The following is a 56494-nucleotide window of genomic DNA, read 5'->3' as shown; positions in this document are numbered from 1 at the left end:
ACCGTCCCGGACTCGTTCGAGATCACCGGGCGGACCGCGTCGGGCATCGTGATGGGGATGCGGCATCGAGAGCTGCCCATTGAGGGCGTGCAGTTCCATCCCGAGTCGGTGCTCACCGAAGGTGGGCACCGGATGCTCGCCAACTGGATGGCCTCGGCCGGATACCCGGTCGAGGAACGGCTCGTCGAGGAGCTGGAGCAGGCCACGAGGGCGGTTCAACGGGCGGCTATGGCGTAGACCACGCCGCGTGGCGCGGCGCCGTAACATCGGTGGCATGCGCAGACTCGTCGCCGTGTCGAAGCAGTACTCGCGCGGCAAGATCGTGCTCGACGACGTGAACCTCGACCTCCCGCGCGGTGAGGTCATCGGAATCCTGGGAACGAACGGCAGCGGCAAATCCACCCTGCTTCGCCTTGCCGCCGGAGTGGTTCGCCCTTCGTCGGGCCGGGTCGCGGGGTCGTGGTCGGTTACCTGCCGGATCGGTTTCCCGCCTCGTTCCGGCTTTCCGCGCTCGGTTATCTGGAGCACATGGGCCGCATCGGTGGGCTGAGCACTCGCGTCGCCACCCGGCGTGCCGGTGAACTGCTGGACCGACTGGAACTGGTGGGCGGGCGCACGACCCCGCTCCGCGAGCTGTCGAAGGGCAATGCCCAGAAAGTCGGATTCGCCCAGGCGCTTCTCGCCGACCCGGACCTGCTTGTGCTCGACGAACCCTTCTCCGGCCTCGACCCCTCCGCGCACCGGCTCGTGACCGAGGTCGTCACGGAGACTCGCCTGCGCGGCGCCGCCGTCCTGATCACCGAGCATCGCCGCGACCGGCTCACCGGCCTCGCGACGCGGGTGTTCCGGCTCGCCGAAGCACGCCTGAACCCGGAGGAGGCGGTGGGGGAGCGCGGTGACATCGGGCACGCGCGCATCGTGCTGACCGGGAGTTCGCTCGACGAGTGGAGGGACGCCGATCTCGTGCTGTCGGTCGCGGCGGAGGGTTCGGAGCAGGGGAGCCCGCTGATCTTGACGGTCTCCGAAGCCCACTGCGACGCCGTGCTCATGCGGGCGTTGCGTGGTGGTGCTTCCGTGCGGCGGGTCGAGCGGGCGATCACCGTATGATCGCGGTCACGCGCTACCACCTTGCCCTGCTGTTGACCTCACAGCGCTATCTCCCGCCCACGTTCGCCTTCCTCGTCCTGCTCGCTGTGCTCTACACCAGCGCCGACGCGCCCGTCGCGCCGGAGTTCGCCGTAAGCGCGGGAGGGCTCGTCGTCGTGTCGTGCTGGCTGACCGTGGCCGTCGTCGATCTCGAAGACCCGGTGCACCGGCTGGTCACGATCGTCCACGCGCGCGGTCCGGCGACCGTTGTCGCCGGTGTGGTGGCCGCTGTACTCGTCGTCTCGTCCGGATCCGCCGCGATCTCACTGGGGTGGGCATGGCTGCTGCACGGCGGATTCGCGGCTGACGAGTGGCTGCTCGGCGTCGGGGCACATGTGGCGGCCACGTGCACGGGTATCGCTATCGGGCTGCCCTGCTCGCGGTTCGTCGTGCCGAAGATCGGCTTCACGGTCGTCGCCGCACTGGCGACGTTGGGCATCGTGCTCTTCGTCCGGTGGATTCCGCTGGTGAATCCCATGCTTCGCGCACTGGGCTCCGGGAGTGAGGCAGGCGGTGCGGTGCTCGTCGCGGCTGTCACATCCGCTGCGCTGTTGGTGCTGAGCGCAGGCTTCACAGCCGCCGTTCACCGGAGCTGACGCAGGCGGGAATGGAAAAGGCCACCCACCGGCGTCGTCGCGGCAGGTGGCCTTCTCCAAGACCCGGTCAGCGGAATCCCGGAATGCCGATGTCGTCGTCATCGTCGTCCGAAGGTTCCGTCGAACCTTGCTCATCGGCGCCGATGACGAGCGTGATCTCCCGATCCTTCGTGATCGAGCTACCCGCGCCGGGGTTGGTGCTGATCACCTTGCCCACCATGTCCTTGTCGGACGTCGTCTGTGTCTGCTCGGAGATGGTGCCTTCCCAGCCCGCTTCGTGCAGTGCGCTGACCGCTTCCTGCTGGGTCATGCCCTTGAGATCGGGAATCTGGATCTTCTCCTGCGAGCCGTTGGACACATCGAGCGTGACCTGCGACCCAGCCTCGACGCTGCCGCCGTTGGGCTCCTGCGCGATCACGGTGCCTGCGGCGGCCTCGTTATCGACGTCGTTGCGCAACACGACGAAGCCCAGTCCTTCGAGAGTGGCCTTGGCCTCCTCGTAAGACTTGCCCGTCATGTTGGGCACCTCGACCATCTTCGGCTCCTTGCCGACCTTGATCGACACCGAGTGGCCCTGCTCCACCTCCTTGCCCGCAGGGGGATTCTGGTCAACGACCTTGCCGTAGAGGGACTCGTCCTCGACCTCGACCTCGGTCACCTTCGGATCGAGCGTGAGGTTCACACCCTGGAGTTCGGCCTCGGCCGCAGCCTGCGAGAGGCCGCTCAGGTCCGGCACCTCCACCTTGTCAGGGGCGGTGCCCACCCGAAGCAGGATCTCGGTGTCCAGCGTCACCATCCTGCCTGGCGGAGGATCGGTGCCGATGACGTTGCCGATCTTGTCCTCGGTGCACTGCGGCTCTCCCGACGGCGGATTGTCGAGACAGACGACCGGCTGCACCCTGACGTTCTGGAAGCCTGCCGAGCGCAGTTGCTGCTTCGCTTCCTCCACCCGGACGTCCGTGACGTCGGGAATAGCCTTCTGCTCCGGCGCGCTCTTGAACCCGCCGTTGATCCATGTGATGAAGGCAACGGCCCCGAGCGCCAGAACGGTGACGGCCGCCGCGACGAGTGCCCGCCGCCTGCGCCGCTTCCGCGCGTCGTCGGCGTCGTCGAAAGGCGGTCGGTAATCATCGACCGGGTCGGGATCCTGCGGTGCGTTCAGCACCTGAGTGCGCTCTTCCTCGATCGGCGCGGCGCCGACCATCGGGGCCATCGGCCGCTGTCCCGACAGGGTGCGCACCAGATCCGACCGCATTTCCGCAGCGGACTGGTACCGCTCGCTCGTGCTCTTCGCCAGCGCCTTCAACACCACGGCGTCCAGCTCGGGGCTCACCGCGGGATTCGATTCCGACGGCGCCCTTGGCGCTTCCCTGACGTGCTGGTAGGCCACCGCGACCGGCGAGTCACCCGTGAACGGCGGGTCGCCCGTGACCAGCTCGTACAGCACGCACCCCGAGGAGTAGACGTCCGACCGGGCGTCCACCGTCTCGCCCCGCGCCTGCTCCGGTGAGAGGTACTGCGCTGTGCCGATCACGGCGGCGGTCTGCGTCATCGCGGCCTGTCCGTCGTGCACGGCACGGGCGATGCCGAAGTCCATGACCTTCACCGCGCCGTTGCGGGTGATCATTACGTTGGCTGGTTTGACGTCCCTGTGGATGATCCCGTGCCGGTGGGAGAAGTCCAGTGCGGCGCAGACGTCGGCCATCACCTCCATGGCCCGCTTCTGCGGCATCGGCCCCTCGGTCTTCACGATGTCGCGAAGCGTCCTGCCCTCGACGTACTCCATCACGATGTAGGGCAGTGGACCGTACTCGGTCTCGGCCTCACCGGTGTCGTAGACGGCGACGATCGCGGGATGGTTCAGCGCGGCGGCGTTCTGCGCCTCCCTGCGGAACCGCTCCTGGAACATGGGGTCACGCGCGAGGTCGGCGCGCAGGATCTTCACGGCCACCTCGCGGCCGAGCCGGATGTCGTGACCGTGGTGGACCTCGGACATACCGCCGTAGCCGAGTGTGTCACCCAGCTCGTACCGGTTTGAGAGCAGTCGGGGTGCGCTCATTGCTCGGTGCCGTCCCATTCACTCGGTCTTCTACTCGCGCCCGGCACGTGGCCGGTGCGTGTCGCCAGTGCCCTGTGGCCAACGACATTCACCTGCGGTTCTCCATGAGGAGTGTGCCCATCATGCCTTCCCGCCGTGTCATCGGGTGAGCCCCGCACCCGACTGCGGCCAGCCGGGGCCCAGCGGAGCCCGGCCGCTGTCGCCGTCCGATCCTTCGTCGCTCCACACCGTGAGAGCGAGAACGACCACGGCGACGATCAGCAGGAGCGCCGACGCCACAGCCAGCAACGTCCACGCGGGTGTTCGCCGTCGAACGCGGCCCGCCTCCATCCCCATCGGTGGTGCGACGGGTGACATCGACGGGTGCGATCCCGGCCCGACCGGGCCGGAACCCGGTGCCTGCGGAGCCATCGCCAGCGGGCCTACCGGCGCTGGATGAGCACTCGGGTGCACCGGATGCGTCAGATAGCCCGCAGCGGCCAGCCCGGAAGGAGGCGGAAGCGGACGGCCTGCGCGAATGGCCGCGACGGCACCTGCGAACTCGCCACCGTTGGCGTAACGCTGTCGCGGATCCTTCACGAGCGTAGCCTCGATGACGGCGCGAACGCCCGGGGGTACGTCAACAGGCAACGGCGGTGCCAGATCCCTGATGTGCATCATCGCCACGCTGACGGCGTGTTCCGAGAGAAACGGCCGGTGCCCCGCGAGACATTCGTAGCCGCAAACCGCGAGCGAGTACACGTCACTGGCGGGTTCGGCGTCGTGCCCGAGCGCCTGCTCGGGCGCGATGTAATGGGCGGTGCCCATCACCATGCCTGAGCGGGTCACGGGTGCCGCGTCCGCGGCTTTCGCTATGCCGAAGTCCGTGAGTTTCACCATGCCGGTCGGCGTCACGAGGATGTTGCCCGGTTTCACGTCGCGATGGACGAGGCCACGTTCGTGTGCGGCCTGGAGCGCGCGGGCCGCCTGTTCGAGGATGTCGAGCGTCCGCTCCGGGGAGAGCCTGCCCTCCCTGGCGAGGATCGCGGCCAGCGGCTCGCCCTGCACGAGTTCCATGACGAGGTATGCGATCGAAGCCTCGCCAGCCTCGGTCTCGCCGTAGTCGTGGACGGCCGCGATCCCGTGGTGGTTCAGGGAGGCTGTCGTGCGTGCCTCCGTCCTGAACCTGTGCAGGAACTCGGCGTCGCCGGACAGCTCCGCTTTGAGGATCTTCACAGCCACGGTTCGGTCGAGCCGGGTGTCACTGGCCTGCCACACCTCGCCCATCCCGCCGACCGCGATGCGGCCTTCGAGCCGGTAGCGCTGTGCGAGCAGTTGCCCGGACGACAGCATGACTCAGCCCTCTCCGAGCGCGGCGGAGATGGTCGCGCGTCCGATTTCGGCGGCCACCTTGCCGCCTGTGGCGGCGAGACCCCGGTCGCCGCCGGACTCGACGATGACGGCGACGGCGACCTTCGGGTCGTCGTACGGCGCGAACGCGGTGTACCAGGCGTGCGGCGGAGTGGCCTTCGGGTCGGCACCGTGCTCGGCGGTACCGGTCTTCGAGGCGATCTTCAACGCGGGGTCCTGGCCCGCACCCTGGGTGTTCGCCTCCGAGGCCACCATCATGTCGGTGAGCACCTCGGCGTTGGCCGCGGACATCGCGGCGTCGCCGGTGAGCTCCTCGGGCTCGAACTCGTCGATCTCGGAGAGGTCCGGTGCGAGCAACTGCTTGACCAGTCGGGGCTTCATGGCGACGCCGTCGTTGGCGACAGTGGCGGCGAGCAGCGCGTCCTGGAGCGGGGTCAGCCGGACATCGCGCTGACCGATACCGCTCTGGTAAAGCGCGGCATCGCTCTCCAACGGACCGAGGTCGGACGCGACGACACTCATCGGCACGGTGAGATCGGAGGTCCCGATACCGAAGTTGACCGCGGTTTCCCGCAGTTTCTCGGCTCCCAGCTCGGCTGCGATCTTGGAGAACGCGGTGTTGCACGAGTACGCCAGCGCGTCCTTCAGCGTGCCACCCTGGCAGGTGGTGTGGTTGAAGTTCTCCAGCGTCGTGGATGTACCGGGCAGGGTGACCTCGGCGTCCCTGATGATCTGGGTGTCCGCTGTGGCGCCGTTCTCCAGCGCGGCGGCCGTGGTCACGATCTTGAACGTGGAGCCGGGAGGGTAGGTCTCCCTGATGGCCCTGTTCAACATCGGGTTGTCGGGGTCGTCGTTGTACTTCTTCCACGCCGCCTGCTGCTCCGGCGTGTCGTGGGAAGCGAGGTCGCTCGGGTCGTACGACGGGGTCGAGACCATGGCCAGGATGTCGCCGGTCTTGGGGTCCAGCGCCACGACCGCGCCCTTGTATCCGCGATCGATCATCATCTTGTACGCGGTTTCCTGCACGGATGGCTTCACGGTGAGCCGGACGTTGCCACCGCGCGGGTCCCTGCCGGTGATCATGTCGCTGAGCCTGCGTACGAGCAGCCTGGAGTCGGAGCCGTTGAGGAACTCGTCGTAGGCGCCTTCGAGGCCGCCCGCGCCGTAGATCACCGAGTAGTAGCCGGTGACCGGCGCGTACATCGGCCCGTTGAGGTAGGTGCGGCGGTAGTTGAACGCGCTGTCGGTCGGCTTGACCCCGGCGAGTACCTGACCGGCGTCGTCCGACGTGATCTTGCCGCGCTCGCGGGAGTACTCGTCGTACAGCACGCGCGTGTTACGGCCGTCCGTTCGGTACTCCTCGCCCTTCACGACCTGGACGTACGTGGAGTTCGCGAGCAGCAACGCCACCATCGTGATCATGGCGATGCCGACCTTGCGCAGCGGTGTGTTCACGGGAGCCTCCCCCCTTCGGGCGGGTTGACCGCCCCTGCCATGCCCTGGCCGGGCTGCGGCCGCTGCACCATCACCGTGTGCGCCTCGGCGAGAGGTGCCTGCGGCATGGGCTTCGGCTTGGCAGGTTGCTGCGGCCTCCGCGCGGCGTCGGAGATGCGCAGCAGGAGCGCCACCAGGATGTAGTTCGCCAGCAGCGACGATCCACCTGCCGAGAGGAACGGCGTCGTGACACCCGTCATCGGGATCAGCTTCGTCACACCACCGACGATCACGAACAGCTGCATGATGATCGCGAAGGAGAGCCCGCCGCCGAGAAGCTTGCCGAAGGTGTCCCTCACGGCCAGTGCGCTGCGCATGCCGCGCATCGCAAGCAGCAGGTAGACCAGGATGATCGCGGAAAGACCGACGAAGCCGAGCTCCTCGCCGAGTGCGGCGCTGATGAAGTCGGTGTGCGACTCGGGAACCGTGTCGGGCCTGCCGAGCCCGAGGCCGGTGCCGAACATCCCACCGGTGCCGAGACCGAAGAGGCCCTGCGCGATCTGGTAGCCGCCGCCGGGATCGTTGTAGGTCTCCAGCGGGTCGATCCAGTTCGCCACCCGCTGCTGCACGTGGGTGAACAGCGAGAACGCGATGATGCCGCCGAGGGAGAACATGCTCAGGCCGAGCACGACCCAGATGATGCGTTCGGTGGCGACGTACAGCATCACGAGCACGATGCCGAAGAACAGCAGCGCCGTGCCGAGGTCCTTCTCGAAGACCAGGATGCCGAGGCAGACGACGGCCGAGATGATGATCGGCCCGAGGTCGCGGGCCCTCGGCAGTTCCACGCCGAGCACCCGCTTGCCCGCGGTCATGAACAGCTCCCGCTTCGACACGAGGAACGAAGCGAAGAAGATCATCAGCAGGATCTTGGCGAACTCACCGGGCTGGATGGAGAACCCGGGCAGCTTCAGCCACACCTTGGCGCCGTTGACCTCGGAAAGCGAACTCGGCAGCACGGCAGGCAGCGCGAGGGCCACGATGCCGACGAGCCCGCACGTGTAGGCGTAGCGGGTGAGCTTCCGATGGTCGGAGACGGCGATCAGGATGCCGAGGAACAACGCCAGCGCGATCACCGTGAAGAGCACCTGGCGTGGCGCGTAGCTCGCGGCCTCCTCGCCCTTGGCGAGGGCAGCACGGGCCTCGGCGAGGTCGATGCGATGGATCATCACCAGACCGAGCCCGTTGAGCAGGGCGACGCACGGCAGGATCAGCGGGTCCGCGTAAGGAGCCCACCGCCGCACGGCGAGGTGGGCGACGCTGAAGATGGCGAGGTAGGCGAGCCCGTACCACACCACCGACCACGACAGTTCCTGCTCCTGGTTCGCCTGAACCAGGATGAGCGCGAACGTCACGATGAACGCCGAGAACGCGAGCAGCACGAGTTCGGTGCCACGCCTCGTCGGCAGCTCACGTGGCGGGTTGGTGGTGTACTGAGCTGCCGCGCTGGGGGAACCTGCGGGCTGCGCCATCAGTTACCGCCCGAGCCTGGCGCCGGGCGGCAGTCCACGCCCGGACGCTGCCCGCCCTCGTTCCGTCCCGCGGTTGTGTCGGTCGGGTTCGCCGCCTCCGAAGTCGGGCTCGCCTTGGCGGAGGACTCCTTCGAATTCGACGTGCCGCCCTGCTCGAAACCGCCGAGTCCGCCACCCTGTGACTGGTCGGCCGTGTCGTCGCAGATGTCGAGCAGGTTGTTGCGGCGCAGCGTGTTGATGTATTGGCGCGACTCGTCGAGGCCGTCACGCTTGACGCCGTTGTCCACAGCGGCACGCGCTTCCTGCTGGAGGTCCTGCAACCGCAGGGGCTCACACAGCGACGAGTCGGGAGGGCACGAGCCCTCGGCCTTCTTCTGCAGGTCGAAGCCGAGGATGCTGCCCGGAACACCCTGGAAGATCACGACCTCGCCGTTCTCGTCGGCACCGACGTAGTACTGCCGCAGAACGAAATACCGCGTGGCGAACGCTGCCGCGGCCAGCAGCACGAGAGCGAGTCCGAACGCCAGGAGCAGGCGGACCCGCTTACGCCGTTTGGCTTTTGGGTCGGGCGGTGTCTCCAGTTGCTCGGTGCGCTGAGGCTTGGGAGGTGGTGGCGGCGCCGTGAGCGCGCGTGCCCTCGCCGCGGGGGAGTCACCCTGCGGCCCCTCGTCGGAACCGTCGCCTGCCGCGCCGCCCACGATGGGGGCGTCCTCGCCGAAGTCAACGTCCACGACGTCGGCGACGATCACAGTGACGTTGTCCGTACCGCCGCCCTTGAGCGCCAGCTCGATCATCCGGTCGGCGCAGTCCTGCGGATCCGGGATGCGGAGCGCCTCGGCCAGTGTCTCGTTGCTCACCATGCCCGAAAGACCGTCGGAGCAGAGCAGGTAACGGTCGCCGGCGCGGGCTTCCCGCACGGTGACGCTCGGCTCGACCTCGTGGCCGGTGAGAGCCTTCAACAGCAGCGAACGCTGCGGGTGAGTCGCGGCCTCCTCCTCGGTGATCCGCCCCTGTTCCAGCAGCTCGTTGACGAAGCTGTCGTCACGGGTGATCTGCGAGAACTGCCCGTTGCGGAGCAGGTAGGCCCGCGAGTCGCCCACGTGGACGAGTCCGAGGCGGGAACCGGAGAACAACACCGCGGTCAGGGTGGTGCCCATGCCGTCGAGGTCGGGGTCGTTGGCCACCAGTTCGGAGATCGCCTGGTTTCCCTGGTTGACGGCATCGCGCAGCTGGGTCACCAGGTCGTCACCGGGTTCGTCGTCGTCGAGGTGTGCCAACGAGGCGATGACGACTTTGCTGGCCACCTCACCGGCGGCGTGGCCGCCCATGCCGTCGGCAAGGGCTAGCAGACGAGGGCCGGCATACACGGAGTCCTGGTTGTTGGAGCGAACCAGGCCCCGGTCGCTGCGGGCCGCGTAGCGTAGGACGAGAGTCATGGGCGAAGCTCGATCACCGTCTTGCCTATCCGGATGGGGACGCCGAGAGGAACTTTCAGGGGTGCAGTGACCTTAGCCCGGTCGAGGAAGGTGCCGTTGGTCGAGCCCAGATCTTCGACGTACCACTCGTCGCCTCGCAGGGAGAGGCGTGCGTGCCTGGTCGAGGCGTAGTCGTCGTCGAGTACAAGGGTCGAGTCGTCGGCCCGCCCGATCAGGATCGGCCTTCCGTCGAGGGCGATGCGCGTACCGGCCAGCGCCCCGTGGGTGACCACCAGTTGCCGGGGCAGTTTGTTCCTGCCCCGCAGTGGCTTCTTCTCCTTCTTTCCGCGGCGGAGGCTCGGCAGGTTGACCCGTAGCCCCGACGCCGCGTAGAGGTCCGAGCGAACCACGCGCAGCGCGGCGAACACGAACATCCAGAGCAGGACGAGGAATCCCACCCTGGTGAGTTGTACGACCAGCTCCGGCACCTGTTGTGTCAGCTCCCGCCTTCTCGCGCCCAACCTGTGAGGGCAGTCGTCGTTCGACCGTCAGTCGTTCGATCGTCGGCTCCACAGGTCCCCCGCATCGCCGCCATTATGCGGGACAGCGTGTGACCACAGTGCGGGACGCCGAAGTTCGGAGTCGATCGGCCGGACTCAGCCCTGCGTGCGGAACACCAGAGAGGAATGCCCAACCCTGATCACGTCGCCGTCGGCGAGCTGCCAGGTCTGCACCGGGGTTCCGTTGACGGTGGTGCCGTTGGTGGAGCCGATGTCCGCCAGGGTGGCGCTCTGCCCGTCCCACGTGATCTCGAGGTGGCGACGGGACACACCGGTGTCCGGCAGCCGGAAGTCGGCGTCCTGGCCCCTGCCGATCACGTTGCCGCCCTGCTTCAGCGAGTAGGTGCGGTTGGAACCGTCGTCGAGCTGGAGGATGGCGCTGAGCTGACGGTTACCCGCAGGGGGCATGCCGCCGGGGTAGCCACCCTGCTGCGCGTAAGGGTCCGCACCGGGTGCGGGAGGCTGCGCGGGGTAGCCGGCAGGCGGGCTCGGCGGAGCGGCGTAGCCCTGGTCGTAGCCGGGCTGCCCCGCGGGCTGGCCGGGCTGACCATAACCCTGGTCGTAGCCGGGCTGGCCGGGCTGACCATAACCCTGGTCGTAGCCGGGCTGAGCGGGCTGGCCGTAGCCCTGGTCGTAGCCGGGCTGGCCAGGCTGGCCGTAGCCCTGGTCGTAGCCGGGCTGGCCAGGCTGGCCGTAACCCTGGTCGTACCCGCCCGTCTGGCCGTAGCCCTGGTCGTAGCCGGGCTGGCCGTAACCCTGGTCGTAACCCTGCTGGCCGTAGCCCTGGTCGTAGCCCGGTTGGCCTGGCTGGCCTGCTTGACCAGCTTGACCAGCTTGACCGTAGCCCTGGTCGTAACCGGGTTGTCCCTGTCCGTAGCCGTACTGGCCCTGCTGGCCGTACGGGTCACCCTGGTCGTATTGGCCGTAGCCGCCGGGCTGGCTCATTGGTCGGTCTCCTGCGTCGCTCATTCGTGCCGACCGCGCGAAAGTCCCGGCGTCGCTTGCCTTGACGTCCGGATCGACGGTCGAGCGGGTTCTGAACTTTCCAGTATGCAGCGCTTCGTTGCGCTCTAGCGAAACTACGACGTCACCATAGGTGTCCCAGCCGTGCTCAGCGAGATGCCCGGACACCGCTTCCGCGAGCATGCGGGTGACCCGCTGCCCCTCCGCGGCCATCCGGTCGTAGTCCTCGGCACCCAACGACACGACATAGTGGTTGGGCGCGAGCTTGCGCCCGCCCGCGAGGTCCCGGACGTTGTCGTCACACTCCCGCTCCAGTTCCAACGCCACTTCTTGGGTGACCACGTTGCCACCGAATATCCGCGCGAAGGCATCTCCCACGAGGTTCTCGAGGCGCCGATCGAAGCGCTGGACGCGTCCCACCGGCAAACACCTCCCTCCACGTGTACCTTCAAGGCCGATCGTATCGGGTTTTGCCCGTGCAACACGGGCCCCCGTGGAAGGCGTCCGATTCGCCTTGCTAGTCTGTGCTCACTGTCGAAGTTGCTCGGGCGAGTGGCGGAATGGCAGACGCGCACGGTTCAGGTCCGTGTGTCCGGAAGGACGTGAGGGTTCAACTCCCTCCTCGCCCACAGTCGAAACGCACGAGCGCCGCCGGGATGTTTCCCCGGCGGCGCTCGTTTTTTGAGGGCTCGTTACCGTGGCCTGCGTGAGCGAAGAGTGGTCGGCCAGAACGAAAGCCGTCGTCGCGGGACGCCCGGTGGGTGAGGGCGAGCCCATGAACGTTCCCATCACTCCGGCCAGCATGCTGGGGCTCTCGTACGCACGTGAGGACGGCACGCCCACGTGGGTGGCGTTCGAGGAGGCCGTCGGCGAACTGGAGGGCGGCACGGCCGTCGCCTTCGCTTCGGGTATCGCGACGGTGTCCGCGGTGCTGGACGCCCGTCCGTCACAAGCCGTTGTCGTCGTGCCGTCGGACAGCTACGCGGGAACCCGCGGCCACTTCGCCCATGAGCACGCCAAAGGCAGGGTGAGGGTCGTCTCCGTGGCGCCCTCCGACACGGCTGCGTGGATCGAGGCGGCGGAGGGTGCCGGTCTGCTGTGGTTGGAATCGCCGACGAATCCGAGTCTGCACGTGGTCGAGATCGCCGAGATCGCCTCGGCGGTCAGAAGGTTGAAGCACCGGCCGACGATTGTGGTGGACAACACGTTCGCGACGCCGCTCGGGCAACGCCCTCTCTCACTCGGGGCCGACATCGTGGTGCACAGCGCCACCAAGTTCATCGGGGGCCACAGCGATCTTCTCCTCGGCGTCGCGGTGGCAGCCGACCCCGCACACGTCGCCGACCTGCGGGACGCGCGCACCCGCATCGGCGCGACACCGGGTGCGCTGGAGACGTTCCTCGCGCTGAGGGGCCTTCGCACCCTGCCGGTGCGCTTCGCGGAAGCGTCACGGACCGCGGCGCTGCTGGCGGAGCGGCTGGCGGAGCACCCTGCCGTGACCAGGGTGCGCTATCCGGGTTCGGGCGCGATGCTCGCCGTCGAGGTCGCCGATGCCGAGTGTGCCGACGCCGTGTGTGCGGCGCTGCGGTTGGTACGGCACGCGACGAGCCTCGGCGGCGTCGAAAGCACGGTCGAACGGCGTGCGGCGCGATCCGGCGACGCACATGTGCCTTCAGGGTTGCTCCGGTTCAGTATCGGTTTGGAAGATCCTGATGATTTGTGGGCCGATTTAAACCGGGCGTTGTGTTCAGTGAACTGACGGGCAACGTTGTTTGTGCTTTCCCACAGTGGGCTCACGAAGAATTGACGGTGTGTGTATGCTCCGCACCGACTGGTGTCTGATCTTCACCTGACTGGGTTTTCCCTACCACTGTCTTCTTAGGAGACTCATGAGCAGCAGAAGAACGTTGGCCAGGGTCGGCGCGCTCGTCGCCGGAACGGCCGCCGCCCTTTCCCTCGGGTCGGTCCCCGCCTCGGCGGACGGGACGAAGGCGGACATCGTCCGCGGCGGTGGTGAGAACGGGTACAACGTCAACCTCGGCCAGGGTTCTGAGAACCAGCAGACCACGCTGTTCAAGCTGAACATCGAGGGTGGCAACACCCTTCGCGCGTACTGCGTCGAAATCAGTGTCAACGTGGACCCGTCCCGCTCGCTGTTCGAAAGCCCGTGGGACGAATTCCCCAACGCGGACTCTCCCTTCCACGCCAACCGCGACCACATCAACTGGGTGCTTCACCACGGTTACCCGGTCAACGACCTCGCGTCGCTGGAACAGAAGCTCGCGGAGGCGGGAGCCGAGGTCCACAACGGACTCGACGTCAAGGAGGCCATCGCGGGTACCCAGGCCGCGGTCTGGCACTTCAGCGACGGCAAGGACATCAACCGCGACGACCCGTCCTCGTCGAAGGACGAGGGCGCCGACGCCGATGTGCTCGCTCTCTACGACTACCTCACAGGTGAGTCCAATGTGGGCATCGCGGAGCCCGCTCCCGCATTGGAGGTCTCGCCGGAGACCGCCGCTGGTGAGGCCGGTGAGCGGCTCGGCCCGTTTACCGTGGCCACCACGGGTGAGATCACCGAAGTCACCGCCGAGCTGCCCGAGGGTGTGACGCTCACCGACGCGGAAGGCAACGAGCTGGGCGACATCGCCGACGGCACGGAGATCTACGTCGATGTTCCGGCCGATGCCGAGGACGGCACGGGTTCGTTCTCGCTCAACGCCACGGCGCACCTCGCCACGGGACGGCTTTTCGTTAGCGAGGACTACCAGGCCAAGCCCGCGCAGTCGCTGATCGTCGCTTCTTCCGAGGACACCAGCCTCTCGGCGAAGGCGAGTGTCGAGTGGACGGCCGTTCCCGAGGAGGAGGAGCCGAAGCCCGAGGAGCCCACCGAGGTGCCTTCGCCGTCGGAGCAGCCGAGCGCGCAGCCTTCTGCCCCGGCGACCGAGCCGAGCCAGCCAGCGGTGACCCCGAGCGCGAACACCGATGACCTCGCGGACACCGGCGCCTCCCCGCTGGTGCCTCTGCTCATCGGTCTCGGCCTCGTCGGCGCGGGAACCGGCGCCATCCTGTTGCAGCGCCGCAAGAAAAACGCGTGACGCCTAGCGCGACGCGATGACACGATCGAAGGCCACCTCCCTCACGCCGAGAGAGGTGGCCTTCGTCGTGTCGTGGGAAGTCATGGGAAGTCGAGGAATCGCCATGGACGGTGTCGCGCCGCCGGAGAGGCTGGGGGAGTTCCGGCTCTCCGATGGGCGAGTGCTGGGGTGGAGTGAATGGGGGCCGATCGACGGCACGCCGATTCTGCTGTGTCCTGGTGCCGCGACGAGCAGGAGGCTGGGTTTCGGCACCGACCTTGTCCATCCGCTCGGTGTGCGACTTGTGAGCCTGGATCGGCCTGGGCTCGGGGTTTCGACGCCGTCGCCGGAACGCACACTCGCGGATTTCGCCGCCGATGCCGGACAATTCCTCGAAGGGCGGGGATTGGGTGCTCCGGCGGTGCTCGGCAATTCGCAAGGTGCGCCGTTCGCACTGGCCTGTGCGATCGCGGGGCTGGCGTCCTCCCTGTATCTCGTATCCGCCGCCGACGAGGTCGCCTCGTCACATTTCGCGGGCACGCTCGACGGTCATCTCGCGACGGTGGTGAACCTGTGCCGTCGCGATCCGATGGCGGCCCACGAGCTGTTCCGTTCTTTCGACGCCGAGGCGTTGCGGCGCATGGTGGTGGACAACAGCGGTGAGCGGGACAGGGCCGTGTACACCGATCCCGTTTTCGACGCCGCGTACCGGAACGCGCTGAGCGAGGGATTCGCGCAGGGACCGGATGGTTACGCCACCGACACGGTGCTGGCGATGCGGCCGTGGGATCTCGACCTCGCCCGCATCACGTGCCCGGTGGAGGTCTTCTACGGCGAGGAGGACGCGGCGCATTCGCCCGACAACGGTGTGACGCTCGCCTCCCGCATTCCCGGCGCCGTTCGTCACGTGCTCAAGGGTGAGGGCGGCTCGGTGCTCTGGACGCGAAGCGAGTCGTTGCTCGGGCGAGTCAGGGCTTGACGAGTGCGGCGGTTGCTCTACCGCGCGAGTTCCGCGAGACGTGTGTAGGAGTCGAGCTGGTCTTCGCGGTCGTGCGTGCTCAGGGTGATCAGTACCTCATCGGCTCCGGTGCGTTCCACGAGTGCCGCGAGGTCGTCGCGCACGGTGGCGGGGGTTCCGTGGATCTGCCGTCGCAGCACGTCGGCGAGCATCGCCGACTCCCGTTGGGTCGGTTCGGGCAGATCCGCAGGTGGCAGCAGAGGCGGGAACACCCCGCGCGTCCGGGAACGCACGAGCGACCACGCCTCGGGCAGTAGCAGCTCTCTCGCCTTCTCTGCGGTTTCCGCGACGGCCACGGCAGCCGACACCATGACGTAGGGCCGTTCCCACAGGGTGGATGGCCGGAACTCGGTGCGGTAACGGTCGATGTGCCGCACCAACGTGTCCACACCGGACACCTGGGCGATCACCAGCGCGAGACCGGCCTCGGCCGCGAACGCGGCTCCTGCTCCGGTGGCCAGCACGAAAGCGGGGATGCGCAGACCCTCGGCAGGAAAGGCATGCACCCCGCGATGCACCGTTGATGCGCCCGCGAAGTAGCCCAGCAGTTCACGCAGCCGCTCGGGGAACTGCTCGGCCTGCTCCTTGCCCGCACCGAGCGCGGCTCGCTCGCGTCCGGTGAAGCCGACCGAACGGCCGAGCCCCATGTCGATGCGTCCAGGGTGAAGTGCCTCCAGCGTCCCGAACTGCTCGGCCACCACGAGCGGACGGTGGTTGGGGAGCATGACGCCGCCGGTACCGACGCGGATACGAGAGGTCGCGGATGCGACCGCTGCGGCGAGCACGGTGGGCGCCGACCCCGCGACGCCGGGAACGCTGTGGTGTTCGGACACCCAGAACCGGCGGTAGCCGAGCGCCTCGGCACGCCTGGCGAACTCGACGGTGTGGCGTACGGCGCTCGCCGGGTCCTCACCCCGACGGACGCTCGACCTGTCGAGCACGGACAGCGGCACCGGCCACGTTCGTCGTTCCACGACAGGTTCAACGCGCGAGAGCTGCCCGTGTTCCGGCGCGGGAGTTCAGCCTTCCCGACGCGTCCGCACTGTCTCGGCCACCGCGAGTACCCGCCGAGCCTGCTCGACATGCAGGTTCTCCACCATGCGGCCGTCCACGGTGACAACACCGAGCCCGTCGGCCGCGGCCTTCTCGAACGCGGCGACGACGCGCCGCGCGTGGTCCACCTCCGCCTCGGACGGCGTGAACACCCGGTTGCACGCTTCGAGCTGGTTGGGGTGGATCAGAGTCTTTCCGTCGAAGCCGAACTGCCTTGCCTGCACGCACTCCGCCTCGAAGCCCTCGGTGTCGCGCACGTCGTTGAACACACCGTCCAGAATGGACTTTCCAGTCGCGCGGGCCGCGAGCAGGCACAGGGAGAGGCTCGTCAGCAGCGGCGCCCTGCCGGGCCCCGGCTCGGCGCGAAGTTCCTTGGCGAGATCGTTGGTGCCCATGACGAGGACGGTCAGCGCGTCGGAGGCGCCCGCGATCTCCTCGGCCCTCAGCACAGCGGCAGGCGTCTCGATCATCGCCCAGATCGCCGTGTTGGCTGGCGCGCCGACCTCGGCGAGGGCGGTCTCGACGGCGCGGACGTCGTCGGCCGAATCCACCTTCGGCACCACGACCGCGTCAGGGCCGACGGCGGACACGGCCCGCAGGTCGGCGTCGTGCCACTCGGTGCCGATGCCGTTGACCCTCACCGCGACCTCGCGCCCGGTGTACGCGGCGGCGGCCACCGCGTCACACGCCCTCTGCCGTGCCCGCTCCTTCACCTCGGGGGCCACGGCGTCCTCCAGGTCGAGCACCAGCGCGTCGGCGGCGAGTGTCGCCGCCTTCTCCATAGCCCGTTCGTTCGCACCGGGAATGTAGAGAACGGAACGGCGCGGCCTCACGTGGTCCTCCTCGTGCCGGGTGGGGCTGAAGGGGCGGCCTCGCCGCTCCCCGTTAACCCTACGACGCGACCGCAGGCCTGCGGCCGGGGCTGACCGGCCTGCGGCGGTTCACCGCACCGCCGAACCCGGCATCCGACCGCTCGGCCGCACATCACCCATACGGCCGCACCGCTCGACCGAAGTCGCCGAACCGCCCACCGACCGATCACCGACCGTTGGGCGCCGCCGATCGCAGGTGTGGGCTGTGAGCGCAGACGCGGCCCGTTTGCGCTGGTACTCAAGTCACGTGCCGTTTTCGACACGGCACCGCGTCACACACAGGCGGACATCAGGGAGGCGGACTTCGTGGCGGTACCACCCGGGCAGACCGCGACAACGAGTGGATCGAACGGCGTTCGGTCGATCTCCGGTCGTGTCGGCCCCACTCTCGAACTACCCGCCGACCCCGCCGACCTGGCGAAGCGGTCCGCTCCGCTGCTCGGCTGGCAGGGGACCGTGCTCCCGCAGACGACGCTGTTCGGACGGCGTGTCTTCGTGGTGGCGAGGCTGCGGCCGGAAGTGCACGCCGAGCGCATCGCGACGGGCCTCCGTCCCGTCACCGACAGGGCCACCGTGGCCACCTGGACCTGGCCCGAGTTCTCCAAAGTCGCGCCCATGCCTGCCGTTCACATCGCCGGTGTGCTCGCCGTGGCACGACACTGGCGGACCGGCATGGCGGCCACGGTGCCGTTCGCGCGCTACGGCGAGGCCGCGATGGTGCTGCCCACCTCGGCCACCGTGAGCCATGACTACGTGGACAACTGCCTGCCGAGGGCCAGGATGTACGGCCTCGGCATCGTGGCGGCGGACGAGAACGCGAAGGTGGACCTCGACCTCAACTGTGCCGACGAGCGTCTCGAACTCGGCGACGACGAGGTGTGGCGCTGGGTTCACGAGGTCGCCTACGAGCGGCTGCTCGCCTGCGAGGCCGCGGGTTCGATCGCCTGAACCCGCTCCCGCTGCGACGGGTTCCGCGCAAGGGCTAGCCTCGGTGCCATGCGAGTCGTCATCGCCGGAGGACACGGCAAGATCGCGTTGCGTCTCGAGCACCTGCTCGCCGCGAACGGCGACGCGGCCGTCGGCATCATCCGCGATCCGGGGCAGGCCGGTGATCTACGGGAGCGCAGTGCTGAGCCGGTGGCCCTCGATCTGGAGAGCGCGACCGTCGATGAGGTCGCGGAGGTGCTCGCCGGTGCCGACGCGGCCGTCTTCGCCGCGGGCGCGGGACCGGGTAGCGGTGTGACGCGCAAGGAGACGGTGGACAAGGCGGCGGCGGTGCTGTTCGCGGAGGCCGCCGAACGCGCGGGGGTTCGCCGGTTCGTGCAGATCAGCTCGATGGGTGCGGGCGACGAGATCGACGCCGAAGCCGAGGCCCGACTCGGTGAGGTGTTCGCGGCCTACCTGCGGGCCAAGGGCGCCGCTGAGCGGGACCTTCGAGACCGCGACCTCGACTGGACCATCCTGCGCCCAGGTCGTCTCACCGACGAGCCCGGCACCGGCCTTGTGCACCTCGCGAACTCGGTGCCGAGGTCGGACGTTCCGAGGGACGACGTCGCCGAGGTCGTGCGCCTTCTGGTCGCCGACACCACCACCTACGGCCGCACGCTGGAGCTGACGTCCGGCAACACGCCCGTGGCCGAGGCGCTGGAACGGCTCTGAGCGCTCAGCCCACGGGGCCGAGAACGCGGTCGAGGTAGGCGTTGGCGAAAACGCCGTGCGGATCGAGTCCGGCCCTCACCCGCCGGAAGTCGTCGAATCTCGGGTAGAGGTCACGCAGCCTTTCGGCGTCGAGGGCGTGCATCTTTCCCCAGTGCGGCCGTCCGCCCACGGCGTCGGCGATCTCGGCGAATCCGGCGAAGTACTCCTCGTACGGCATGCCGACGTACTGGTGGACGGCGATGTACGCCGAGTCCCTTCCGTATGCGGTGGACAGCCAGACATCGTCGGCGGCCGCGACCCTGACCTCCACGGGGAAGGCCACGGGATGCCGCAGCCGGGTGACCAGTGCCCGTAGTTCATCGAGCACGTCGAGTGCCGACTCGCGGGGCACGGCGTACTCCGACTCCACGAACCGCACCGCCCGGTTGGTGGCGAACACCCGGTGGGACGTGTCGCTGTAGTGGCGGGTGGACAGCACAGAGGAGGCGAGCGCTCCGAGCGAGGGGACGAGCCGCGGCACGGCCCTGCCGAGGCGGCAGAGACCACCGAACGCCGCGTTCTCCATGACGGTGTAGTCGAGGAACTGCCGCGCCGCCGACAGCGGGCGAGCCCGCGTACCGGTCGGCCGTCGCGTGTTGCGCTTGACCAGCGCGTTGCGGCCGTAGGGGAACCAGTAGAACTCGAAGTGGTCCTCGGTGTCGGCGAGTTCGTGGAAGTCGGCAAGCACGCGGTCGATGGGCTGTGGCCCCTCCAGCGCCTCCAACACGAAGCTCGGCTCGCAGCGCAGCGTCACGGAGGTGATGACACCGAGCGCTCCGAGCCCGACGCGAGCGGCGTCGAAAAGGGATGGGTGTTCGTCCGGCGAACAGCGGACGACGGACCCGTCAGCCGTGACCAGTTCGAGTGCTGCCACCTGCGTCGCGAGTCCTCCGAAGGCGGCTCCGGTCCCGTGGGTTCCCGTGGAGATCGCACCCGCGATCGTCTGCGCGTCGATGTCGCCCAGGTTGGTCAGCGCGAGGCCGAGGACGTCGAGTGCCGCGTTGAGATCGCGCAGCGTGGTGCCCGCTCTCACGGTGACGAGCCCGGCCTCGGCGTCGGCCGAGACCACGCCGGTGAGGCTGCCGAGGTCGAGCGCATCGCAACCGCGATCGGTCGCGGCGATGGGGCTGAAGGAGTGGCCGCTGCCGATGGGCCGCACCCGGCTACCGCGCTCGGCCACGTCGGCGACGACCGCACGAACCTCGTCGGTGTCGGCGGGGCGATGGACCCGGCGGGGCCGTGCGTGTGCGGTTCCCGCCCAATTCGTCCACGGTGTCACCTGGACCTCCCTCACGTTGCCGACACGTTAGGTGAACAACATTCGCGTTTTCAAGACTCCTGTCGTACCGTTCGGCGGGTGAACTCCATGTCCGCGACCCAGTACGACCGGGCGACCCGCGATCTCGATCCGCCGCTCGCCGTGGTGGATCTCGACGCCTTCGACGCCAACGCCGACGACCTCGCACGACGTGCCGGGGGGCTGCCCATTCGCGTCGCGAGCAAATCGGTGCGCTGTCGCGCGCTGCTTTCGCGGGTGCTGGCTCGGCCGGGCTTCTCGGGACTGCTCTGCTACACGCTCGCAGAGGCGTTGTGGCTGTTCGGTGAGGGAACGAGCGACGACATCGTGGTGGGATACCCCACCGTGGACCGGGCGGCACTGCGTGCGCTCGCCGCCGACGAGTCCGCCCGCGGGGCGATCACGGTGATGGTCGATTCGCCCGCACAACTTGACCTCATCGACGCGGCTCTCGGCCCCGGCCATCCCGAACTCCGGGTGTGCCTCGAATTCGACGCGTCGTGGCGGCCTTTGCCCGGCCTGCACATCGGTACTCGCAGGTCGCCGGTGTTCTCGCCCGCGCAGGCAGCCCAGCTCGCAAGGCACATCACCGACCGGCCGGGCTTCCGGCTTGCCGGGGTGATGGGTTATGAGGGGCAGATCTCCGGGTTGCAGGACGACGACACCGGGTTGCGGGGCGCCGCGGTGCGCTGGATGCAGCGGCACTCGGCCGCCGAGCTGGCACGGCGTCGGCCCGCAGTGGTGGACGCCGTGCGGGCGGTGGCGGAGCTGGAATTCGTCAATGGCGGTGGCACAGGCAGCCTGGAGTTCACCCGTACGGACGGTTCCGTCACCGAGGTCGCAGCAGGCTCCGGACTGCTGGGGCCCACACTGTTCGCTCGGTACCGGCACTTCTCACCTCGACCTGCCGCACTGTTCGCCCTGTCCGTCGTGCGCAGACCGAGCCGGAGAATCGCCACACTCGCCGCAGGCGGATACACCGCGTCGGGGCAGGCCGAAGCGTCGCGGCTGCCCTCGCCTTACCTGCCGCCCGGACTGCGGCTGCTCACGCTGGAGGGCGCCGGTGAGGTGCAGACGCCCGTCACCGGACGTGCCGCGCGACGGCTCGTGCCCGGCGACCGGGTGTGGTTCCGGCACGCGAAGGCAGGCGAGCTGGCCGAGCATTTCCCCCGGTACCACCTCGTGTCGGGCGACCGGATCGTCCGTACGGTGCCGACCTATCGTGGCGAGGGTCACTTCTTCGGCTGAGCCGATGAGTTCGGCTCCATGGGGTTGTCGATCCGGGTGAACACCGATTCCCGAGGAGGACAGGACTCATGGCCGCTGCACGCAAGCTCAAGCTGTGGATGCAGGTTTCGCTCGACGGCTACGTCGCGGGGCCGAACGGCGAGTTCGACTGGACCACATACGAGAGGGAGTTGAACACCTTCGCCGTCGAGCAGGCCGCAGGCATGGGAGCCATGCTCTACGGGCGCAAGGTCTACGAGGGCATGGCCGCATACTGGCCCGACCCTCGCCGGTACCCGGGAGCCACCGAACTCGATCTGCGGTTCTCCGAGATCTGGAAGCCCATGCCCAAGTACGTGTTCTCGACGACGCTGTGCGAGGCGGACTGGAACACCACGGTGGTCTCCGAGGACGTCGCAGGCGCGGTCGCCGAACTGAAGGGGCAGCAGGGCGGGGATCTGGTGCTCTTCGGCGGATCGGACATCGTGTCCACGTTCGTCCGCGAGAACCTGATCGACGAGTACTGGTTGTTCGTGCACCCCGTCGTGCTCGGGGGAGGCACTCCGCTGTTCCCGTCGCTCGACAAGCGGCTCGACATGGAACTCGTCGAGTCGAGGGTCTTCGACTCCGCGGTGAACCACTTGCGCTACCGGATCAGGTGACGATCACTCGCCGAACCTCTCCGCGAGGTAGCACTTGATCATCGTTTTGGCCTCGTCGATGACGGTGGGGTCGCCGTGGGGGTCGAGGCGGAAGGCGTGGTCGAGCAGCCCGTCCGCCGCCTCGACGGCGATGGAGATGGGCAGCACGATCTCCTCTTTCGACAGTCGCACCTGAGCGCTGATCAACTCCGCGAGCGCATCGACGATCACGCGGTTGTTGGTGCGGCGTTCGTCGAGCAGTTGCGGATCGACCACATCGCCGAAATGCACCTTGGAAAACCCTGGAGCTTCGCGGTGCATGACGAGGTAGATGTCCAGAAGCGAATCGACGATGTCCCACCAGTTGCTGGCATCGAGAGTTTCGAGCCGCTCGTTGACGGCCGTCACGAAGCGTTCGAGATTGCGCTGTGTCAAAGCCTGCACGACCGCACGCTTGTCGGGGAAGAACTGGTAGAGCGAACCGACTGCCACCCCGGCCCGCTTGGCGATGAGGGTGGTCGTCAACCCCTCGTAGCCGACCTCGTCGAGCAGTTCGGCACTCGCGTCGAGCATTCGCTCGACCCGCTTCGCACTGCGCTGCTGAACGGGCTGCCTGCGAAGTGGTGTGGTCTCGGCCTGTGTCACCGTGCGATTCTCGGACACGTCGTGCTCCTTGCTGTGCAGGCCAGCGACTTTATCGTGTCCGGAATGGCGTTCACCGTCGAGTGAATGCCTTGCGCGGTAGAGGAAGTAGGACGTATATGGGGCCGCGGGCCGGTGCCGGTCGGGGGGAGGGGGGAGTGCATCGGCACCGGCCCGCGGAGTATCGGGGCCGCACCACGGGCGGGGAACTCGCGGTGTGTGATGTGGAGTTGTCGCGATCGGCGGAGGCGGGCAGCTCAGCCTGCGGTGCCGATCGTGGGGGAACCGGCGGCCGAGTTCGTCACGCTCGGGGGTACGTACGACCCGGCCGCCGGCGCCGGTGTCCGCCGTAGGGCGGAGATTCGGGGGAAGGAAGCTCGCGTCACCGGCCGGTACCTCCCGTGAGGGCGTGCCTGCCGGTCGGAGAGGCAGCCGACCGCCTCGCCGAGGTCTGGTCGGGAACGGAGGAGCCCGTCGCGGCCGTGCCTGCCGTCCTGCGCAGGCGCCGCACCCGGCGGGAGTCCTGGAAGTGGGCGAGACCACCGGCGACAAGGTGGTCGTGAGCCACCTGCCACACGGAACACGGCGCCTTGCACCGGTGCCAGCGGGTGGAGCAGGTCGGGCAGTCGCCCCGTTCGTCGGGTTCGTGAGCCGAGAGCATCACGCGCCAGCCCTGCGTGAGCCGGGGCAGCTCGGAGCGCGCGGCCGAAAGCAACGCGGGGGAGTCGGCCTCGTGGGCGAGGTCGGCGAGCATGTCGAGTCGTTCCCACACCGCGTTGCGCAGCACCTGCCCGAGTATCTGGTCCACTTGGCCCTCACCGTCGCCTTCGCGCCAACTCGGCGGCTTCGTTCAGTGCGTTCTGGAGTTGCCCGAGCTGGCCGAGCGACAATCGTGCCGTCTCACCTGGCGGTCCGACGAGGATCACCTCGCCGTCTTCCACGTGCACCGTGACGCACCGTTCACGGTTGATCAGGTCACCGCACTGCACGCGCCAGACCACCTTGCCGCCTTCGTGACGTCGTCCCGAGTCGAGGTAGGGCTGAGTTGTCCTGCTCGGCGGCGTGATGGCCCGGCGCGTGAGTTCTTCGGAGCCGGCAGGACGGGCGGACATCGTGTCGGTCCCAGCAGTTCCTGCTGCGATCGAATGCACGCGCACCACGTCCTTCGCCGGTTCCCGCGTTCTCGGTTGCTTCTCTGCCGTGTGCTCGGAGGTGGTGACTGCGGACAGTGTCCGGTCGGCCACGTACCTCCTGTCCCTACCTTGCGGCCAAAAGGGTGGCGTGAGAACCCTCGGTGTGCCCACGAGCGGCGACCGGCTCAAGGGGAACGCCGAACGGTCGCGGGAGTTCGGCCCGACCGATCACAGCGCCGTTTCTCGCTTTCGCACGGTTGAATAGGCGTTGCTTACGCTGCACACGACGCCCGACGGGACTGTGGAGGGGCGGACATGAACGCCAACGAGGACGCGAAGCAGAGCCGCATCAATCCCCAGGTCTGGGAAGCCCGCGAAATGCGTGACGCACTGGCGAACCGCAACATCAGCGAGGTTTACCGGCAGCTGCGGATGCACGGCATCTCGCAACGTCAGATCGCCGCGATGACCGGTCAGTCACAGTCCGAGGTGTCGGAGATCCTCAAGGGCCGCCAGGTGATGGCCTATGACGTGCTCTCCCGCATCGCGAAGGGCCTCCGCATCCCGAGGGGATACATGGGTCTCGCCTACGACGAGGCCACGAGGAGCCAGGTCGTCGGCGACGGCGACGAGCAGCAAGCTGAGGAGGACGAGTCCGTGAAACGACGGAAGTTCCTCGCGCACGCCGCCCAGGTCACGATGGGGGCCGCCGTGTTCGGGCCCGCTTCGACGGCATGGGCGTCGAGCCCCGGGAGGACCCCGGCGCCGGGGCGCATCGGGATGACCGACGTTCGCCAGGTGGAGGCTGCGACCAGAGCATTGAGAGCGCTGGACTACCAGTACGGCGGCGGTTTCTGCCGCGATGCCGTGGTGGCGCAGCTCTCCTGGGGGCAGCAGATGCTCCAGGCCAGCGGTTCGGAGAAGGTCAAGTCGCGGCTGTACGTCGCGCTGGCAGACCTGCACAGCCTGGCGGGCTGGACCTCGTTCGACATCGACCTCGTCGATTCGGCGCGCAACCACTTCGCGCAGGCGCTCGAACTCGCGAAGGAGGGCGACAACCACCCTCTCGTCGCCAACATCCTGTACCGCATGGGCAGGGTCTACCTGCACCAGGACGCGCCGAACGACGCACTGAAGTTGTTCCAGCTCGGACAGCTCGCCGCGCAGGAGTCCGGTTCGGAGCTGGCGGTCGCCGTGCTCTGCGCCAACGAGGCGTGGGCGTACGCGATGATGGGCAACGCCGACCAGGCGATGAAGCTGCTCGGCAGGACGAGGGACGAGTTCCAGCGCGCGGACCTCGCCAACGCCGAGTCGTGGGTGCGGTTCTTCGACGAGACGGACGTTCACGCGATGATCGGTACGGTCCACACGACACTCGCGCAGCACGCCGATCCTTCACACACGCGCTACGCCATTCCCGCGCTGCGCAGGGCCACCGACGCGTATGGCGAGGACATGGCGCGCAGCAAGACGTTCAGCCTCAGCATGCTGGCCACCAACCACATGCTGGAGGGCGACATCGACCACGGCGCCAAGATCGGCGGCAAGGCGCTGGACTGCGCGGAGGGACTCAAGTCGGCGCGGGTCAAGAAGCGGATGGAACCGCTACGGCAGGAAGCGTTGCGGCGCAGCAATAACAGCGACGCACGTGAGCTCGCCGAGCGGATGACCGAGTTCTTCGCCTGAGCGACGGCACCGCGGGCAGGACGTCGTTGGACGGCCGGTTCACCAGGGCGAAACTGGACGAGGTCCTTCGGCGAACCTGTGTCCTGCTCGGGCTGGACCACCGCGATGCGACGTTGCTGCGATTCACCAACAACGCCGTGTACTCCCTCGCCGGTGACCCCGTTGTCGTTCGCATCGTCGGATCGCGGGCTTTGCGGCACAGGGCGGGCAAGGTTGTGCTGGTGGCGGAACATCTCGCCGCGCACGGGGTTCCCGCCGTCCGGCTTTTCGGCGAGGTGAACCAGCCGCTGAGGGTGGGCGAGCACGCCGTGACGGTGTGGCATCGGGTGCGGTCGGCGGGCAGGGCCGCGACACCGGCGGAACTCGCCACCCTGCTGAAGGCCGTTCACGGGTTGCCGCCGCCCGAAGGGCTGCCCGAATGGGCGCCGCTGGACGACGTGAGGGCGAGGGTGTCCGACGCCGAGGAGCTGTCGGAGGAGGACCGGCGGTTCTTGTTGCAGCGGTGTGCGTTCGTGGAGAAACAGCTGGCGGCGCTGGAGTTCGAGCTGCCCATCTCACTGGTGCACGGCGATGCCCATCCGGGCAACGTCATCGTCGGCGACGACGGTCCCGTGCTGTGCGACTTCGACTCTTCCTGTGTCGGGCCCGCGGAGTGGGATCTGATTCCGCTCGCCGTGGGGCACGAACGGTTCAGGGACCCGCCGCACCGGTACGCGCAGCTTTCGCGTCACTACGGTTTCGACGTCACGGCGTGGGCCGGTTTTCCCGTGCTGCGGGCGGTGCGCGAGCTGAAGCTCACCACAAGTGTGCTCCCGATCGCGCGCAGCCATCCAGCCGTGCGGGAGGAACTGGCGCGCAGGCTCGCGGATCTGCGGGACGGCCGAAGCCGCACCCGCTGGTTTCGGTACCGCTGAACGGCGGCATTCGGCCTTTTCCGGCCTCGTGCGGGCACATTCGCCGACAGTTGGGGGCCGTTCGTCGCTTCGACCGGACACGGGTGTGTAGGCGTGGACGAGCAGGAAGTTCGGCGGGACCGAAGCCCGTCCAGGCTCGGCGGCGCCCGTTGGAGCCCATTTGTGTAGCGCGCGTCACACCAGAGGAGTGCGGGAGAGGACCGCGGCGAACCCGAAGGCGAGCCCCATGATCGCGAGTTCCACAACGGCGAACGTGACGAGAGCTGTGCGCCGGTGGCGGACGACGCCGGGCATCAGTTTCCACCTCAGGTAGCCGCCGAGCGCTGCGACGGCGGCCAGAGCCACCACTTTGGCGAGAAGCAGTTGCCCGTATGCCGTTGTGACAAGGCCGGGCCACAACCGCACGGTGGGATGCTGCACGAACTCGGCGATTCCGTTCAGCAGGCCGGTGGCAGCAGCCACACCGAGGCAGATCGTGGCGAGGCGGGAGAAGCGAGGCAGGACGACCGCCAGCAGGCCACGATGGCGTGCCACGAGTGCCACCGTGACCGCCAGCCCGCCTGTCCAGGCCACGACGCTGACGATGTGCAGTTCGACAAGCACCATCGCGTACTCCGCCAGGTGCGAGTCGCCTGCGTGGCCCGTGACCGGCAGTGGAAGCAGGGCGAACAGTCCGCAGCCGACGACGAGTTCGGGCGGCACTCTCGGGCCGAGCCGGATGGCTGCGAGGCCGATCAATGCCTGCGACAGCGCGAAACCGGCCACGACGAGCAGCGCCTTACCCGCGGCGACCGTGCTGACGTAGGAGGTGAGGTCGGCGAACGAGAGCGCCGTGTCGGCAGGCCGGTACTCGGCGGCCTGCAACACGAGGCTCGCCAGCGCCGCGGCCGCCCACACCAGCGCGGAGGCCACGACGCCGAGCCTGGCCTTCGCGAACACCGGCGCAGAGGAGGCGGGTGTGCGCCCACCTGCGAGGAGCGGGAGGAGAGCGAAGCCGGTGGCGAAGACGGCGGCGAGATCGATTGCGACCCTGGCGATCGGCAACCCGACGCGCACAGCCGTACCGACGTGAGCGATCCCCGCCACCGGGGTCGTGGCCGTGAGCGCGAGCCCGACGAGAACCCCTGCCGACGCGGCCGTCACCACGGCGACCAGCGGACCGAGGTGCGGGGGTGACGTGGACGACGTGGGCGGTGTGGCCTGCCTGCTCACGGTGGAAGCCTACGCACGGAACAGCCCGGTGTCTCGAAGCCTCGTCCGGCATCGGTCTCTGCGGGCCCTACGTGACGGGCGGCCTGATTAGCGGGCACGCGAGCGGGCACCCGAGCGGGCAACGCCGGTCGGAAAGCACGGAGGCGGCTGCGTATGGGCGAGAAGCCTGAGGAAACCGGCGAGGTGAGGCGAAACGACTCCCGGGGAACCGGTCCGGACGGCCCGGCCGATGCGGTCGAACACGGGCCGAGGGGTTCCACCGAAGCAGCGGCCGAGCCTGCCCCGCAGACCACGGCCGCCTCGAACCGCCCGGCGAGGACCGACCGCGTGGTCTTCGGCGTGGCTGCCGCGATCGCGCTCGCCGTCGTTGCCTGGGGCATCGCGTCGCCGAGCAGCCTCGCCGGGGTCGCGGACACGATGCTCAACGGCGCCGTCATCCCGTACGGCGGGTGGGCGTTCGTGCTGACGGCGAGTGGCTTCGTGGTCTTCGCCGTGTGGGTGGCTGCCAGCAGGTACGGCCGCATCCCGCTGGGCAGGGACGACGAACAGCCGGAGTTCCGCACGGTGTCGTGGATCGCGATGATGTTCAGCGCGGGCATGGGCATCGGGCTGATGTTCTTCGGCGTCTACGAGCCGGTGGCACACCTGACCAGCCCGCCGCCGGGGACGGCCGCCCCGAACTCGGACGACGCCGTCCACCTCGCGATGGCGACGACGTTGTTCCACTGGACGCTGCATCCGTGGGCGATCTACGCGGTGGTGGGACTCGCCATCGCGTACAGCGCGTTCCGCAAGGGGCGGAGCCAGCTCGTCTCGGCGGTGTTCGAACCGTTGATCGGCAGGCGGGGAAGCCAGGGGCCGCTCGGCAAGGCGATCGACGTCATGGCCATCTTCGCCACACTGTTCGGCTCCGCGGCCTCGCTCGGGCTCGGCGCGTTGCAGGTCGGTGGAGGGCTCGCGTCGGTGGGGTGGACGGACAGCCCTGGCACAGGACTGCTGGTCGCGATCATCGCGGTGCTGACGGTGGCGTTCGTGGCCTCGGCCGTTTCGGGGATCGCGCGGGGTATCCAGTGGCTTTCGAACATCAACATGGTGCTCGCCGCCGTGCTGGCCGTTTTCGTGCTGGTGGTCGGACCGACGGTGCTCATCCTCAACCTGGTGCCGGGCTCCATCGGCGACTACTTCCGCGAGCTGCCCGCGATGTCGGGCCGCACCGGTGTCACCGGTGGGCAGGATATGCGTGACTGGCTGGCGAGCTGGACGGTCTTCTACTGGGCGTGGTGGATCTCGTGGACGCCGTTCGTCGGGATGTTCATCGCCCGCATCTCGCGTGGCCGCACGATCCGGGAGTTCGTCATCGGTGTGATCGCTGTGCCCAGCACCGTGAGCCTGGTGTGGTTCTCGATCTTCGGTGGTGCGGCCATGCGGGCTCAGCGGTCCGGGACCGACATCGCCGGTGCGGGCGGTGAGGAGGCGGCGACGTTCGCGCTCCTGGAGACACTGCCGCTGTTCGTGCCGGTCGCCATCGTCGTGATGGTCCTGGTATCGATCTTCTTCGTCTCCGGTGCCGACGCGGCGTCGGTGGTGATGGGCACGCTGTCACAACGGGGAACGGTGGGACCGCACCGCAAGGTCGTGATCTTCTGGGGGATCGTGATCGGTGCGGTGGCCGCCGTGATGCTGCTGGTCGGCGGTGACGACGCGCTGAACGGGCTTCAGAACCTGACGATCCTGGTCGCTGTGCCGTTCGTGCTGGTGATGATCGCGCTGTGCGTCTCGCTGTACAGGGACGTGCGGCGAGATCCACTGCTGGTCAGTGAGGAGGAAGTGCTGCGGTCACTGCGAAAGCTGCACGACGAGCGCAAGGCCGAACGTCTGAAGGAGCGCAAGCAAAGGCGAAAGCGGCATCAGCACGGTTAGGGCGTGCAGGCTGTGAGCGACCGAACACGATCCCGCAGGTCTTGGCCGTGCCCGGTCTTCGAGCACGGCCAAGACCGTGTGGGGTGGAAAGGTCGGTCAGCGTCCGCCGGAGTCAGTCCTTAAGAACGTCCCATCCGCAGCGCCACGGCGAGCCCTGCGACGAGCAGCACCGCTGCTCCCGCGAGCCAGACCCACACCGGCACGCCCGGTGAGTCCTCCTCACCTGCCGCGTCCTGCTGGGCCTGCCCGCCTTGTTCGGCCTCGGCCTTCTCACCGGCTCCCCGGTTCGCGGAGTCCGGCGCTGCGCTCGCCTGTCCCGGGCCGGGTTCGGTGAGGGTGAAGCGGATCTCGTCCGACACCGGGTGCCCGTCGGCGGAGAGCACACGGAAGCCGATGATGTACTCCCCTGCGGGGCCGAGTGGCCGCAGCGGTGCGGTGACGGTGTCGCCATCGACCTTGACGGTGCCCTTGGCCCACTGGTCGCCGTTCGGCCCCGTGACGGCCACCTCGTTGACGTCGGCGTCCTCGACCGGCTGGTCGAAGGTGAGTACGACCTCGGTGGGTGAGGTGTCGAGCGAGTCACCCTCGCCGGGGTTCGACGAGATGAGCGCGTTGTGTGCCGAAGCAGGCAGCGCGCCTGCGAACACCGTGAGCATCGTCACCGCGACGGTGACGATGAACGTGAGCAGCTTTCTCATGCCCTACCTGCCTTCCGGGCGTGCGGTGTGAAACCCGCTGGATCGCCGACGGCGGATCGTTTCCGCTTCGAGGCCGTCTCGGGTACGGCGGTACCGTCGGGCTGACTCTGTGTGTGTGGTGGCGCGAGCAGGCGCGCGGCTGCCGTCGCGCACTGCATCGCGCCATGGGCGATACATAGATTTATCGACAACTGGTTCTCTCCTGGTCCTTCGCCGAGTAGGGGCTGTTCAGGAGAGTGCGGGCGGGCCACGCCTCGGATGAGCGCGCCTGAGCTGGATCGAGTAGGCGAGGGTGCCTTCGACGTCGCGGACCACGGCTCGTCGCACGGGCCACGATCTGGCAGGTGTTCCCGCCGGGACGAGCAGTCGCCTCAGGAAGAAGAGCACGCTGACGGCGACGGCGAGCATCTCCTCGGCACGCGCGATCAGCAGTGCGGTGACGACGGTGGCACTCACGTGCCCCGCCAGCATGGCAGGCCCTCCCACCACGTGTCCCGACAGTTCGCCGAGGACGAGATGGGTGATCAGCTGCGCACCGCCGAGAACGAGTGCGATCCCGCCGAAACCCCTTGTCCGCTCCGCGATCGCGGTGGAGATCCAGCCGATGAGCACGGTGATCGCGACAGTGGTGAGCAGGTGCGGAAGGTGTCCACCGCCCACGGCGTGCGCCGTCGTGCTCAGCGTGGCGGAACAGCCTGCGAGCAGCACGCCACGCACCACACGCATGGCGTGGGCGGACCCGCCTCGGCTGCTCATGTGGCCAAGCCTATGGGATCGGAACATGAGAGGAATTTGGTTGGAAGGTTGCTGTTCTGGGAAGAATCCGGAATCGTGTTTGCGCTACTGACCTGTGCCTAGCGACCGAGCGGGTGGTCCGTTGAGTTTGTTGGAGTACGTGGCAGACCGGTGGCAGCGGCTGTCGTTACAGGCGTTGCTGCATGTCAGTGAGGTCGTGCAGTCCACGATCATCGCGGCGGTGATCGGCATTCTCATCGGCGTCGCGGTGTACCGCAGCCCTGTGGGTTCCGCCGTCGCCACCGCGCTGGCGAGCACCATCCTCACCATCCCGTCGTTCGCGCTCCTCGGTCTTCTGATTCCCGTCGTGGGGCTCGGGGCGACGCCGACGGTGATCGCGCTGGTGCTGTACGCGCTCCTGCCGATCACACGCAACACCATCGTCGGTCTCGCGAACGTCGATCCGGCCGTCACCGACGCGGCCAAGGGCATCGGGATGAGCCGCATCGGTGTGCTGACGCGAGTCGAGCTTCGACTCGCGTGGCCCGCGATCCTCGCGGGGATGCGGGTCGCGACGCAGATGCTGATGGGCATCGCGGTGATCGCCGCCTACGCGAAGGGGCCGGGGCTCGGCAGTGAGGTGTTCTCGGGCCTGACGAGGGCAGGCAGTGCGAATTCGACCAACCAGGCGCTGGCGGGAACGCTCGGTGTCGTGATCCTCGCCCTCCTGCTGGAGGGTGTGTACTTCCTGATCGCTCGCCTCACTGTTTCGAGGGGTATTCGTGGCTGACAAACCCAGTGGTGCCGAGATCCAGTTGGAGCACGTCACGAAGCGCTATCCGGGAAGTTCGGAGCCCGCTGTCGCCGACGTCAGCATGACGATCCCGGCCGGAAAGATCGTGATCCTTGTCGGTCCTTCGGGGTGTGGCAAGACAACCACGATGCGGATGATCAACCGGTTGATCGAGCCGACGTCGGGTCGCATCACGATCGGCGGCGAGGACGTGCACGCCCTTAACGGCGACGCGCTGCGCCGCAAGATCGGTTACGCCATCCAGCAGGCGGGGCTCTTCCCGCACTTCACGGTGGCGCAGAACATCGGCGTGGTGCCCGGCCTGCTGAAGTGGGACCGCAAACGGATCAGGGACAGGGTGGACGAGCTGATGGACCTCGTGGGACTCGAACCCGCCGAGTTCCGCGATCGGTATCCACGGCAGCTCTCCGGAGGTCAGCAGCAGCGGGTCGGTGTGGCGAGAGCGCTGGCGGCCGACCCACCGGTGTTGCTCATGGACGAGCCCTTCGGCGCGGTCGATCCCATCACAAGGGGCAACCTTCAGGACGAGCTGTTGCGGCTACAGGCCGACCTGCGCAAGACCATCGTCTTCGTCACCCACGACTTCGACGAGGCCGTCAAACTCGGTGACAAGATCGCAGTGCTCGGCGACCGGTCGTCGATCCAGCAGTACGACACACCCGAGGCGATCCTCGCCAACCCCGCCAACGACATGGTGGCGGGGTTCGTGGGCGCGGGCGCGTCGCTCAAGCAGCTCACGCTACGGCGTGTCCGCGACGTGACCTACAGCGACGGGATCGTCGCGATGCCGGTGGACACGCCGATCGCGGACCTGCGCAAGCTCATGGCCGAGAAGGGCGAGACGTACGGCCTCGTGCTGGACCGCCGCCGTCGCCCGCTGCGGTGGGTCCACGTCAGGGAACTGCCGACGGCGACCTCGCTCGCCACGGCAGGAAGGCCCGTTGGCGACTCGGTGAGCACCCAATCGACGCTCCAGGACGCGCTGGAGGCCATCCTCGCCGAGGGTGGCAACGCGGTGGTCACCGGTTCGCGAGGCGAGTACGTCGGCACGATCGACATCACCACGGTCACCGACGCCATCCAGCAGTTGCGCACCGAGCACGTCGAGCCGGGAAGTGGCGAGTCATGACTTCGACACAACTGTCGGCCTTCTCGACGGAATCCGGGTCGAAGCGGGCCGAGCGCATCCGGCTGCTCGCGCAGCCCACCGTCGTGATCGTGATCGTCGGGGCCGTGCTCACGTGGGCGCTGACGAGGGACAACGACGTCATCGAGGCCGAAGCCCTCAACGGGCCGTACCTGTTGACGAAGACGTGGGAGCACCTGCTGCTCACCGGAGTGGTGACCGCGATCGTGGTCGGCCTCGCCCTTCCACTCGGCGTGGTGCTCACCCGCTCGTGGGCACGGCCTGCCGCGCCGTTGTTCATCGGCATCGCCAACATCGGTCAGGCAGCGCCGTCCCTCGGCGTTCTGGTGCTGTTCTTCCTGTGGACGGAGTGGGAGGGCCTGTGGGCCGCGGCGTTGCCGATCGCCTTCTACTCGCTGCTTCCCGTGCTGCGCAACACCATCGTCGGCATCGAGTCGGTTGACCCCGCGCTGGTGGACGCGGGGAGAGGGATCGGGATGTCGTCGGCCTCGGTGTTGTTCCGCATCGAACTGCCGCTGGCCGTCCCCCTCATCCTCGCGGGTCTTCGGACGTCGCTTGTGCTCGCGGTGGGCACGGCGACGCTGGCGTTCTTCGTCAACGGCGGCGGGCTCGGCGAGCTGATCGACGCCGGTTACAAGCTCAACCGCACTTCGATGCTCGTTGTCGGCGCCGTGCTCGCGGTCGGCGTCGCGCTACTCGTGGACTGGCTGGGTGCGGTGCTGGAGAAGTACCTCGGACCGAAGGGACTCTCATGAGGCGTGGCGCCGGCATCCGAGGACGGCGTGCGGTGTGCGCACTTCTCGCAGCGATGTCGCTGGTGGTGAGCGGCTGCGGGCTCAACGTCAACGCGGCTCTGCCCTTCGATGTCGGGCCCGGCAGCATCCGGCCCGTGCCGGAGCTGGAGGGCGTGGAGATCACCGTGGGATCCAAGGACTTCACCGAGAACACGATCCTCGCCTACATCACGCAGCTCGCGTTGAAGGCGGCTGGCGCGAAACCGATCGACTTCACCAACATCACCGGGTCGAACGGCGCGAGGGCGGCGCTGGAGAACGGCCAGATCGACCTGATGTGGGAGTACACGGGAACGGGCTGGCTCTCCTACCTCGGTTACGACCAGCCGCTGCCGACGGAACAGGAGCAGTACGACGCGGTGCGTGAGGCGGACCTTGAGCGCAACGGCATCGTGTGGCTGCCGTACTCCGAGGTCAACAACACCTACGGGTTCGCGACGACGGAGGAGTACGCGAACAAGCACGGGCTCCGCACGATGACCGAGGTCACGGACTTTCTGAAGCGGAACCCGCAGGAGGCCGTGTTCTGCGTTGACACCGAATTCGCCAACCGGCCAGACGGCCTTCCTGGGGTGCGCGAGACGTACGGGTTCCCGACGACCACGACGAAGACGTTCGGGTCGGGCGCGATCTACGCGGCGGTGGTGAACGGCACCTGCAATTTCGGCGAGGTCTTCACAACGGACGGCAGGATCGCGGGGCTGCGCCTGCGGGTCATGGAGGACGACAAGAAGTTCTTCCCGCAGTACAACGCCGCACTCACCCTGCGGGAGGACTTCCACAGGCGGTACCCGGAGATCGCGGAGATCATCGCGCCCATCACCGAGGAGCTCGACAACACCGAGATCATCGAACTGAACAAGCAGGTCGATGTCGATGGGAGGGACGCGGCCGAGGTGGCCCGTGACTGGCTGGTGGCGAAGGGCTTCATCACGGCGGGCTGAGCGATCGTGTCCGCAGTCTGTGCACGGGTGCCGGTATCTCCCGCGCGCGTGTTGGCAGTCTGTGCACGTGTGTCCCCGCGCTGTGTCGCCTCGGGCTCGCCGGGTCGCTGTACCGAACGCAGGGCGCTGAGCGAAGCTGAGCCGCCGCACAAGCCGGGTCGCCGCGCGAAGCCGGTGCGCCACACAGGCGGGGTGCGCCGCGCGAAGCCGGGCCGCCGCGCCGGTCAGCTCGGTCTGCCGATGTCCCGCCGCAGGTCAGGTCGCCGCGCCGGGGACGCCGAGGCGGCGTAGTACCTCGGCCTCGATGGTGTCCAGCTCGGAGGCGACAGCACGATGTGCGGCCTTCCTGCGTGCGGCGGGCATCCGTTCGGCCGCTCGCACCGACGCGGTGAGCTGTTCGAGGGTCGAGCGGCTGCGTTCGACGAAGTCGGTGTCGTCGCGGGTCGCTCGCTCCGGGTGCGCGAGTTGTGACAGAGCTTCCGACGCTCCCGCGATCCGGGCCAGCAGAGCGCCGCCCCTGCCGCTGTACTCGGGCAGCTGTCCGACGTCGATGCCCATGCGGCGGGCCCTGCTGCGGTCGTAGGCCTCCCTCGCGGCGCCAGCGGCCCGCAGCACCAGCGGAGCCAGCGCGGGAACGGCGGCGGGGACAACGACCTTCGCGACGCGCACCACGTTCTTCGCGCGCTTCGGTGTGAAGCCGCTGTCGTCCTCGGTTCCGCGCTGCGTCCGCTCCGTCCTGCGGCCCATCGCCCCAGTCCCCTTCGTCTCGGCCACCGTTACCCGTGAACTTACTGTTCGCGTCTTTCGCAGGCACGTCGGCTCTGTGTCAGTGGGTTCTCATACAGTGAGTGGCATGGCTGTCGAGGTGTTATTGGACGCGGGGGTCGTCACGCGGTGCCGCCGCCGTGTTCACCTCGACCACGACCCGACGATGCGGGGCGCGGAACTCGCGCCGCCGGATCCGACGTCGGAGCAGCGCATCGCGGACGCGCAGGCACATCGGGTTCGCATCGCGGAGTGGCTCCGTACCGAGACGGACGGGAGCTGGGCATCCATCCCCGCCGAGCTTTCCTCGGCGGAGCGCGCCGAGTTGACCCGTGTCGCGCTGCGGGAGGGGGTCACCTTCGTCTGGGGTGCGGTGTTCCCGCTCGACCGCGATGGCGGAAGGCGTGGCGGGATCAATCTGCTCGTGCGCACGCCTGACGGTTACGTTCCCGTGCTCGTGGTGCGGCACCGGATCACCGATCCGGGAGAAGGGGCTCGCACCACCGTGCTCCCCGACGTCGATCCTGATCGGGCCGAGACGGACCCGCGGCGCAAGGTGCGCTCGCATCCGCGCGATCTGTTGCGGCTCGCTCACACGCGGCGGTTGCTCGAAGCGGCGGGACACGCCGAGCGGGACAGAGCGATCGGCGGGGTCGTCGGGCTCGACGCCGACGTCGTCGTCTGGCACGACCTCACGGCGGCGACCTGGCCTGAAGGCCGCACCGCGTTGGAGGAGTACGACGAGAGGTTCGCCGACCGCCTCGCGGTGGCGCGGGCTGCCGCTTCGCGCGAGGAGCCACTCGCGCAGCCGTCGCGCATCCTGGAGTGCAAGCGGTGTCCGTGGTGGCCGGTGTGCGAGGCGGATCTCGCGAAGGCACGCGACGTCAGTCTGGTCGTGCGTGGTGAGGACGCCGCCGAACTCCGCAGGGCCGGAATATCCACTGTGGACCAGCTTGCCGCGCTCGACGCGGGGGACGAGTCGCCGATCCAGTGGACGGGAACCACGTTCGACGACGCCATCGCGCTGGCGAGGGCGTGGCTCGCCGACCTCACGGTGGTGCGCAGGGTCGAGAAGGTGCACGTCCCGCGCGCCGATGTCGAGGTGGACATCGACATGGAGAGCTTCGGCGACTCGGGCGCGTATCTGTGGGGTTGCCTGCTCAGCGGCGCGGACATCGGTGTCGAGCAGGGCTACCGGGCTTTCGTGACGTGGGACCCGCTGCCCACCGACGACGAGGCGCACTCGTTCGCGCGCTTCTGGGCGTGGCTGAGCGATGTGCGGATCAGAGCAGCAGCGCTGGGGCTGAGTTTCCGTGCCTACTGCTACAACGCGCTCGCGGAGAATCGCTGGCTCTACGCGTCGGTCGAGCGGTTCGCGGGCGTTGAGGGCGTGCCGACGCGGGAGGAGGTGCGCCGGTTCGTCGAGTCGGACGAGTGGGTTGACCTCTTCCGCATCGTGTCCGATCAGTTCCTGTGTTCGCGGGGCAAGGGGCTCAAGGTGGTCGCGCCCGTCGCCGGGTTCTCGTGGCGGGACCCCGAGGCGAGCGGGGAGGCGTCGATGCGCTGGTATCGCGACGCCGTCGGCATGGACGGCGGTGTCTCCGACGAACAGCAGCGCGAGAGATTGTTGCAGTACAACGAGGACGACGTGCGGGCCACACACGCGCTCAGGGTGTGGATGAGCGACGAGGCCGCGCACGCCGTCCCGTTCATGGGCGAGCTCTAGCGGGTCGGTGGTTCACCTCGGCGACATGCGCAGAGCGCCGTCGAGGCGGATCACCTCGCCGTTGAGGTAGTCGTGCTCGACGATGTTCACGGCCAGTTGGGCGTACTCGTCGGGGCGGCCGAAGCGCTTGGGGAACGGCACGGACGCCGCGAGGCCGGCCCGGAACTCCTCGGTGACACCGGCCATCATGGGGGTGTCGATGATGCCGGGTGCGATCGTCATGACCCGGATGCCGTGTGACGCGAGGTCTCGTGCCGCGGGAATCGTCATGCCGGCGACGCCACCCTTGGACGCCGAGTACGCGATCTGGCCGATCTGGCCCTCGAAGGCCGCCACGGACGCCGTGTTGACCACAACGCCGCGCTGGCCGTTCTCGTCAACCGGCTCGGTGGTGGCCATGGCCTGCGCGGCCAGCGTCATGACGTTGAACGTGCCGATGAGGTTGATCTCGACGACCTTGCGGAAGAGGCCGAGGTCGTGCGGGCCCTTCTTCGACAGGATGCGGGACGAGTGACCGACGCCCGCGCAGTTGACGACGATGCGCAACGGCGCGCCGGAGTCGGTCGCGGCCTCGACGGCGCGCTGTACCTGGTCGGCGTCGGTGACGTCGGCCTCGACGAGCGTGACGCCGTCGGCGGGTTCGGCCTTCGCGATGGAGCCCGCGAGGTCGGCCGCGATCACGCGGGCGCCCTTCGCGGCCAGCGCCTTCGCCGTCGCGGCGCCGAGGCCGGACGCGCCGCCGGTGACGATGGCGGTGGTGTTGGCGATCTGCATGTTCTCGTCCCTTTCTGTGGTCGAGGAACCTTCGAGGCTTGTCGCCGGAGTGACAGTGACCTTAGGTTAACGGCCGTTCGCGTCAGGTGTGTGAGGCGATTGTCGGTTAGCTGTACGAACGAAGTGATCACCCGTATGGTCGATACCGTGTTCACGTCCAGACCGGAGCTCGCCGGTACGCACGGCATGGTCGCCACGACCCACTGGCTTGCCTCAAGTACCGGTATGGCTGTGCTCGAAGACGGAGGGAACGCCTTCGACGCCGCCGTCGCCGCGGGATTCGTGCTCCAGGTCGCGGAGCCTCACCTCAACGGACCGGCAGGTCAGGTTCCCGCGATCTTCGTGAAGGCCGATGATCGCACGCCGAAGGTGCTGTGCGGGCAGGGCACCTCCCCTGCGGCGGCCACTCCTGCCCACTTCCGTGACCTCGGCCTCGACCTGATCCCCGGCACCGGACTTCTCTCCGCGACGGTCCCCGGTGCGTGGGACGCGTGGTTGCTTCTGCTGCGCGACCACGGCACCAAGTCTCTGCGCGATGTCCTGAAGTACGCGATCTCCTACGCCTGGAAGGGCGTGCCGGTGATCGGCCGGATCACCGACACCATCGACGCGGTGTCCGGCTTGTTCGTGCATCACTGGCCCACCTCGGCGCAGTTGTGGCTGCCCGACGGTGAACCGCCGACGCCGGGCTCGCTGCACCGCAACCGCGCACTGGCACGCACCTGGCAGCGACTGCTCGGGCAGGCCGAGATCCACGCGGGCAGGGAGGCACAGCTCGACGCCGCCCGCAGGGCGTGGTCGCAGGGCTTCGTGGCCGAGGCGATCGACGAGTTCAGCCGCAGGGCGTTCCGCGACGACTCCGGCCGCGACCACGCGGGCCTGCTCACCGGCGACGACCTCGCCTCGTGGGAGGCCACGTACGAGGACGCGGTGATCACCGACTTCGGGGAGTGGAGTCTCGTCAAGTGCGGAGCCTGGACGCAGGGGCCTGTGCTGGCGCAGCAGTTGCGGCTGCTCGAAGGTTTCCGCGACCGACTCCGTTACGTGGACGGCAGGCCGGACGCCGAGACCGTGCACCTGGCCACCGAGTGTGCGAAGCTCGCGTTCGCCGACCGCGAGGCGTACTACGGCGACACCGACGTCGATCTCGGCACGCTGTTGTCGTGGGAGTACGCCGAACGCCGCCGCGCGCTCGTCGGCGAGGAGGCCAGCGCCGAGCTGCGGCCGGGAGGTCCAAATCCGAGGCTTCCCACCGTGCTCGAATACACGCGCGGCGGACAGTCGGGCACCGGGGCGCTCGGGGAGCCGACTGTTGACCCGGTTGGCCGCACGCGCGGTGACACCGTGCACATCGACGTGGTGGACGCCGAGGGCAACATGATCTCGGCGACGCCGTCGGGTGGCTGGCTCCAGTCGTCACCGACGATCCCCGAACTCGGTTTCTGCCTCGACTCCCGCGCGCAGATGTTCTGGCTTGAGGAGGGGCTGCCCAACTCGCTGGCTCCCCGTAAGCGGCCGAGGATCACGCTGTCTCCCTCGATGGCGCTGCGACACGGCGAGCCGACGATCGCCTTCGGCACCCCCGGAGGTGACCAGCAGGACCAGTGGCAGCTCTGCTTCTGGCTGGCTCACACGGTTGGTGGTCTGAACCTTCAGGAGTCGATCGACGCGCCTGCCTGGCACACGACGGCGTTCCCCAGTTCGTTCTACCCGAGGGCGTGGCAGCCGAAGGAGCTGGTCGTCGAGTCCCGCATGGGCGAGGACACCATCCGGGAACTCACCGAGCGGGGCCACGACGTGGTGGACGCGGGCCCGTGGGCGCTCGGCAGGCTTTCCGCCGTGTCGCGCGATGCCGTGACCGGGATTCTGCGAGCGGCGGCGAACCCGAGGGGCATGCAGGGTTACGCCGTCGGCCGGTGACAGGAAGCCATGCGGGCATCCACGGCAGCGCTGCCGTGACGTGCCTCGCGTTCGAGTGCGCGCGGCCTTCTCGATTCGACGACGGCGCGCCCGAGGTGTGGGCGGCGCGCGCGGGTTGCGTGACGCGGTCAGGCGGTGGGGTCCTCCGCGATGACCCAGTACTCGGCGAACCGGTCGCCCTCCACCCGCAGGAGGTCGTGCCCGTGGAAGATCACCCGCTCACCTTGGTGGAGACCGCTGCCGCGCCACCGCGCCGCGACCAGATCGCCGTGCGGCACGGGGCCGAGGACCAGCTCGAACACACTGTCCTCGATCAGCTCTCTGCCTTGCCGCACGATGGCGGCGAGCTGGTCCGGTCCTTGCGCGAGGCCGGGCTGGTTGGGCCAGTGGCCGACGAAGTCGCCGGTCACGATGGTTCTGGCGATCTCGTCGAGGCGGTCAAGGTCGCCGTTCCAGAGTTCGTCGAGCCACCGCCGGTAGAGTGTGGTCGCGTCCATGTCCTCATGATGCCCATGCGGCCGACACTTCGCCGGTCTCTCGCGGACTCCCTCTCAGGAGGGAGGAGCACGCCACTCGTTGGGGAATTGACGGCGGTGCCGGAGCGGAAGACTGCGTGGCATGAGTCCGAACTCCTCGCCCCGGCCAGCGCGGCTTCGCCCGATCTTCGGCTACATCGCGGTGGTCGGCATGCTGCCGTATCTGGTGCTCAAGCTCTTCTGGATCGCCGGTGTCGAGATCGGTGTCACCGAACCGGGAGTGATGACAACGGCGCTGATGCGCGGTGCCAACTCCTTCACGGCATTCATGGAGTTCGTCGCCATTGTCGTCGTGCTCGCGCTCACCCATGGCTGGGGCATGAGGTTCCCTGCGTGGCTCATCGTGTTCCCCATGTGGGTCGGCACGGGCCTGCTGGCTCCGATCGTCGTATCCGCTCCGGCCATCGGAACGGATTTTCTGGCGGCAGGCTCCGCGAACGGCGCGCTCGCGCCGTGGGTCACACCTGTCGTGTATGCGAGCTTCTTCTGGCAGGGCGTCGCGTTGCTCACGGCGTTCGTGCTGCACGCACGAGTGCGGTGGACACATGTGTTCGACACCCGGCCGAGTGCGCGCGGGGTGGGGCCGATCGGGGTGACAGGAGCGGTGCTGGCCTTCGTTGTCGCGGTCGGGGAATTCCGGGACACCTTCGGCGAGGAACGGCTTGCCATGGTGGTGATCGGGATTGTTCAGTCACTCGCCGCGCTGGCTGCTGTCTCGGGTGCGGTGTTGCTCAGTGTGCGGGGAAGGCACTGGCTGACGACGGTGCTGCTGTGGACGGGTTCCTCGACTCTTTTCGCGTCCAATTTCTGGGCGGCGTTCGGCATGGCGGCCATGGGCGCCGACAGCAGTGACACGCTGAGCTGGCTGATGGTGGCGGCGGGGTGCCTTGCGGGGTTGCTGCTGGCTTTCACGTTCCTGTCACGGGTGGCGACGGGGTCTCGGGAACGGCAGGACTCGCGCGACGACCACACCGCGACGAGTGCACGATCCTTGCCGCACGCGTTGTGAAGATCGTCGCGGATATCGCCACGAGCGTGACTTGCGGCCACATTCCGGTCTCCTTTCCATCGGTCGTGAACTCCCGATGGTGAGCCACGCTCGTGGCAGGGCAGGGGAGGAGCCTCGCGCGTCGTCGCCGGTTTCACTCTCCTGCTCGACACCGGCCACCACATCGCGGCTATTCTCACCGTGTGCGACGCGCATTGATCACCGGAATCACCGGGCAGGACGGGCAGTACCTCGCTGAATTGCTGCACAGCGAGAACTACGAGGTGTTCGGCCTGATCAAGGGTCAGAACAACCCGAAACTCGAAGCCCTCCAGACGGAACTACCGTTTGTGGAACTGGTCTCCGGTGATCTGCAGGATCTGTCGAGCCTCGTCGCCGCGCTCGAACAGGTGCAGCCCGACGAGGTCTACAACCTCGGGGCCATCTCGTTCGTCGCGCTGAGCTTCAAGCAGGCCGAACTCACCGCCAACGTGACAGGGCTCGGCGTGCTGCGCCTGCTGGAGGCCATCCGCATGGTCGGGGGCAGCCAGAACAACCCGATCCGTTTCTACCAGGCGTCTTCCTCGGAGATGTTCGGCAAGGTCAGGGAATCGCCGCAGGTCGAGACAACGCCGTTCTATCCGCGATCGCCTTACGGCTGCGCGAAGGTGTTCGGGCACGACATCACGGTGAACTACCGCGACAGCTACGGCCTCTTCGCGTGTTCGGGCATCCTGTTCAACCACGAGAGCCCCCGGCGCGGCATCGAGTTCGTCACGAGGAAGGTGACCAACGCGGTGGCCCGGATCAAGCTCGGACTTCAGGACACGCTGGTGCTCGGGGACCTCGAACCCCGGCGCGACTGGGGCTTCGCGGGCGACTACGTCAAGGCGATGTGGCTGATGCTCCAGCAGGACGAGCCCGGCGACTACGTGGTCGCGACAGGACACACGCACAGTGTCAGGGAGTTCGTTGACGCCGCGTTCCGCCATGTCGGGCTGGACGACTGGGAACGCTTCGTCACCCAGGACGAGCGGTTCTTCCGTCCCGCGGAGGTTGACCTGCTCGTCGGCGATGCCACGAAGGCGAAAACGGAACTCGGCTGGAAGCCGGAGGTCGATTTCGAGTCGCTTGTCGCGATGATGGTTGACCACGATCTCGCGCTCGAAGCGAAGAAGGCGGGAATCCGGCAGCCGTGATCTCCTACGCGCAGAACGCGGAGGACGTCGTACTCGCCAGGCTGTTCCGGCAGCAGGCCGAGGGTCGCTATGTCGATGTCGGGGCGGGTGACCCCGTCGAAGACTCGGTGACCAAGCACTTCTACGACCGCGGCTGGTCGGGCATCAACGTCGAGCCCGTCGGCGAGTTCGCCGCGCGACTTCGCGAGGCGAGGCCGAGGGACGTGACCCTGCCGATCGCGCTGGCAGCCACGGAAGGCAAGGCCACGCTGCACGTCGTCCCCGAAGCCTGGGGCAGGGCCACGCTCGACGAGGTGCTGGCGGAGCGGTACCGCGACGGCGAGCGATGGCAGGTGGACGACGTCGAGGTCGAGACGACCACGCTGGCCGCCGTGCTCGACGAGCACCCTGGGGATATCGACTTCCTGAAGGTGGACGTCGAGGGCGCCGAGCGGGACGTGCTCGCGGGGGCCGACTGGACGAGGCACCGTCCGAGGGTGCTGGTGGTCGAGGCCACCGAACCCGGTTCACCGCGCCCGGCGTTCGAGCAGTGGGAGCCGATGCTGCTCGACGCGGGCTACCGGTGCGCGCTGTTCGACGGCCTCAACCGCTTCTACGCGCAGGCCGACGACGCCGAGGCGCTGGAGTGCCTTTCGGTGCCAGCCAACGTCTTCGACGACTTCGAGCGAGCGGAGGTGGCGCGCATGCGAGAGGAAGCCCGCGAGCGCGCCGCGCTGAGGGCCGGCGAGACCGGCTACATCCGGCGGCTGGAGCAGCGGCTTCGCGAGGAGCAGGCACTCCGTGAGCAGGAGGCCGGCTACATCGCGACGTTGCAGGAGGCCGTCGAGGCGGAGCGCCGGAGAGCCACGGCGGCCGCCCGCTACGCCTCGACGCTGGAGAGCCGCATCGCCGAGCTCGAAGCGGCTCAGACCCCACCCACTGGGAGCGCGCAACCACCGGTGTAGCGAGATCGATGCCGGACGAAAGGCGCCGTGGTTCCCTTCGCTGCGGCCCGGTCCCGCGAAGGCCGAGACCAGCCGACCCTGCGGTGGGTGGTGACCGGCCCGCGAGAAGCGTGTATCGCGACGACTCGTCCCCGGCGGCTCAGACACCGATCTCGCGTAACCGCCTCAGCATCGCGGCTCCGACGGCCTCGGGGCTGCACACGGCCTTCACCGCCTCAGCCCCTCGCGCGCCCATGCCGCGGCGCAGCGTCTCGCTTTCGGCGAGCCTGCGCAGCCAGCGGGCGGCCTGCTCGACGTCGGGTTCGGCCCAGAGCTGTCCCGGCCGGTACCAGTCGCCGAATTCCGCGCCGAAGCGGTGATCGCGTTCGGTGATGGGCCGGATGTCGTACCCGACGACAGCCGCCGCCTGCGGTGGCATGAAGTCGGTGTTGCCGCCGTAGCCCGTGGCGATCACCGGCTTGCCCATCGCCATCGCCTCGGCCATGCCGAGCCCGAAGCCCTCCGAGCGGTGCAACGAGACGTAGACGTCGCAGGTGGCGAGCAGGCAGTCCATGTCAGCCCTCGTGAGGTCACGGCTGATCAACGTGCCGCCGACGCTCGCCACCTCGCGAGCCAGCTCCGCCGCCAGTTCGGGGAAGCGGTGCAGGTCAACCACCTTGATCACGAGGTGCGCGTCCCTGCCGCGTTCGCTCGGCCGGAACGCCCTGCGGAACGCCTCGATCACCGCCCACGGGTTCTTCCTCGCGTCACTGGAGGAGGCGCTGAAGTTGAACAGCACCACGATCCCGTCGTCCGGGAGTCCGAATTTCGCGCGGTCACCCTGGATGTCCGGCCGTTGTGGAACGACACTGGGGACCACGGTGATCGGCATGTCGGTGGCCGTCCTGAACGCGTCGGCAACGAACGACGTCAGCACCCACAGCTCGTCCATCCTCGGCAGCTGAGCCAGCGCGTAGTCGGGGACCTCTGGCAGCTCCCACGCCCACATCGCGATCGTGTAGCGGTCGAGGGCGTGTTCCGGGATCAGCTGGAACTCGTTGACGTTGATGAACCACAGGTCGATGGGGTGGTCCTTGCCGCGCCGGAGGTCGGTGAGGGTTCGCGGTGGTGTCAGCGAGCGGTTGGGCGCCCTGGTGTTGAACTCGGTGAACGTCATGCCCACGCCGGTGTCGGCGAGTGCGAGCGCATGCCGCCGCGCCGACTCGGCGAGCCCCGTGGTGGCTCTCGCGTCGGCGAACACGTTGACACCCGGGATTCCGGTGTCGGCGAGTGTTGCGGAGGGGGTTCGCGAGCCTGTGGTCGCGACGGATTCGACCGCCTTGCGGTACGCCTCGGCCACCACGGGCCACGATGCGTGCTCCCTGACGTACTCCCTGGCCTTCCTGCCTGCCTCGCGCGCCTGTTCGGGATGGCACACGACCTGCTCGATCAGGCGGAAGAGGGCCAGGGCCTCGGTATCGGGCTCGGTCGGCACCAGCAGGCAGAATTCGGGGTCGAGGTGCCGGTGCTGGGGGAGATCGCTCGTGATGACGATCTTGCCTGCGCCGAACGCACGCATCATCACGGCACTCGTCTCGCCCGCCGTCGGCCAGCGCAGGTTCAGCACCGCGTCCGTGGCGCTGATCAGTTCCTCGAACTCGTCCTTGCGGGGCGACAGGGCGAGGTGGACCGAGTCGGTGATCCGGAGTTCCGCGATCAGCCTGCGCACGTCATCGACGATCTCGGGGAAGTCGGCGTGCCCTGCGATCACGAGCCGCGCCTGCGGCCACCTGCGCCTGACGTCGGCGAACGCCAGCACAGCCACCGTCGTCCGCTTGATGCGGTTGAAGCCGCCGAAGATCCCGAACACGACGTGGTCGTCGTTCCAGCCGAGCCTGGCCCTGATCTCTGCGCCGTCGGTGTCCTCCCGCACGGGCGCGCCGGACGGCACGGTGTGGACCGGCATCGCGGGGTAGCGCTCACGCAACAGCCGGGCGGAGAACGGGTCGTGCACGATCACGCCCCTGCTGGCGGATGCGAGCCGCCGCTCCATCGTCAGCGTCTGGTTGTCGAGATGCTTGAGACCATCCACCTCGACGGCAGGCCATCCCCTCAGCAACGCGGGATCGTGGAGATCGCCCCAGATCGGCCCGTGGGCGTAGGCGACCTCCTCCCGGAATCCCGCCGAGTCGAGGCCACCGAAGTAGCCGAGGTTGAAGTCCAGCAGCGACGTGTCGTGCAGCACCACGATGCCGGGGGTGGCGAGAGCCTCACGGTAGATCCACGAGTGCACCCCGACGTGGTTGCCCATGTGGTAGATGTTCAGCGTGTCCTGTGCCGATGGGCGGGATTCCGGCCCCGAAACGGAAACTCCTTGGGGCACAAGGCAATTCTCCGGGACTCGGCTCACGGCTGTAACGTCGGCGATCGGCGAGAGCGCTTCGAGCAGCTCGTAGCTGTAGTCGGAGATCCCGCTGCGCTCGGGCGGCAACGGGGTCCACATCCGGTATCTCATGACGGCAGGCTCACCGCCACGCGATCAGCGAGTAGCGGCCAGGCTGCTGTCCCGCGACGGGTTCGGCCTTCCGGATCTCGGTACGGCAGAACCCGGCCGCCTCGACGAGGAACCGCAGGAAATCGGCGTGCACGGGCCGCACGGCGAACGGGTCGAGATGGAAGTCCGTCTCCGAGCCGCTACCCGCCGATGTCTCGACCACGAGCACACCACCCGGTTGCAGGGCCAGCGCGGCCAGTTCGACGAACCGTGCCAGCGCTGTTGGCTGCCTGCGCTCCGCGTACCGGAACGCCGTGACAGCGCGAAGCGTCCGCTTCGGAGTGCGCTCAAGCAGGTCCAGTGCGTTCGTGTCCTCGATGTCGAGTCCCGCCTCCGTGCAGTGAGCGCGAATCGCGCGGTTCTCCGATGCCGCGCGGTAGGGCAGGCCGGCGTCGCGAACGATCTCCAGCCATTCGCCTCGCCCCGGCGCCATGTCGAGCACGGGGCCAGCGGCTTTGCTCTCCGAGGCTGCTTCGATCACGGCAAGGTAGGGGCGTCGTGCGGTGCGGACGCCGTCCACGGGGCCGTCGAGCAGTTCGAGCACCGCGAGTTCGAGAAACGAGTCACGGTCCGCGACGCTGTCGGCGACCGATTCCACGACAGTGTCCGTGCCGGTGTCCGCGACGGAACCCGGCTGTTCCTGCCCTGCCGCGCGGAGTTTATCGAGCAGGAGGTCGAGCTGAGCCTGCCGCAGCCGGTTGCTTCGCGCGGTCGCGTTCAGCGCGGCGACCTGCTCCTCCAGCGCCTTCAACCGCTGTTCGACGGTGTCGTGCTGTTCGGTGGACTCGGCCAGTAGCAGCCGGAGATCCGAAAGCTGGGACTGCACCCGCCCCACCGACGAGTACAACCGCTGGTTCAGCCCGGCCATCAGGTTCTGGTCGCTCTGCCGCAGCGTCGCGACCTCGTGCGCGAGTTGCTCGTTCGTGACCAGTCCGTCGCGATCGGCCAGCTCGTCGATCCGGGCTCGCTGCTGCCGTTCGGTCTCGACGAGACCTTCCAGCGCGTCGCGCACGGCGAGGTTGGTCTCGATCTGCCACTTGATCTGACGCCGCCACAAGAATCGCAGGGCGATTCTGCCCAGCAGATCGGTGCGCCGCAGTGGCAGGTGCAGTTCCTGGTGCTCGGCGAGCCTGGCGAGTGCGTGCGCTATCCGCGTGTGAGACATCGTTCTTCCATCGAATCGGTGGCTGGGGACAGGTCCCGGTCGGTCATCTGGACAGCCTGGCGAGGACGCCGTTGATGACGTCGGGCCTCAGGATCGCGGGCCCGCCGCGTGCGAGTGTGCGCTCGGCGATCTGGAGCACGACGACGTCGCTGCGTGCCAGCAGGTCGCCCGCGACGGTGGCGCCGCCCTTGCCGACGACGCTGTCGTGGTGGAGCACGGTCATGTTGCCGAACGCCGCGGACAGGTACGGCAGCGCCCGGATGGTGAACGAGTCGCCGAGCAGCCCGACGCCGAGCCCGTACGTTCCCGGACCCGACGCGGTGTTCAGTTTCAACGGCTTCCGGTAGTCGTGGCCGACGTCCCTCGTCTGGTCGCTCACCCCGTCCGGCGCGACCGCGTAATGGCGGCCGATGGTCTCGCCGCTGCGTCCCATGAGCGGGGGCAGGTCGGCGGGGACCCGCCAAGCCTCTCCCGGGGTCACGGCCCAGCTTGCCGAGATACCGGGGCGCAGTTTCTCCGCGACGGTGCGGGCCATCAGCACCCCGCCCTCGTCGGACCAGTGCGCGTCCTGAGGACCGTAAACGGGTTCACCGAGCTGCGTGCCCCACGCGGCCAGCTCGTCGCGGAGATCGATCACGTAGTCCTGTGCGCTCATGGTGCGCCAGAACTCGTCCACCGCGCGGCGATGGCAATCCTTGCCCACGTACCGTTCCGGCAGGTGTTCGGGGACGAGCGTGGCCTTGTCGGGTGCGATGACCACGACGAACTTGCGCCCTGTCGCCTCGACGCCGTCGCGGAGTCTGCGGAGCTGGGCGACGGTCTGTGCGAGCGGCTGATCCTGCTCGCAGTGGCTTGCGATCTCCTCACCGAGGTAGAGCCAGCCGTCCTTGCCTTCGAGCACCGTCGGGTAGTGCAGTTCGCGGGGCCGCGAGGGGGGCGATTCGATGGGGTTCGCCTCGTGGTGGTTGTTGCCGAACGGGGCGGGCTCGCCGAACACGCCCCTGCTCACCGCGTCGGCCGCGTGCACAGCCTGTTCGCGGAGCACGAGGTGGTCGGTCGCCCATGGGGCGAGGTCCGTGAAGAACGACCAGCCGTCACCGGGACTCGGGAACGGTGTCAGGGAACGGTTCTCGAACTCGGTCGGCCGTGCCCCGAGTGCGAACGAGAGCGCGGGCGCGGCGAAGAACACGGCGGCGCACACGAGCGCGACGGTCTGCCGCTCGGCATGCCGGGGCCGGTGCAGGGCGTGCTCACGGGGAAGCCAGGACTCGTGAACGGCTGGGAGCGCCGCCGGAGGGCTCGCGGGCCGGTCGTCCGCCGTCATCACTCTGCCCTGCCGGTGCCGTGCCTGTGCTCAAGCTCCTCGATACGGTCGGCGAGCCGGGCGGCGCGGCGGTTCCACCTTGCCTCCACCTCGTCGAGGCGTTGTTCGACCGCCCTCGCGTTGCCGTCGATCCGGCGAGCGAGGATCGAAAGCGCATCCCTCGTTCCGTCCGCGAGCCTTCCGAGGATCTTGCGCTGGTGCTCGTCGTGGTGGTCGAGCGCCCTGCTGACGAGCCTGCGAAGGGCGGGCGCGAACGGCACCCTGTGCGGCGCGCTCGGGTCGGGCGTCCAGTGCAGTGCGGCTCGCGCCTCGTCCAGTGGCACGAGTGCCTCGTGCGTGCCGTCACTCGCCCCGGCGCCGTCCTCGCGGCGGGCACGCCACGTGTCGTAGGCGGCTCTCAGTTCGGTGCGAAGCCACTCCGTCGCCGCGTCCATCGACCGCGTGCGCAGGATGTACTCCCTCGCGGCCTTACCCCGGCGGCGGGCCTCCGCAGGGTCGTCGGCGACGGCGCGCATGGCCCGCGCAGCGGCGTCGAGATCGGGATCGGCCCACACCCCGTCCTTCTGGTACGGCTCCCAACCCGGGCCGACCTCCACCCGCTCGTAGGGGATCGGCCAGCCGACGGTGTCGTCGAAGAACTCCGTCGTCCCCCCGTACGCGGTGGCGATGACAGGCATGCCGCGCACCATGGCCTCCGCGACGGTCAGCCCGAATCCTTCGCTGCGGTGCAGCGAGACGTAGGCGTCGCTGCCAGCGTAGAGGGCGTCGAGTTCGGCGACGCTGAGGTAGCGGTCGAGCAGGTCGATCCTGTGGTCGTCGCCGATGATGTGACGCAGGCGCTCCTCGGCCTCGACGTGCAGGTGACCGTTGGTGGCCTTGATCGTCAGGCGCACGTCGTCGCGGTCGCCGAACGCGCGCCGGAACGCCTCCACCAGCCCCCACGGGTTCTTCCGCTGTCCTGTGCTGTTGAAGTCGAAGGCGAAGAGGAATCGCACGGGCTCACCGGGAGCGCGGTGAGGGCGGGGCCGCTCACCGGGATCGAGTACGGGAACCGGGATCACCTTCACCGGGACAGGCGAGTGCGGCGCGATGGTCCGCGCGCAGAACTCGCTGACCGTCCACACCTCATCGACGAGTGCGAAACCCTCGTGCAGGTGCTCGGGGAAGTCCTCCAGCTCCCACGCCCACAGTCCGATGCGATAGCGCTCGTGACCGACCTCGGGATGGCTGTCCAGCAACAGTTCGGTGTAGTCGGCGTTCACGGCGAGGACGCTCACCGGGAACCGAGGCGTGCCCACCGTGTCCGGCTGGTCCAGCGCGGTGCGGACGGTGCGCGAGAGCGAGTGTTCCTCGACGACGGAGACCACAGGGACGCCCGATTCGCGCACGGCGCGGTGGATGACCCTGCCCATCTCGCCGAGCCCGAGCTCGGCTGTGAGGTAACCGGCGACGTTGACGCCGAACTCGTCGAGCGGCGGGGTCGGGGTGGTCGGCTCACGGGGCAGCGCCCACTCCGGCAGCAGCCCCTCGTCGAGGCCGTGGGTGCGGCACCAGTGCCGGAACGCGGCGTTGTGCGCGTGGCACGGGCGGGGAAAGACGGCTTGGAGATCCACCCTGTCGGCCCAGATCCGCATCACCAGCCGGTTCAGTCCAGCGGCTTTCTCCAACGGCGAGGCAGGGGAGGAGAGCCAGCGCCGGAACGCGGCGCCGCCGTCCTCGCCGAACGGGTGTGGCGGGATTTCCTCGGCCATCCTGCCGAGCGGGTCGTCGGCGAGTTCCGCTGCCGTGGCTTCGAGCCACGAGGTGTGGAACAACCGGCGCATCGAGCCGGTGAGCGGTGTGCCGTCGGGAAGTTCGGCGAATCCGTATTCGGGCGCCGCGCCGTCCTTCTCCGCCACATGACCCGCCGCGAGCAGCCGGTCCCGGTGATCGGCGCACAGCTCGCGAAGCAGGCTGTCCGAGGACAGCCGCACCCGTGGCCGTCGGCAGTGTGTGGTGAGCAGCCACGGCTTCTCGGGCCGGTAGCCGGTGAAGTGTATGAGCCGCAGCGGGACGCCCCCGGCCTCGATCGTGCCGTCCGCGCTGCGGCTCAGAGGACGCTCGTGCAGATTCCGATATCCGGCGCCGAGGCCGGGGTCGCGGAGCACCGTGTGCGGGAAAAGACCGGGAACGAGTTCCAGCGCGGCCACCGGTTCGTCGTCAGAAGTGTCGCGTGTGGACTGATCGGCCCAGAAATCGAGAAACGGGATCGCGGTGCGGCCCACCGCGACGAACCCGCTGTCGAAGGAGGTCGGCTCGGTGCCGGGTTCCTCGCCGTCGCGGGGCAGAGGCGCGAGCAACCGGGAGAGGAGCACGACGCCGTGCCGGTCGGCGAGCCGCGCCACATCCGTCAGCGGAGCCCGCACCTCGGCCTCGGCGGCGAAATACATCGCGACGTCGGCGTCCGTCAGCAGTTGCCGCAGCAGCAGAGGTACGGCGGCCTCGACGAGCCTCGGTCCGGTGAAGCTGGTGGCCAGCCGAAGGTAGTCGTCCTGATCGACGTCGAGCGCCCTGTACCCGAGGACGCGGTAGCCGTCCGAGCGCCCGGTGAATTCCGCGCGATCGACGACGAGTACCACGAAGTCGTGGCCGGGGTGCTGCTCGACGTAGGACCGCGCCAGCACTCGGGCTGCCGGGAGGTGCCGCTCCGTGACGACCGTGCACGCGGCTGCCTGCGGCAACCGGGTACGGACATCAGCCATCGGCCGACAGCGCTTGCAGTTGCGTAGCGATGATCTCCTCGAAGCTTGGTCCGACCTCGGAGAGCTTCGGCGCGGAGACCTGGATACGCACGACGGTCTTGCCGTGCGCGTAGTGCGCGCGCGCCGCGGCAGGGAAGCTGTCGGTCTTGTCGATCTGAGTGCCCTGGACTCCGGCCGGCAGGGTCCCGTCGTACGGGTCCATACCGTTCTTCTCCTGCAACTCCACGAGATCCTCGACCGCGGTCGAGGCGGCGTCCTCCGACGACGCCTCCACCGTCAGGATCACGGCGTCGGCGCCGGAGGGAAGCTCGGCGACGGCCATCCTGGCCTTACCGGCACCGGCCTCCTCGTAGATCTCGTTCTCGTCCTCGGTGAGTACCTGGTTGGCCTTCACGTCCTCGAACATCGAGATGTCCGTGCGCTCACCAGGGCCGCCGGGAAGCACGGCGATCTCGAGGTCGTCCTTGGGCGGGACCGTTGAGGTCGGAGCGACGCTCGACGAAGGGGCAGGGCCGGCTTGCTTGTCGTCGCCCGAGCCGTTGAAGAACAGCAGCCAGCTACCGACACCGAGTGCCGCGACGAGCGCCACGACACCGACGATGACGAGCACCTTCTTGCCGCCGCCCGAGGACGTCTCGAACGAATCGGCGCCCTGACCTGCCCCGTCTTGGTGGGTGGCAGGCGGAAGCGGCGGGAGATCCGAGCCGCCCCACGGCGGGCTCTGGTCGGCCTCGGGGGCGTTCCACGGGTGCGCCTGCTGCGGTGGTAGCGGCATACCGCCTGCCGGGGAGACAGGGCCGGGCTGCTGAAAACCACCGGCGGGCGAGGCGAGGCCCGGCTGGTGGTACTGCGGTTGCTGCGGTGCATGCGGTGGCTGTCCCTGCTGGGTCTGCCAGTGCGACACGACCTGGGTGGCTTCCGAACCGCCGAGGTTCTGCTGAGGATTCGGCTGCGGTGTGCCATGCGGGGGACTGACCGGCGCGATCACCTGGGTGGAGTTCGGGTCCTGCCCCGGCTGCTGGGGTGTCTCCTCCGGATTGTCGCCGTGGTTCACCGCTGACGACAGCACCTGGTCACGGCGAACCCGGTAGTCGTCTGCGGAGAGTCGGCCGGACGCCAGTTCCTCGTCCAGCTTGCGCAACTCTTCCTGCCAGGACACCGTGAAGGCCCCCCATCTCGAACCGGACTTCCGACACCGTCGCCCTTGGCGACACTCGAACTCGAACCATTCTGCACGTCACGGACGGGCCGTGGTGGCGAGGGTCGAATCGTGATCCGACCGCGATCTGCTGAAACAGCGGTGTCATTCGGCTGGCAGGACCCCTCGCAGTGAATTCACCGTGCGCTGCAAGCGCTCCGCCAGCGTGCCGTCACTCTTGTCGTGCGGTTGGGTGACCACGAGAGCCACCGCGTACTCGCCCGAGGCGTACCAGGCTCCGTTCACGTCGGATTTTCCGAATGTTCCGCTCGCCATGCGGATCGGACCTTCACCGTGGTCGGTCTTCTTCGTCAATGTGGTGCGGTAGAGGTGGTCGGCGATGTTCCCTGCCTCGGCAGGGCTTTCGGCGTGCAGCACGAGCAGCAGGTATCCGGTGGAGTCGTCAACCGAGCCCCTGACGATCACCTCCGTGACCCCGTGCGAGGTGAAGTACTCCGCCACGCGCTCGGGATAGAGCCCCAACTCCTCGCCACGCGCGACGGACATCGTGGAGTTGTTCGGGCTCTGCTCGCCGGGCAGAGCGGGCAGCCGGTCAGCGAGCTGTCCGCCTTCCACGGCGGCGTCGGACGACGCGTGAGCCGAGGGCGGCTGAGGCTCGGAGCGGTCCTGCCCCAGCCACCACGCGCCCCCGATCACCGCGCCGAGTGCGAGGAACACGGCGCCGGAGATCGCGACCCAGGTCAGCCCCGTCCTGCGCGAGCCATCGTCCTGCGCCGCCTCGGTCGTGGACGGATCTGGCGGCAGGTCGGGAAGGCGGAGCAGTTCGGTCGGTCGTTCGTCGGCGGGGCTCGGGGCTGTGGTGCGCTTCGTGGTGGCCAGTAGCGCAGCCGCGCTCGTGGTGACCTCGGGCAGGGAGGGCTGAGACGGCTGGGAAGGTGCAGCGGGCTGGGAGGGTACTTCGGCGACGGCCGGTTCGGACCTGTTCTCCGCGTTCGGGCTGCCGGTCGGTGACGCCGCCTGCGCGGGGTTGGCGGCCAGCCAGCCGGAGGTTTCCTGCGCCGCTTCGTGACTCTCGCGCGGCGCTCGGTCGCTTGCGGGCAGGTCCGTGAGGTCGGCCGCGCTGGCGGATTCGGGCCTCTCGATCTCCACGCCTGCGGCTGTGTTCTCGCCGCCTCCAGCCCCGCCGCTGCTGCTGCCGCTACTACCGCTGCTGCTGCCGATGCCACCGGTGCCACCGCTACCGGTGCCGCTGCTGCCGCTACCGCCAGGGCCGCTACCGCCAGGGCCGCGACTGCCGTAGCTGCCACTGGTGCCATCGGTGCCGCTGGTGCTGGTTCCGCTGGTCGTGGCGAGCCCTTGCGTCGTGGAGTGCGGGGTCGCCACCAGGGGTGCGCCCGACACCTCGGCGAGGATGTCCTCGCGACGGCGCCGATGCTCGCTGCTGCTGATGGTGCCCTCGGCCAGCTCGGCGTCGAGACGACGCAACTCTTCCTGCCAAGACATCGTGAACTCCCCTGGCCGTCGCGGCGCTCCACCCTGGTTCGCCGCCCTTTCGCGTGACATTCTGGCGGTAGGATGGACCGTATGGTGTTGCTCGGTCGAAACAAGACGCAGCTGGTGTCCGCCGACGAAGCCCTGCCGGGCCGCCCGGATGCGCTTGTCACGCCCGACCGGCACGCCGTGTTCGCCGATCGGCGGATCAAGCCGCCGTTTCCCGACGGCATGAGCACGGCCGTGTTCGGGCTCGGTTGCTTCTGGGGAGCCGAGCGCCTGTTCTGGCAGACGCCGGGCGTGTACTCGACGGCCGTCGGGTATGCGGGCGGGCACACGCCCAACCCGACGTACGAGGAGGTCTGCACGGGCCGCACCGGGCACGCCGAGGTCGTCCTCGTCGTCTTCGATCCCGAGCAGGTGTCGTTCGAGACGTTGCTGAAGGTCTTCTGGGAGGGCCACGACCCCACCCAGGGCATGCGGCAGGGCAACGACATCGGCACGCAGTACCGCTCGGCCGTCTACTACGCCGACGACCGGCAGCGTGAGGTCGCCGAGGCGTCGCGGGCGTCCTTCCAGAAGGCGCTGACCTCGGCGGGCCATGGCGAGATCACCACGGAGTTCGCGCCGCTGCGCGACTTCTACTACGCCGAGGAGTACCACCAGCAGTACCTGTACAAGGTGCCCAACGGCTACTGCGGTCTCGGCGGTACGGGCGTGAGCTGCCCCGTGGGCATCGCCTCGGCGGGGTGAGCGAAGCGCGCGGAGTCTCACAACTCGCGCTCGCACGTGTAGCGGCGGGTGACTCACGGTACGGGCTTGTCGGAACGGCCCACTACGGTTCGCGCATGAGTGATCAACTCCGGGTCGTCTTCCCCTGCGGGGATGATGACGCGATCCACGCCCTCGCACCCGTCGTCCTTGACGGCGTTCCCTCGGTGATTGGGAAACACGGCGACGGCGCGAGAAAGGGCGAGGCCGTGACGGCGCTCGCCCTTTCGATGTGAGAGCGGACGACGGGATTCGAACCCGCGACCCTCACCTTGGCAAGGTGATGCGCTACCAGCTGCGCTACGTCCGCGTGTGCCCGAGCTTCGCGAGCCCGTGCGAGACACAGTGTATACCCACCCGTTCGGCCGCCGGGCGGAGGGGCCGTTCGGTTACACCCTGAAAACCGAAGGGTGCAGGTGCCGGGATGACTCCGTATTGTGTTCGAGTTCGACCGGAAGGGCTCCGGCCCGGAGGGGGTGCCTGGCTGAATGGCGAACGACTCGGTCTCCGCATCCGACCAGCCGGGTCTTGTCGAGCGCATCCGGCGCGGCGACGACGCTGCTTTCGGTGAGCTGTTCCAGGCTCATGAGGCCGCCGTGCGGCGGTTGGCGCGTGGGCTCTCCTCCGACGCCTCGGAGGCCGAGGACGTCACGGCTGAGACGTTCTTCCGCGTTCTCCAGGCGATCCGCAGGGGCAACGGGCCGAGGGACAATGTGCGGGCCTACCTGCTGACGGTGGCACGGCGGGTGTCGTGGGAGTGGCAGGCCGCCCGTCGTGAGGTGCCGGTGACCGACGAGGAACTCGTCGCGCGGGCCGGGGCCGGGGGCGACGCGCAGAGCCGCACCGCCGAGTCGTCGCTGATCACGCGGGCGTTCACGAGCCTGCCAGAGCGGTGGCGGACCGTGCTGTGGCGCACAGAGGTCGAGGGGCAGCAGCCCGCCGTCGTCGCGCCGCACTTCGGGCTCAGCGCCAACGCCACCGCCGCGCTGGCGCGGCGTGCCAGGATCGGCCTGCGAGCCGCGTACCTCCAGGCTCACCTCGCCACCGACCACTCCTCCGCGGCCTGCCTCGGTGTGGTGCGCAAGCTCGGCGGCTACACGGCAGGCAGCGTGACTGGAGCCGAGGCCCACAAGATCCGCAGCCATCTCAGCGTGTGTTCCTCGTGCCGATCGACGCACGACGAGCTGCGGCGGGTTTGTTCGTCGCTGCGCGCACACGCGAGCGTCCTCGTGCCGCTCGTGCCTCTTTCGGGGCTCACACTGGCAGGCTCCTACGCGGGTTCGGGAGCGGGTGCGGCTGTCGCGGCAGGCGGTTCGGCCACGGCGAGCGGTCTCGCCGTCGGCGGCATGGGCTCCGGCGCCACGACCGCGGCGACTCTCACCGGGAGCAAGCTCGGCCTGACGTTCGCGTCGGCGGCCGCTGTCGTCGGCATGTCGGGTGTGCCGGTGATCGGCGATATGGACGGTGGCCATGGAGACACCCCCACGAACGGCGACGGCGGCGTGGTGACACTGTCGAGCAGCGCGGCCGACGACCGGCGGTCGTCGATGAAAACTGCCGGCTCGCCGGCGATGAAAACTGCCGGCTCGCCGGCCGACGAGGATGCCGGAGGCCGCGACGGCACCGGCTCCATCGCATTGCCTGCCGAGTCGAGCGGCCTCGGCCCCACGGAGTTTCTCCTGCCCGCGGAGGCCGTCACCGGCCCGGGCTCCACCGCCGCCGATCTTCCCTCTGAGGCGTCAAGCCCGCCGGGGCGTGAGCGGCCGTCCGATTCCGCTCCCCCGACGGGACGCGGTACCGGCAGGGAGGTGCGGCAGGAGCCCGCCGTCCCCCGCGACGACACGAGCGCGGATCCGGGCACGCCCGCGATCGGCGACCCAA

49 protein-coding genes, 2 tRNA genes and 1 pseudogene (2 of these 52 running past the window's edge) are annotated in these 56494 nt (G+C 68.5%); 26 read left to right on the top strand and 26 right to left on the bottom strand.

Annotated features, from left to right (window positions below):
• From SACXIDRAFT_RS09890 to SACXIDRAFT_RS09880, 3 genes and pseudogenes are all read left to right on the top strand, one after another.
• Positions 1-237: the 3' portion of an aminodeoxychorismate/anthranilate synthase component II gene (locus tag SACXIDRAFT_RS09890; RefSeq protein ID WP_040922112.1), read on the top strand. It extends 405 nt beyond the left edge of the window; only the last 237 of its 642 coding nucleotides appear in the window; its start codon lies off the left edge, out of view; its stop codon occupies positions 235-237.
• A gap of 37 nt (positions 238-274) precedes the next feature.
• A pseudogene (locus tag SACXIDRAFT_RS09885) lies at positions 275-1107 on the top strand (ATP-binding cassette domain-containing protein).
• A complete protein-coding gene (locus SACXIDRAFT_RS09880; protein WP_006238413.1) occupies positions 1104-1742 on the top strand; it encodes a hypothetical protein in 639 nt (212 codons plus the stop codon). Before SACXIDRAFT_RS09885 ends, SACXIDRAFT_RS09880 begins: the two are co-directional and overlap by 4 nt.
• Positions 1743-1809: 67 nt before the next feature.
• Here the strand turns inward: SACXIDRAFT_RS09880 and pknB are convergent, their stop codons facing one another.
• The 7 genes from pknB to SACXIDRAFT_RS09845 all read right to left on the bottom strand — a co-directional run bounded on the left by pknB (position 1810) and on the right by SACXIDRAFT_RS09845 (position 11475).
• On the bottom strand, positions 1810-3801 hold the full coding sequence (gene pknB / locus SACXIDRAFT_RS09875; RefSeq protein ID WP_006238412.1) for a Stk1 family PASTA domain-containing Ser/Thr kinase: 1992 nt from the start codon (positions 3799-3801) through the stop codon (positions 1810-1812).
• Between the two features lie 138 nt (positions 3802-3939).
• Positions 3940-5133, bottom strand: a complete 1194-nt coding sequence (locus SACXIDRAFT_RS09870) for a serine/threonine-protein kinase (protein WP_006238411.1) — start codon at positions 5131-5133, stop codon at positions 3940-3942.
• A 3-nt stretch (positions 5134-5136) separates the two neighbouring features.
• Positions 5137-6606, bottom strand: coding sequence for a peptidoglycan D,D-transpeptidase FtsI family protein (locus SACXIDRAFT_RS09865; protein WP_006238410.1), 1470 nt, complete (start codon positions 6604-6606; stop codon positions 5137-5139).
• The gene (locus tag SACXIDRAFT_RS09860) at positions 6603-8117 is read right to left on the bottom strand and encodes an FtsW/RodA/SpoVE family cell cycle protein (protein WP_006238409.1); all 1515 of its coding nucleotides are present in this window, start codon (positions 8115-8117) and stop codon (positions 6603-6605) included. The genes SACXIDRAFT_RS09865 and SACXIDRAFT_RS09860 overlap by 4 nt, the downstream gene beginning before the upstream one ends.
• Positions 8117-9553, bottom strand: a complete 1437-nt coding sequence (locus tag SACXIDRAFT_RS09855) for a PP2C family protein-serine/threonine phosphatase (protein WP_006238408.1) — start codon at positions 9551-9553, stop codon at positions 8117-8119. Before SACXIDRAFT_RS09855 ends, SACXIDRAFT_RS09860 begins: the two co-directional genes overlap by 1 nt.
• Positions 9550-10020, bottom strand: a complete 471-nt coding sequence (locus SACXIDRAFT_RS09850; RefSeq protein ID WP_006238407.1) for an FHA domain-containing protein FhaB/FipA — start codon at positions 10018-10020, stop codon at positions 9550-9552. Before SACXIDRAFT_RS09850 ends, SACXIDRAFT_RS09855 begins: the two co-directional genes overlap by 4 nt.
• Before the next feature lie 168 nt (positions 10021-10188).
• Positions 10189-11475, bottom strand: coding sequence for an FhaA domain-containing protein (locus tag SACXIDRAFT_RS09845; protein ID WP_006238406.1), 1287 nt, complete (start codon positions 11473-11475; stop codon positions 10189-10191).
• 126 nt (positions 11476-11601) lie between these two features.
• Between SACXIDRAFT_RS09845 and SACXIDRAFT_RS09840 the strand changes: the two genes are divergently transcribed.
• From SACXIDRAFT_RS09840 to SACXIDRAFT_RS09825, 4 genes are all read left to right on the top strand, one after another.
• Positions 11602-11684, top strand: a tRNA-Leu gene (locus SACXIDRAFT_RS09840).
• Positions 11685-11752: 68 nt separating this feature from the next.
• Positions 11753-12814 carry a trans-sulfuration enzyme family protein gene (locus SACXIDRAFT_RS09835; RefSeq protein WP_006238405.1) on the top strand — a complete coding sequence of 354 codons (1062 nt, stop codon included), beginning with the start codon at positions 11753-11755 and terminating at the stop codon, positions 12812-12814.
• Positions 12815-12944: 130 nt separating this feature from the next.
• Positions 12945-14153: a thioester domain-containing protein gene (locus tag SACXIDRAFT_RS09830; RefSeq protein ID WP_006238404.1), complete on the top strand. Its 1209-nt coding sequence runs from the start codon at positions 12945-12947 to the stop codon at positions 14151-14153.
• A 103-nt stretch (positions 14154-14256) separates the two neighbouring features.
• Entirely contained in the window at positions 14257-15111 is an 855-nt protein-coding gene (locus SACXIDRAFT_RS09825; RefSeq protein WP_006238403.1) for an alpha/beta fold hydrolase, read from the top strand.
• A gap of 17 nt (positions 15112-15128) precedes the next feature.
• Here SACXIDRAFT_RS09825 and SACXIDRAFT_RS09820 read toward each other — a convergent pair whose 3' ends face one another.
• Entirely contained in the window at positions 15129-16124 is a 996-nt protein-coding gene (locus SACXIDRAFT_RS09820) for an MsnO8 family LLM class oxidoreductase (RefSeq protein WP_040922111.1), read from the bottom strand.
• Between the two features lie 45 nt (positions 16125-16169).
• Complete coding sequence (locus tag SACXIDRAFT_RS09815; protein WP_006238401.1) at positions 16170-17036, bottom strand: HpcH/HpaI aldolase/citrate lyase family protein; 867 nt, start codon at positions 17034-17036, stop codon at positions 16170-16172.
• A gap of 345 nt (positions 17037-17381) precedes the next feature.
• On the opposite strand from SACXIDRAFT_RS09815, the gene SACXIDRAFT_RS09810 reads away from it, so the two are divergent.
• On the top strand, positions 17382-18023 hold the full coding sequence (locus SACXIDRAFT_RS09810) for a hypothetical protein (protein WP_006238400.1): 642 nt from the start codon (positions 17382-17384) through the stop codon (positions 18021-18023).
• Positions 18024-18071: 48 nt separating this feature from the next.
• A complete protein-coding gene (locus SACXIDRAFT_RS09805; RefSeq protein ID WP_006238399.1) occupies positions 18072-18734 on the top strand; it encodes an SDR family oxidoreductase in 663 nt (220 codons plus the stop codon).
• A 4-nt stretch (positions 18735-18738) separates the two neighbouring features.
• Here SACXIDRAFT_RS09805 and SACXIDRAFT_RS09800 read toward each other — a convergent pair whose 3' ends face one another.
• Positions 18739-20052: a D-arabinono-1,4-lactone oxidase gene (locus tag SACXIDRAFT_RS09800; RefSeq protein WP_006238398.1), complete on the bottom strand. Its 1314-nt coding sequence runs from the start codon at positions 20050-20052 to the stop codon at positions 18739-18741.
• 87 nt (positions 20053-20139) lie between these two features.
• On the opposite strand from SACXIDRAFT_RS09800, the gene SACXIDRAFT_RS09795 reads away from it, so the two are divergent.
• Complete coding sequence (locus SACXIDRAFT_RS09795) at positions 20140-21318, top strand: amino acid deaminase/aldolase (RefSeq protein ID WP_006238397.1); 1179 nt, start codon at positions 20140-20142, stop codon at positions 21316-21318.
• A gap of 68 nt (positions 21319-21386) precedes the next feature.
• Positions 21387-21959, top strand: coding sequence for a dihydrofolate reductase family protein (locus SACXIDRAFT_RS09790; RefSeq protein WP_006238396.1), 573 nt, complete (start codon positions 21387-21389; stop codon positions 21957-21959).
• Between the two features lie 3 nt (positions 21960-21962).
• Here the strand turns inward: SACXIDRAFT_RS09790 and SACXIDRAFT_RS09785 are convergent, their stop codons facing one another.
• The 3 genes from SACXIDRAFT_RS09785 to SACXIDRAFT_RS09775 form a co-directional block, all read right to left on the bottom strand.
• Positions 21963-22601: a TetR/AcrR family transcriptional regulator gene (locus tag SACXIDRAFT_RS09785; RefSeq protein ID WP_006238395.1), complete on the bottom strand. Its 639-nt coding sequence runs from the start codon at positions 22599-22601 to the stop codon at positions 21963-21965.
• Positions 22602-22962: 361 nt separating this feature from the next.
• Positions 22963-23388 (bottom strand): hypothetical protein, encoded by a 426-nt coding sequence (locus SACXIDRAFT_RS09780; RefSeq protein ID WP_006238394.1) that lies wholly within the window; start codon positions 23386-23388, stop codon positions 22963-22965.
• Between the two features lie 7 nt (positions 23389-23395).
• The gene (locus tag SACXIDRAFT_RS09775) at positions 23396-23824 is read right to left on the bottom strand and encodes a hypothetical protein (protein WP_006238393.1); all 429 of its coding nucleotides are present in this window, start codon (positions 23822-23824) and stop codon (positions 23396-23398) included.
• A gap of 204 nt (positions 23825-24028) precedes the next feature.
• Between SACXIDRAFT_RS09775 and SACXIDRAFT_RS09770 the strand changes: the two genes are divergently transcribed.
• Both SACXIDRAFT_RS09770 and SACXIDRAFT_RS09765 read left to right on the top strand, forming a co-directional pair.
• The gene (locus tag SACXIDRAFT_RS09770) at positions 24029-25399 is read left to right on the top strand and encodes a helix-turn-helix transcriptional regulator (protein WP_006238392.1); all 1371 of its coding nucleotides are present in this window, start codon (positions 24029-24031) and stop codon (positions 25397-25399) included.
• Between the two features lie 26 nt (positions 25400-25425).
• Positions 25426-26313, top strand: coding sequence for a phosphotransferase enzyme family protein (locus tag SACXIDRAFT_RS09765; protein ID WP_006238391.1), 888 nt, complete (start codon positions 25426-25428; stop codon positions 26311-26313).
• Between the two features lie 174 nt (positions 26314-26487).
• On the opposite strand, the gene SACXIDRAFT_RS09760 is transcribed toward SACXIDRAFT_RS09765, so the two are convergent.
• A complete protein-coding gene (locus SACXIDRAFT_RS09760) occupies positions 26488-27525 on the bottom strand; it encodes a CopD family protein (RefSeq protein ID WP_006238390.1) in 1038 nt (345 codons plus the stop codon).
• Between the two features lie 153 nt (positions 27526-27678).
• Here SACXIDRAFT_RS09760 and SACXIDRAFT_RS09755 point away from each other — a divergent pair, with 153 nt between their 5' ends.
• A complete protein-coding gene (locus SACXIDRAFT_RS09755; protein ID WP_006238389.1) occupies positions 27679-29445 on the top strand; it encodes a BCCT family transporter in 1767 nt (588 codons plus the stop codon).
• 119 nt (positions 29446-29564) lie between these two features.
• On the opposite strand, the gene SACXIDRAFT_RS09750 is transcribed toward SACXIDRAFT_RS09755, so the two are convergent.
• Entirely contained in the window at positions 29565-30143 is a 579-nt protein-coding gene (locus tag SACXIDRAFT_RS09750) for a copper resistance CopC family protein (protein WP_006238388.1), read from the bottom strand.
• Positions 30144-30371: 228 nt separating this feature from the next.
• Positions 30372-30899: a hypothetical protein gene (locus SACXIDRAFT_RS09745; RefSeq protein ID WP_006238387.1), complete on the bottom strand. Its 528-nt coding sequence runs from the start codon at positions 30897-30899 to the stop codon at positions 30372-30374.
• A 121-nt stretch (positions 30900-31020) separates the two neighbouring features.
• Between SACXIDRAFT_RS09745 and SACXIDRAFT_RS09740 the strand changes: the two genes are divergently transcribed.
• The 4 genes from SACXIDRAFT_RS09740 to SACXIDRAFT_RS09725 are packed head-to-tail and all read left to right on the top strand — an operon-like array spanning position 31021 to position 34577.
• Positions 31021-31668 carry an ABC transporter permease gene (locus SACXIDRAFT_RS09740; protein WP_006238386.1) on the top strand — a complete coding sequence of 216 codons (648 nt, stop codon included), beginning with the start codon at positions 31021-31023 and terminating at the stop codon, positions 31666-31668.
• Entirely contained in the window at positions 31661-32821 is a 1161-nt protein-coding gene (locus SACXIDRAFT_RS09735) for an ABC transporter ATP-binding protein (protein WP_006238385.1), read from the top strand. Before SACXIDRAFT_RS09740 ends, SACXIDRAFT_RS09735 begins: the two co-directional genes overlap by 8 nt.
• A complete protein-coding gene (locus SACXIDRAFT_RS09730; protein WP_006238384.1) occupies positions 32818-33594 on the top strand; it encodes an ABC transporter permease in 777 nt (258 codons plus the stop codon). Before SACXIDRAFT_RS09735 ends, SACXIDRAFT_RS09730 begins: the two co-directional genes overlap by 4 nt.
• Positions 33591-34577, top strand: a complete 987-nt coding sequence (locus SACXIDRAFT_RS09725; protein ID WP_006238383.1) for a glycine betaine ABC transporter substrate-binding protein — start codon at positions 33591-33593, stop codon at positions 34575-34577. The genes SACXIDRAFT_RS09730 and SACXIDRAFT_RS09725 overlap by 4 nt, the downstream gene beginning before the upstream one ends.
• Before the next feature lie 255 nt (positions 34578-34832).
• Here the strand turns inward: SACXIDRAFT_RS09725 and SACXIDRAFT_RS09720 are convergent, their stop codons facing one another.
• Complete coding sequence (locus SACXIDRAFT_RS09720) at positions 34833-35324, bottom strand: DUF6474 family protein (protein WP_006238382.1); 492 nt, start codon at positions 35322-35324, stop codon at positions 34833-34835.
• A gap of 106 nt (positions 35325-35430) precedes the next feature.
• Here SACXIDRAFT_RS09720 and SACXIDRAFT_RS09715 point away from each other — a divergent pair, with 106 nt between their 5' ends.
• Entirely contained in the window at positions 35431-37068 is a 1638-nt protein-coding gene (locus tag SACXIDRAFT_RS09715; protein WP_006238381.1) for a TM0106 family RecB-like putative nuclease, read from the top strand.
• A 12-nt stretch (positions 37069-37080) separates the two neighbouring features.
• On the opposite strand, the gene SACXIDRAFT_RS09710 is transcribed toward SACXIDRAFT_RS09715, so the two are convergent.
• Positions 37081-37842 carry an SDR family NAD(P)-dependent oxidoreductase gene (locus SACXIDRAFT_RS09710; RefSeq protein WP_006238380.1) on the bottom strand — a complete coding sequence of 254 codons (762 nt, stop codon included), beginning with the start codon at positions 37840-37842 and terminating at the stop codon, positions 37081-37083.
• 135 nt (positions 37843-37977) lie between these two features.
• Here SACXIDRAFT_RS09710 and SACXIDRAFT_RS09705 point away from each other — a divergent pair, with 135 nt between their 5' ends.
• A complete protein-coding gene (locus SACXIDRAFT_RS09705; protein ID WP_006238379.1) occupies positions 37978-39762 on the top strand; it encodes a gamma-glutamyltransferase family protein in 1785 nt (594 codons plus the stop codon).
• Positions 39763-39890: 128 nt separating this feature from the next.
• Here the strand turns inward: SACXIDRAFT_RS09705 and SACXIDRAFT_RS09700 are convergent, their stop codons facing one another.
• Positions 39891-40259 (bottom strand): ester cyclase, encoded by a 369-nt coding sequence (locus tag SACXIDRAFT_RS09700; protein WP_006238378.1) that lies wholly within the window; start codon positions 40257-40259, stop codon positions 39891-39893.
• A 121-nt stretch (positions 40260-40380) separates the two neighbouring features.
• Here SACXIDRAFT_RS09700 and SACXIDRAFT_RS09695 point away from each other — a divergent pair, with 121 nt between their 5' ends.
• From SACXIDRAFT_RS09695 to SACXIDRAFT_RS09685, 3 genes are all read left to right on the top strand, one after another.
• Positions 40381-41307 carry a hypothetical protein gene (locus SACXIDRAFT_RS09695; protein WP_006238377.1) on the top strand — a complete coding sequence of 309 codons (927 nt, stop codon included), beginning with the start codon at positions 40381-40383 and terminating at the stop codon, positions 41305-41307.
• A 182-nt stretch (positions 41308-41489) separates the two neighbouring features.
• The gene (gene gmd, locus SACXIDRAFT_RS09690) at positions 41490-42485 is read left to right on the top strand and encodes a GDP-mannose 4,6-dehydratase (RefSeq protein WP_006238376.1); all 996 of its coding nucleotides are present in this window, start codon (positions 41490-41492) and stop codon (positions 42483-42485) included.
• On the top strand, positions 42482-43429 hold the full coding sequence (locus tag SACXIDRAFT_RS09685) for an FkbM family methyltransferase (protein WP_006238375.1): 948 nt from the start codon (positions 42482-42484) through the stop codon (positions 43427-43429). The genes gmd and SACXIDRAFT_RS09685 overlap by 4 nt, the downstream gene beginning before the upstream one ends.
• A 139-nt stretch (positions 43430-43568) precedes the next feature.
• Here SACXIDRAFT_RS09685 and SACXIDRAFT_RS09680 read toward each other — a convergent pair whose 3' ends face one another.
• The 6 genes from SACXIDRAFT_RS09680 to SACXIDRAFT_RS09655 all read right to left on the bottom strand — a co-directional run bounded on the left by SACXIDRAFT_RS09680 (position 43569) and on the right by SACXIDRAFT_RS09655 (position 53854).
• Positions 43569-45923 carry a glycosyltransferase family 4 protein gene (locus SACXIDRAFT_RS09680; RefSeq protein ID WP_006238374.1) on the bottom strand — a complete coding sequence of 785 codons (2355 nt, stop codon included), beginning with the start codon at positions 45921-45923 and terminating at the stop codon, positions 43569-43571.
• A gap of 10 nt (positions 45924-45933) precedes the next feature.
• The gene (locus SACXIDRAFT_RS09675; RefSeq protein ID WP_006238373.1) at positions 45934-47127 is read right to left on the bottom strand and encodes a hypothetical protein; all 1194 of its coding nucleotides are present in this window, start codon (positions 47125-47127) and stop codon (positions 45934-45936) included.
• Between the two features lie 43 nt (positions 47128-47170).
• Complete coding sequence (locus SACXIDRAFT_RS09670; protein WP_006238372.1) at positions 47171-48451, bottom strand: alginate O-acetyltransferase AlgX-related protein; 1281 nt, start codon at positions 48449-48451, stop codon at positions 47171-47173.
• Positions 48451-51192: a glycosyltransferase gene (locus SACXIDRAFT_RS09665; protein WP_006238371.1), complete on the bottom strand. Its 2742-nt coding sequence runs from the start codon at positions 51190-51192 to the stop codon at positions 48451-48453. The genes SACXIDRAFT_RS09670 and SACXIDRAFT_RS09665 overlap by 1 nt, the downstream gene beginning before the upstream one ends.
• Complete coding sequence (locus SACXIDRAFT_RS09660; protein ID WP_006238370.1) at positions 51185-52351, bottom strand: flagellar basal body-associated FliL family protein; 1167 nt, start codon at positions 52349-52351, stop codon at positions 51185-51187. The genes SACXIDRAFT_RS09665 and SACXIDRAFT_RS09660 overlap by 8 nt, the downstream gene beginning before the upstream one ends.
• 144 nt (positions 52352-52495) lie before the next feature.
• Positions 52496-53854, bottom strand: a complete 1359-nt coding sequence (locus SACXIDRAFT_RS09655) for a hypothetical protein (protein WP_006238369.1) — start codon at positions 53852-53854, stop codon at positions 52496-52498.
• An 81-nt stretch (positions 53855-53935) separates the two neighbouring features.
• On the opposite strand from SACXIDRAFT_RS09655, the gene msrA reads away from it, so the two are divergent.
• Positions 53936-54595, top strand: a complete 660-nt coding sequence (msrA, locus tag SACXIDRAFT_RS09650) for a peptide-methionine (S)-S-oxide reductase MsrA (RefSeq protein ID WP_006238368.1) — start codon at positions 53936-53938, stop codon at positions 54593-54595.
• Positions 54596-54690: 95 nt separating this feature from the next.
• Complete coding sequence (locus SACXIDRAFT_RS23050; RefSeq protein WP_157599656.1) at positions 54691-54849, top strand: hypothetical protein; 159 nt, start codon at positions 54691-54693, stop codon at positions 54847-54849.
• Between the two features lies 1 nt (position 54850).
• On the opposite strand, the gene SACXIDRAFT_RS09645 is transcribed toward SACXIDRAFT_RS23050, so the two are convergent.
• A tRNA-Gly gene (locus SACXIDRAFT_RS09645) sits at positions 54851-54923 on the bottom strand.
• 178 nt (positions 54924-55101) lie between these two features.
• Here SACXIDRAFT_RS09645 and SACXIDRAFT_RS09640 point away from each other — a divergent pair.
• A protein-coding gene (locus tag SACXIDRAFT_RS09640) for a sigma-70 family RNA polymerase sigma factor (RefSeq protein ID WP_006238366.1) crosses the window boundary here: on the top strand, positions 55102-56494 show its 5' portion. The gene runs 173 nt beyond the window's last position; the window shows 1393 of its 1566 coding nt (coding positions 1-1393); the start codon lies at positions 55102-55104; the stop codon falls past the right edge of the window.

Source organism: Saccharomonospora xinjiangensis XJ-54, from assembly GCF_000258175.1.
Taxonomy (GTDB): Bacteria; Actinomycetota; Actinomycetes; order Mycobacteriales; family Pseudonocardiaceae; genus Saccharomonospora; species Saccharomonospora xinjiangensis.
This window is presented reverse-complemented; position numbering and strand designations above follow the sequence as displayed.

Excerpts from the sequence above, each read along its gene's own strand:
- SACXIDRAFT_RS09665 (WP_006238371.1), bottom strand. The coding sequence starts at position 51,192 with ATGGCTGATGTCCGTACCCGGTTGCCGCAGGCAGCCGCGTGCACGGTC.
- SACXIDRAFT_RS09720 (WP_006238382.1), bottom strand. The coding sequence starts at position 35,324 with ATGGGCCGCAGGACGGAGCGGACGCAGCGCGGAACCGAGGACGACAGC.
- pknB (WP_006238412.1), bottom strand. The coding sequence starts at position 3,801 with ATGAGCGCACCCCGACTGCTCTCAAACCGGTACGAGCTGGGTGACACA.
- SACXIDRAFT_RS09870 (WP_006238411.1), bottom strand. The coding sequence starts at position 5,133 with ATGCTGTCGTCCGGGCAACTGCTCGCACAGCGCTACCGGCTCGAAGGC.
- SACXIDRAFT_RS09880 (WP_006238413.1), top strand. The coding sequence starts at position 1,104 with ATGATCGCGGTCACGCGCTACCACCTTGCCCTGCTGTTGACCTCACAG.
- SACXIDRAFT_RS09790 (WP_006238396.1), top strand. The coding sequence starts at position 21,387 with ATGGCCGCTGCACGCAAGCTCAAGCTGTGGATGCAGGTTTCGCTCGAC.
- SACXIDRAFT_RS09655 (WP_006238369.1), bottom strand. The coding sequence starts at position 53,854 with ATGTCTTGGCAGGAAGAGTTGCGTCGTCTCGACGCCGAGCTGGCCGAG.
- SACXIDRAFT_RS09770 (WP_006238392.1), top strand. The coding sequence starts at position 24,029 with ATGAACGCCAACGAGGACGCGAAGCAGAGCCGCATCAATCCCCAGGTC.
- SACXIDRAFT_RS09675 (WP_006238373.1), bottom strand. The coding sequence starts at position 47,127 with ATGTCTCACACGCGGATAGCGCACGCACTCGCCAGGCTCGCCGAGCAC.
- SACXIDRAFT_RS09755 (WP_006238389.1), top strand. The coding sequence starts at position 27,679 with ATGGGCGAGAAGCCTGAGGAAACCGGCGAGGTGAGGCGAAACGACTCC.
- SACXIDRAFT_RS09745 (WP_006238387.1), bottom strand. The coding sequence starts at position 30,899 with ATGAGCAGCCGAGGCGGGTCCGCCCACGCCATGCGTGTGGTGCGTGGC.
- SACXIDRAFT_RS23050 (WP_157599656.1), top strand. The coding sequence starts at position 54,691 with ATGAGTGATCAACTCCGGGTCGTCTTCCCCTGCGGGGATGATGACGCG.
- SACXIDRAFT_RS09750 (WP_006238388.1), bottom strand. The coding sequence starts at position 30,143 with ATGAGAAAGCTGCTCACGTTCATCGTCACCGTCGCGGTGACGATGCTC.
- SACXIDRAFT_RS09795 (WP_006238397.1), top strand. The coding sequence starts at position 20,140 with ATGTCCGCGACCCAGTACGACCGGGCGACCCGCGATCTCGATCCGCCG.
- SACXIDRAFT_RS09705 (WP_006238379.1), top strand. The coding sequence starts at position 37,978 with ATGGTCGATACCGTGTTCACGTCCAGACCGGAGCTCGCCGGTACGCAC.
- SACXIDRAFT_RS09855 (WP_006238408.1), bottom strand. The coding sequence starts at position 9,553 with ATGACTCTCGTCCTACGCTACGCGGCCCGCAGCGACCGGGGCCTGGTT.
- SACXIDRAFT_RS09860 (WP_006238409.1), bottom strand. The coding sequence starts at position 8,117 with ATGGCGCAGCCCGCAGGTTCCCCCAGCGCGGCAGCTCAGTACACCACC.
- SACXIDRAFT_RS09715 (WP_006238381.1), top strand. The coding sequence starts at position 35,431 with ATGGCTGTCGAGGTGTTATTGGACGCGGGGGTCGTCACGCGGTGCCGC.
- SACXIDRAFT_RS09725 (WP_006238383.1), top strand. The coding sequence starts at position 33,591 with ATGAGGCGTGGCGCCGGCATCCGAGGACGGCGTGCGGTGTGCGCACTT.
- SACXIDRAFT_RS09695 (WP_006238377.1), top strand. The coding sequence starts at position 40,381 with ATGAGTCCGAACTCCTCGCCCCGGCCAGCGCGGCTTCGCCCGATCTTC.
- SACXIDRAFT_RS09710 (WP_006238380.1), bottom strand. The coding sequence starts at position 37,842 with ATGCAGATCGCCAACACCACCGCCATCGTCACCGGCGGCGCGTCCGGC.
- SACXIDRAFT_RS09825 (WP_006238403.1), top strand. The coding sequence starts at position 14,257 with ATGGACGGTGTCGCGCCGCCGGAGAGGCTGGGGGAGTTCCGGCTCTCC.
- SACXIDRAFT_RS09830 (WP_006238404.1), top strand. The coding sequence starts at position 12,945 with ATGAGCAGCAGAAGAACGTTGGCCAGGGTCGGCGCGCTCGTCGCCGGA.
- SACXIDRAFT_RS09670 (WP_006238372.1), bottom strand. The coding sequence starts at position 48,451 with ATGACGGCGGACGACCGGCCCGCGAGCCCTCCGGCGGCGCTCCCAGCC.
- SACXIDRAFT_RS09805 (WP_006238399.1), top strand. The coding sequence starts at position 18,072 with ATGCGAGTCGTCATCGCCGGAGGACACGGCAAGATCGCGTTGCGTCTC.
- SACXIDRAFT_RS09700 (WP_006238378.1), bottom strand. The coding sequence starts at position 40,259 with ATGGACGCGACCACACTCTACCGGCGGTGGCTCGACGAACTCTGGAAC.
- msrA (WP_006238368.1), top strand. The coding sequence starts at position 53,936 with ATGGTGTTGCTCGGTCGAAACAAGACGCAGCTGGTGTCCGCCGACGAA.
- SACXIDRAFT_RS09730 (WP_006238384.1), top strand. The coding sequence starts at position 32,818 with ATGACTTCGACACAACTGTCGGCCTTCTCGACGGAATCCGGGTCGAAG.
- SACXIDRAFT_RS09680 (WP_006238374.1), bottom strand. The coding sequence starts at position 45,923 with ATGAGATACCGGATGTGGACCCCGTTGCCGCCCGAGCGCAGCGGGATC.